Source organism: Runella sp., assembly GCF_027484545.1.
Classification (GTDB): Bacteria; Bacteroidota; Bacteroidia; order Cytophagales; family Spirosomataceae; genus Runella.
Window position 1 is genome coordinate 1 of sequence record NZ_JAIXST010000166.1, and the last position, 42,983, is coordinate 42,983.

The window sequence follows — 42,983 nt, forward strand, 5'->3', positions numbered from 1 at the left end:
AAAATCCCAAACTCACTCCGTTTTTATCAGCGTTTGCCTCCCGAAAGATTATTTCAGCACTTTTTTAGAAGGAGCAGCTTTTACCTTGCTCTTTCTATTCTTTAAAAAATTGCTAAATGCTTTATCGTTATTAGCTGGCTCCGCAGAACTGTTGATTAAAAAATCAGCGGTGTGTAATTTTTGGAAGTTGAGGCTATTTTTCATCTGAGAAATTTTGATAAAAGGCTCTAAACCAAACCGACGTTAGATTTAACTACTTGCTCAGATTCTGAACTTCTAAATCAACGTAGGGCTCAAGTACATTCTCGGCTATATATAACTTGTTGAAGACAAAGGCAGCATAGTAAACCATGTCTAAATCGGTATCAATGATTTTCCGATTGAACTTAAGGAGATGAGGCGGAGCTACTTCCCTAAACCACCTATTAAACAAAATATTTCGGGCTCTCGCCTGATTATCAAGACTATCACAAATGTACAATAACACACAATCGGGATGGGTATCCGAAAAATCTTTCAATACTTTCAAAATAGTTGTCCTTATTCTATCATCAAAAACAGAAGTACGATTGCCTACTGGGTAGAAGCTAAACTCGAAAGATTGGTAGCCTAAATTCGTAAAAAGCAGTATGTTTTTCAAAAACTATCCTATACTCTATACCTGCGTCGGTTATAAATAGAAGGCCGTTTGAGAAGGACTCAATATTATTAGGGGGCTGACAAACTCAATCCCTCGGCTGGTTGTAAGCTCTGACAAATCTTTACCCTTGCTTGATATAGTCGCGTATAAGCCTTTTATCCTCTATCTTTTTTCTGATAAAGGACTCTGCTTTAGAACTTGCTTTCACGGGCTGAGCATCAGGGTTGTCGGAATTCACAACAATAATCATGACTACTATTTGAGTTTTGTTTTGTCTAATCAAAGATAAGAACGAAATCACCAATAAAAAAATTCGTATTTCCCACTAATCCCCAAAAATCACAAATTCACTTCGCCTTTATGGGCATTTGTACCTCTGGGCGACATCGGTTATTTCCAGGCAAATGACAAAAACAACGTATAGAAATTGGAGATAAGTCAATTTCGGTTATTTGCCTTTACCTTTTGCAAATAGCGGGTAGAAAATCAGCACACGTAGCGTTATATGAGTAGTTGCTCTCGTTTTTTAGCCTTTTGAGGGAAAAATGCCCTTTTACTTGCATTTGATTCTTTATATTTGTCCTAACCGTTAACATAAACTGTCTCGACAGGCACTTACTTTGTTTGATTACTTATAACTATTATTTTAATGAATTGCCCTAAAAAAACTCCCTCTACCTATATCAGTTTGTACCTGCTCCTATTTTGTCTCGCATTCTCTTCCTGTAAAGAAAAGAAAGAAAAAGGCAAAGGCGGCGGCGGCGATGAGAAAAAAGACAAGCCCACTCTCGTAGATGTAATGGTGGCAACTCTCCAACCAATAACCAATGTAGTGGAAGCCAACGGAACAATCATTCCTAATGAATCAACGGAGTTACGGCCCGAAGTCAGCGGACGGCTCACGTATTTAAACGTTCCAGAAGGAAAATCAGTAGCTCAGGGAACTATATTAGCCCGAATCAACAGTGCGGATTTGGAAGCACAGGTACAGCGGACAAAAGTTCAATTGGAGACCGCCACTCGAACTGAAGAACGCCTTAGAAAACTATTGGACGTAAACGGAATCAATCAAAGCGACTATGATGCCGCACTGAATACCGTCAATACTCTGAAAGCGGATGCTGCTTATACTCAAACGCTCATTGACAAGACTATTGTTCGGGCTCCTTTTAGTGGCACCATTGGATTGCGTCAGGTGAGCCCAGGCGCGTACGTGACTCCAACAACTATTCTTGCTACCATGCAACAGCTGGGCAGGATGAAAATAGACTTTACCCTTCCTGAAGAAAACAGCGACCTGATACGGATAGGAAGTGTAGTAAAAGTAAAACTGGAAGGCAGGGATACCACCATGAGAAGAGCAACGGTGATAGCGCTCGAACCCCAAGCCAACCGCCAAACCCGTAACTTGATGGTGCGGGCATTATTAGATAATGCGCGGGTCAATCCGGGGGCTTTTGCCAAAGTGATTATCAGCAGTGGCAATAATAAAAAAGCCATTTTGATTCCTACCAATGCCATCATCCCTGACGATAGAAACAATCAAGTAATTTTAGTAAAAGGGGGTAAGGCCTCCTTCGTCAATGTCCAAACGGGAACACGTACTGCCAATAATGTTGAAATCACGCAAGGAATCAGTGAAGGCGACTCGGTGGTAGTAACCGGCGTGTTGTTTGCCAAACCTGACGCCATTCTCAAAGTACGAAAAGCAGCAAAACGATGAATATCTCAGAATTATCTATAAACCGCCCCGTGCTTGCCACAGTCATGAACTTGGCAATCGTCATCTTTGGAGTCGTTGGGCTTACTTTTTTAGCCGTTCGTGACTATCCAGCCATTGACCCTCCCCAGATTTCGGTGAGTACCTCTTACACAGGAGCCAACTCCGATATCATCGAAAGCCAAATCACTGAACCGTTGGAGAAACAAATCAACGGAATTCAAGGCATCCGTACCATCACCTCATCCAGTTCGCAAGGCAACAGCCAAATTAGCGTAGAGTTTAATTTGGGAGTAGATTTGGAAGATGCCGCCAGCGACGTACGCGATAAGGTAAGCCAAGCCGTTCGCAGCCTTCCTCAGGACATTAATGCACCGCCAGTAGTATCAAAAGCCGATGCTAACGGAGATTTTATTATGATTGTGGCCATTCAGAGCGAGACCAAAAGCCTTTTGGAGCTAAGTGACTACGCTGAAAACGTGCTGCAACAACAGATTCAAACGGTTGATGAAGTAAGTGCAATTAATATCTTTGGGCAGAAAAGCTATGCCATGAGGGTATGGCTCAATCCTGACAAGATGAACGCGTACAACGTCGCATTCTCGGATATTCGTACGGCACTCAACAGCGAAAATATTGAGTTGCCCCCCGGAAAAATATATGGCAACAACACCGATTTAACGATTCGGGTATTGGGGCGCATGACCACCGAAAAGCAATTCCAGGACTTAATTATCCGTGAAGATGCTACAGGAATCGTGCGTTTGAACGATGTTGCCAAAGTAGAATTAGGCCCCGAACAATTGGAGCAAAGCTGGAAATACAACGGTCTGCACGCGGTAGGATTGGCGATTATTCCTCAGCCGGGAGCCAATAACATCAAAATTGCCGATGAAATCTATAAACGTCTTGATCAAATTCAGAAAAGCAGTAAAAGCGACATTCAACTCAAAGTTTTAAGCGATAACACCAAAAACATTCGTAATTCATTGGCCGAAGTGGAAGAAACCCTCATCATTTCTTTTATCTTGGTGGTATTGGTTATTTTCTTCTTTTTCCGCGATTGGCTCATTGCCATTCGACCATTGATTGATATTCCTATTTCATTGGTCGCTACGTTTTTTATCATGTATTTGGCGGGCTTTTCAGTCAATATCCTCACCATGTTGGCTATTGTACTGGCAACGGGTTTGGTGGTGGATGATGGGATTGTGGTCACGGAAAATATCTTTAAGAAATTAGAGCAGGGTTTACCCATTCGAAAAGCCGCCATTGAAGGCAGTAAAGAAATTTTCTTTGCGGTCATTTCTACCTCAATCACGCTGGCGATTGTGTTTTTACCCGTGATATTTCTGGAAGGTTTTGTGGGAAGTCTGTTCCGGGAATTTGGAGTCACCTTAGCCGCGGCAGTGTTGGTTTCTGCGTTCGTATCATTGACCATCACACCAGTATTGAACGTCTACTTGACTCGTAAAAAAGCAGGACACGGGTGGTTTTATCAAAAAACCGAACCATTCTTCCGAGGAATGGAAAATGGCTATCAAAGCTCATTAAAAGCATTCCTCAAAGTGCGCTGGATGGCTTGGATCATTGTAGCTGCTTGTGGTGGAATTATCTGGTTTTGCATAGGTAATCTAAAAAGCGAACTCGCGCCCTTGGAAGACCGCAGCAGCATCCGTTTCAACGTGACAGCCCCCGAAGGCACGAGTTATAGCTCAATGGCGAAAATTGCCGACGATTTGGGCAAGTTTTTATATGATTCCATTCCGGAGCGTGATTTCATCTTTGTGCGTACCCCGGGTGGAGGGCCGGGTGGAGGTGGCAGTACCAACAGCGCCGCGCCGCGTTTGGCTTTAGTACCTCCTACCGAACGTAAACGCAGTCAAAGTGACATTACGAATGATTTACAGAAAAAACTAAACCGTTTCAATCAAGCACGGATATTTGCTGTGCAAGAACAAACGATTTCGGTTGGCTTTGGCTCCCGCGGCGGACTGCCTGTTCAATTTATTCTCCAAAACCAAGACTTGGACAAACTGCGGGCTATTATTCCACAATTTTTGGATGCGGCTCGAAGCGATAAAACTTTTGCCAACGTAGACGTCAATTTGAAGTTCAATCGCCCAGAATTAAAACTGACGGTTGACCGTATGAAAATCAAGGACTTAGGGCTAAGCACTCAAGACGTGGTTGCGACCATTCAGGCAGCCTTCAGCGGTGGGCGTTTGGCCTATTTTATTCAGAACGGCTATCAATACTCGGTCATTGCACAGGTAGAAAGGAGCGACCGCAACAAGCCCGAAGACATTGGGCGGTTGTATGTGCGCAATACACGGGGAGAAAACATTCCATTGAGTTCGGTCATTAAATGGGAGGAAAGCACAAACCCTACTACCATTTATCACTACAATCGCTATAAAGCAGCGACTATCTCTGCTTCTTTATCCGAAGGTTATACCATTGGTGATGGCATAGATGCCATGAATAAAATTGCTAATAAACTCTTGGATGAAAGCTATCAAACGGCTCTTTCAGGCCCTTCTAGAGACTTTTCAGAGAGTTCATCCAATATCCTGTTTGCATTTGCACTGGCTTTGGTGTTGATTTATCTGGTATTGGCGGCTCAGTTTGAAAGTTTCATTGACCCGTTCACCATCATGATTACGGTGCCCTTGGCGCTGGCAGGTGCCTTATTAAGCCTTTGGGTATTCAACCAAACTCTGAATATTTTTTCACAGATTGGAATGATCATGCTCATTGGCCTCGTGACCAAAAACGGGATTTTGATTGTAGAATTTGCCAACAAACGTCGAGAGAGTGGGCTTAAAAAAATGGAAGCGGTTGTCGATGCTGCCACCCAACGCCTTCGCCCTATTTTAATGACCAGTCTTGCTACGTCATTGGGAGCTATGCCGATTGCCTTAAGCTTAGGAGCTGCCGGTACCAGCCGTGTTCCTTTGGGTATCGTGGTAGTTTGCGGAATTTTGTTTTCATTGGTACTGACGCTGTTTGTAGTTCCTGCGGTCTACACCTTTATTTCCGGCAAACACAAAACAGCTGATGCTGAAACTCCTGAAGAAAAAGAAGTAGCAGTACACTAAAAACAAACGTTGGCAAGGTTATACGGTACGTAACAAACCTTGCCAACGTTGATACATAACAATTACCTTTTTTGTAACATACTATCTTCAAAATGAAGAAATACACCTTCCTACTTTTCTCTTTATTTTTTACTCAAAGGCTCTTTTCACAAACCCTTACCTTACCCGACGCGGTCAGTATAGCCCTGAAAAACAACCTTGATATTGAAGTGTTGAGAAATAATGTACGAATTGCCGACATTAATAACGACATCAGTATTGCAGGCGGGCGGCCCGTTGTAACTGCCAACATTACTGATAACGAACAAATTACGAACGTAAATCAAAAATTAAATACGGGAGTAGAAATTAAACGCAATGGAGCGATTGCCAACCAGTTAAACTCCAACGTAACGGGAAGTATCTTGCTTTACAATGGTTACCGCGTGAAAGCCACGAAAAACCGGTTGGAACAGATTGAGTTACAGAGTTCGCAATTTGTCAATGCGCAGGTGCAGAATACAATTGCGGCAGTGATGACAAAATACTACGATGTCATTCGGCAACAAGCCTACACCCGTACCATTGACCAGTCCATTGACGTAGCTCAAAAACGTTTGGAGATTGTAAAAGCGCAGCAGAGCGTGGGTTTAGCAAATAATGCCGATTTGTTTCAATCCCAAATTGATTTGAATACGTTGGAACAGACCAAACAATCGCAGCAACTTGTTATCGCTCAGGCCAAAACAGATTTATTGCTGTTGATGAATTCAAGCCCTGATTCCTCAATTATAATTCAGGATACGATCATTGTAGACCGTAGTATTTCCTTACCCAATATTTTAGAAAATCTGAACAGAAATGCCGAGCTGATGGCTGCCAACTACCAGATACGAATAGCAGAACAGTTAATCAAAGAAACGTTGGCACTGCGCTACCCTACCCTACGGGCCAATGCAGGGTACAGCTACAACCGAAATCAGCAAACTGCGGGACAGCTTTTGCTTAACCAAAGCAGCGGTCCGCTTGTCGGTTTATCCTTAGCCGTTCCGATTTATAATGGCGGAATTTTTAAACGGCAGGAACAAATCGCGGGGATAAATGCCAAAAATGCGGGCTTACAAAAAAGTATCTTACAAAGAGATTTTCGTAGTGCTGCTGTAAGAACTTATCAGGCGTACAGCGCAAATTTGCAACAATTGGATAACCAAAAAAAGACCGTAGACTTAGCCAGGCAATTATTAAGTCTTGCTCTTCAACGGTTCCAACTTCGTCAGGCTACCATTGTAGAGGTGCGTCAGGCACAGGAAAGTTTTGAAAATGCGGGTCTTACCATGACAAATTTAAGTTTTGCTGCTAAAGCCGCTGAAATTGAATTGTTGAGATTAATCAATGAATTGAAATAGTTTCAAATCAAACCCTATAAAAAAGGTGCCCCGAAAATAGCTTTCGGGGCACCTTTTTTATATAACTACTCACGAAATCAGATCAACTGTTCGCGCTCCATAATTTCTTTCAATTTGCCCCCCAATTCATCAGAGGCTTTTACCAAAGGCAAACGAACCTCACTACCGCTTATCCCTTTAATTTCAAGGCATTTTTTAATACCTACCGGATTAGACTCGGCATACAGCGGAGCATCCATGTCCAGAAAACGGAACTGAATGGCGGAAGCATCTTCCATACGACCTCCCAAAGCATGCCACACCATTTCCGTAAATTCTTTCGGGAATGCATTGGCGATCACCGAAATCACCCCTTTCCAACCCACGCTTACCATTGGTGTAACGTGATTGTCATCGCCTGAAATCAGTAAAAAGTCTTTTGGACAGGCATCTGCCAATTCCATGTACTGGTCAAAATTGGCGCAGGCATCTTTGATACCAATGATATTGGGGTGTTTTGCCAACTCTACAATTGTCTCCACCTTCATATTGACCACTGTACGTCCGGGCACATTGTAAAGAAAAACGGGTACCGGACTTACGTCTGCAATAGCGGTAAAATGCGCAATCAACCCTTTTTGTGAAGGTTTATTGTAATAAGGACAAACGGATAAAACAGCATCTACGCCCGTAAAATCCGTCTGCTTGAACGTTTCCAGAACAGCACGGGTGTTATTGCCCCCCAAACCATAGACAATTGGCAACTTTTTAGGGTTGTTTTCCCGAACAAACTTCAGCAAATCAAGCTTTTCCTGAGCTGTTGTGGTGGAAGTTTCACCCGTCGTACCCTGGACTACAAGGTAATTTACGCCGCCTTCACTCACTAAGTCGAGAAGTCTTTTAAGGGCCGAGTAATCAATATCAAGGTTGGTGTCGAATGGGGTGACCAAAGCCACGCCCACTCCAAAGAATCTGGTATCCATTTGATTTGTGCTACAGACGGTTTGTCCGTTACGATAACTGGTAGATGAGTGGTAGATTGAACGCTACAAAGGTATCAAAATTTGTCAATCAATTGCGTCCAAAATTATAGCACATGCCTCTCGAATCTGCGTTTCTGTAATGACCAACGGCGGCGCAATCCGCATTGAATTATCGCAAAACAGAAACCAATCCGTAATTACCTGTCGCTGAATAGCTCGGTCAATAATCGGCTTCAGTATTTCAAACGACTCGAACTCTACCGCCAGCATTAATCCACGCCCTCGTACCTCTTTTATTTTAGGGTGAATCAATAACTCTTTGATTAATTGTCCTTTCTCAATAACGCTCTTTTCCTTCGTTTCTCCGTTCCTCCGTGTTCCATTTAAAATATCCTGTACTATTTCCAGCGTAGCCAAAGATGCCGCACAACTCACCGGATGCCCTCCAAACGTAGTAATGTGCCCTAAAATCGGGTTATTTTTAAAAACAGACATCACTTCTTGCGAGGCAATAAACGCTCCAATCGGCATCCCGCCTCCCATGCCTTTAGCGCATAATAATACGTCAGGTACAACCCCGTACTGCTCAAAGGCCCAAAAGCTGCCTGTTCTCCCGAAGCCCGTTTGAATTTCGTCATAGATGAGCAATGTTCCTGTCTCATCACAGCGTTTTCGCAATGCCTGATGATATGCCTCAGGGGGTACCCGTACGCCTGCCTCTCCCGAAATAACCTCAATAATGACGGCGGCTGTTCGCGAGGTAATCATTACTAAATCATCCTGATTTCCATGCCGGATATGGCGAATATCAGGCAATAAAGGCCGAAAATTGCGCTTAAAAAATTCAGCTCCTGCCAAACTCAACGCCCCCTGGGTACTGCCGTGATAGGCGTTAAAACAGGAAATAATTTCAGAACGCCTGGTAAAACGCTTGGCCAATTTCATAGCTCCCTCTACGGCTTCGGTACCAGAATTAGTAAAATAGACGTTGTCTAAAGCCTTTGACTTTGTCAAAGTTTCCACCAAAGCCTCCGCTAATTTCACCTGCGGTGTCTCAATGTATTCGCCATAGACCATTAAATGCAGGTATTTATCCAACTGATCTTGAATGGCTTCCAGTACTTTGGGGTGACGATGACCGACATTGCTCACTGCAATCCCCGAAATCATATCTACGTATTTTTGGCCGTTTTGACCGTATAAATAAATCCCTTCGGCCCGTTCAATTTCCAAGGCCAACGGAAAATCAGAGGTTTGAGCAAGGTGATTATAGAATAATTCCTGACGGTGCGAAAGTGTATTCAACATGGGGCGTATTTTTTTCAACTGCAAATATCAACAAAAAACCTCCGACCAAGGCCGAAGGTTTTTTGCTTTTGTTACTAATCCTTTGCTCTGGCTGTGATTAGTACCCAGCGTTTTGAGTCAATTTTTTATTTACATCCATTTCGCGTTGCGGAATAGGAAGAATCAAGTTGTTGCTATTGAAAGGGGTAGTTCCCACGGTTCCTTTGGTACGCTTGATGTCATGAATCTGCTGACCTTCAAACGCCAACTCCAATTTACGTTCTTTCAGAATAGCCGCCAAGGTCAATTGAGCCGCCGTCAAAGCAGGCACACCCGCACGGGCGCGGATGGTATTTACATCGGCCAACGGCGCCGCTCCCACGGTCGTTCCCAAACGAAAGTTTGCTTCAGCACGCGTCAGGTACATTTCTGCCAAACGAATAACGGGTACATCGCCAAAGCGGTCGTTGAATTTGCTGGTAAAAGTTCTTGAGCCAGCGTTGCTGGTATTGAAAAACTTACCGCGCACATCCGTTGCTTCGTACAAAGCAATATGTTTGGACTGAACCCGAACATCCCCACGACCTTGGTTAAGGGATGACGCATAATACGTATTCAATGCATTGCTTCCATCCTGATCGGTAACAGTAACGCTGAAAATAGCTTCTGAATTACCATCAACAAAAGCACCACCAAAGTTGGCAGTCAATGCGTATTTTGCACTCGTAATCACTCGATTGGCAGCATCCCGCGTCAAGGCATAATTACCCTGCATCAAATAAACCCGGGACAACAGCGCTGCGGCGATAGGTGTTTTGGCCAATTGTTCTGCTTTTGTCAAATCATCTATCACCTGAGCATAGACTTCCGCTACGCTATTACGGGCTTTGTAGTCGGCATCTGTCACGGAGCGCGTTGGGGTCAATACCAAAGGTACTCCCGGGTTAGTAGCATTGTCGCCATCACCCCAAGTTTTTGCAAACAACTTCACCAATTCAAAGTACATTGCACCTCTGATAAGACGCGCTTGCCCTTCAATACCATTTTTGTTAGCAGCACTTACTTTATCCAGTGCATCTAACACGTTATTTGCGCGATTGATAGTGCTGTAAGCAGTCAACCACATATCCCGCACCTGCGTATTTCCTGTGGTAATGGTTTTACGCCAAAGTTCATCTAAAGTAACGAAGGTTCCCCCAAAGACCACTTCGCGGTCATCGCCGAGCAGGTCACCAGAATACTGAATCGCCCCACCGTAGAGGTTAGTACTGCTCATTCCATCATACGTTCCTACTAAAGTTACCTGTATGTCCTGCTCGGTAGCCAAAGCGGTTGATTCATCAATACTTTGCGTAGGCTGTACATCCAAACGGCTGTCGCATGCACTTACCAAAAGCATCGTTGCGGCAACAAACAAAGTGTGTTTAATATATCTTTTCATTTTTGTTTCGGTCAAAGTTTGTGAAAATTAAAAACCAATGTTGATTCCTCCCGTGATTGTTTTGGCCTGAGGAGCGGTATAGAAATCGTAGCCCTGCGCGATGTTGGTGACAACATCATCCGCATTTACTTCCGGATCCCAACCCGTATACTTGGTGAAAGTCAACAAATTCTGCCCTGTCAGGAACAGACGAACACTATTGATTTTAACTTTATTCAACAATGTTTTAGGTAAGCTGTACGAAAGAGTAACGTTCCGCAAACGGATGAATGAACCATCCTGAATAAAGCGGCTTGAAGGTTGCGCACCGTTGTTAAAAAACAAACGTGCTTCGGGGAATGTAGCATTCGGATTTTCTTTGGTCCAGGAATCCAACTGATCCACCGTTTGGTTATCTTCAAACCGGGCATTCGCCGACGAGAAACGGCCTACTCCGTAGAAATTAAGTTTGTTACCAAATACACCGTTAAAGAATACGCTCAAATCAAAGCCTTTGTAGCTGAATGTATTGGTAAATCCGGCAATCAATTTAGGCTGTGGATTTCCAACCACTACGCGTTGGGCTTGATTATACACATTAGTTGTAGCACGGTCTACCGAACCATCTGCATTGGTTGTATTTTTGAACCAAAGGGCATCACCGTTGGCTTTGTCAACCCCGGCATATTCTGCGGTAAAGAACGTACCCAATGGCTGTCCTTCTACGGCACGGCTCATGTTGTTAAGACCTGCTTCAATGATTTGACCTTGCAAATCGGTGATTTTGTTGCGGTTAGCCGCCAAGTTCAGGCTGGTTTTCCATTTGAAAACACCTACTAAATTTTCAGTATTCAAGACAAATTCCACTCCTTTGTTTTCGAGTTTACCCACGTTTCGCACCAACGTGGTAAATCCTGTAGTGCCTGGCACGTTTACGTTCAGCAAAAGCCCCGAAGTTTGTTTGTTGTAATAATCAATTTCTCCACTGATACGGTTGTTTAAAAGACCGAAATCAAGGCCGATATCTGCCTGGTCAGAGGTTTCCCAACGCAAATCAGGATTCGCCAATTGCGATGGACGCTGCCCTGGCTGTCCACCGTAAGCGGCATCCCCTGTGAATAATCCCAATTGCGGAAAATTACCGATTTCAGCATTTCCCGTACGACCATAACTGGCACGTAATTTCAGGAAGCTGACAATGGCATTGTTTTTCAGGAAGTTTTCTTCAGACAATACCCAACCTGCCGATGCTGCCGGGAAGAATCCGTAGCGGCTGTCTCTACCAAAACGAGATGAACCGTCTATCCGTGCACTGAGACTTACCAAATAGCGGTCATTGAATTTGTAATTGGCCCGGGCAAAATAAGATAAGAATCGAAAGTTGGTTTCAGTAGAGCTTCCATCCGTTTTACGGGCAGCACTGGCAATCATCCGATACGCGTCTGAAGGAAAATCCTGTCCCTGTGTCGTATTAAATTTTTCCTGCGATTGCTGGTACGACATCCCCAACGTTCCGTCAATGGAATGTTTCCCAAAGACGTTAATGTAATTGAAGTAATTGTTGGTGTTGTAGTTTTCTACCCGCGTAAACGCGTTTTCTCCGAAGCCTTTGGGTGACCCAAAGTTACGCTGCGTCTTACTGTTGTAATAGGACTCTTCCTGTTGGTTCAATATATCTACGCCCAATTCTGAACGGAAACTTAATCCTTTTACAATTTGAAGTTGACCGTATACACTGCTGATACTGCGGTTTACGGTAGTATTGTAATATGCATTACCAATGTTAATAATGGGATTGTAATACACAGGTATTGAAATATCACCGGGAGGCGTTCCAGTAGGCAAACCCGTTTCAGGGTCATTTTGAGGAGTCATAGGAGGCAATGCCACCATTTGAATAGGGTTGTCAAATTGACGGTCGCCCGACAAACGCTTATTCAAGGTGCGTGCCATGCTCATATTGATTCCCATGCGGAACCGATCTGACACTTTTTGGTCTAAATTAATACGGCCTGACATCCGATTGAGGGCGTTTCCAATCAAAATCCCTTTTTGATCAAGCATTTGACCGGATATAAAAAACGAAGTTTTGTCATTACCACCGCTCATATTCAGATCATACTGGCTCATCGGTGCTTTTTGATACGCTAAGCCTCCCCAATCCGTGCTCACTTGTTTTGGAGTACCAAAAGTCCCCAAACTTTGGGTTTTGAAGAAGTCTTCCATATAAGTGGTATAGGAATCAGGATCGTTGGCGACATAACCATCAATTCGGTCAGAGTTTGCGGCAGCCCGACGGTACAATTGCAAGTATTGTTCTGTATTCAGGAATTTTACCTGTTTTGTTGGCGTGCTTGAACCCATTTGGTAACCGAAATTGATGTTGGTACGTCCTGATTTACCGCGTTTGGTGGTAATCAAAACGACACCATTGGCAGCCCGTGAACCATAAATTGCAGCTGCCGAAGCGTCTTTCAATACTTCAATCGACTCAATGTCCTGTGGGTTAATATCAGCGAGAGGGTTGGTAGCACCACCGTTATTGCTCAAGTTTTGAGTGGTAACAGGAATACCGTCCATTACATAAAGTGGCTGATTGGAAGCAGAAACGGATGAGTTTCCGCGCACCCGCACCTGAATCGCCTGTCCTAATTTAGAAGAGCCCGCTGTTACCTGTACCCCAGCCGCTTTTCCCTGCATAGCTTGGTCAAAGGTATTGACGGGCATATCCTGAATATCGGAGGGCCGAATTTTAGCAATGTTTCCAGTCAGTTCTCTTTTGATTTGTGACCCAAAACCCGTAACCACAATCTCACTCAGGTTTTTGGCATCCGTTGTCAATCGGACATTGATGACCGAACGGCCGTTTACTTTTTCCTCTACGGAAGCAAACCCAACGAAACTAAAAATGAGGGAAGCATTATCAGGAACTGAAACTCGATAGTTTCCTTCACTGTCTGAATTGGCACCGCGAGTAGTACCTTTTACTGATATCGAAACGCCTGGCATAGTACTGCCGTCTTCCGAAGAGGTGACTTTTCCGTTCACCACCTTGTCTTGTGCCCTCAGGGAGAGTAATGACAAACACGCAGCCATTGATAGACTGATGCGTAGAATTTGTTTCATGAAATTTTAGTTTGTTAGAGTTGAAAAAAAATAGAACTAATAAATGGACTTTTCCAATAATAGCCGACGAATTACGAACAGAAAAGCGATTAACGATTGCCATCAACCGATTGTACTAACTAAAAAAAATGATTTTTGTTAAGTGTGTTACAGGAAAGCAAGCTGTGATTGTTTAGGTTAAGCTACCGAGCCGACTCAGGTGGAGAGAGAAGTGGACTCAACAACAGAAAGTACAAATTTGCGTATTGGAATGATGCCACAAATCACTCATTTTGAGATATATATTTTCTCTCCCTTTTTTGGTATCATACTAAGTTAATGAAAATTTAATGTGCAGATATCTATTTTTTGGTTGTGCAAAGATAGCATTTGCATTATAAAATATCAAATAGACGGGAGTAGTAATCCCCTGTTTAGGGGATATTTTTGGTTCGAGAAGTAAGAAAAAAAGAAGAAAATTGAGCGTTAAGGCTCAAAAAAACAGGTAGTTCCGCCTACCCAAGTAAAGTCCTTGTTAAATCGCACGCCAATCATCTCCCCGCGGCTCAAACGGCTCAGGCTTGTCAGCAATTGGGGGCGCGGGGCGTTGTCCTCCCACACATACAGCATACGAATCTCGCATTTCACGAGTCCATCGGGTGCCTGAATGACCGGTTCGTAGTTCACCTTTCGTTGTAAAATCCAATTTTCAGGGTCGGAGATTGCCGTTATGTCTTCCGGTTTAACGTGAATAATAACACCACTGCCGGCAAATGAAAAGAGGGGTTTGAGTACGAAATTTTCCAAATCGGTGGGAAAATCACCGTTGTATTCACTTACAAAGCGAGTTTCGGGAACATAAGGAGAGGTAAGAAAAGGCAGGGTATATTTACTGATGCGGAAAAACCAGTCAGGATGCCCAACCCAAGTGACGTCTACATCGTCGGTCAAGTTAAATTCAGATTGCAGATTGGGATAATTCTCTAAATCGTCAAATATCAGGCGATTGTAAATTCTTTTGATATTGATTTCGCGGCCTTCGTGTTCATAATATAACTCGAATCCACGCTTTTTAATTTTAGTATAACAGACGGCCTTTACTCCCAGAAATGCCTCCGTAACGGCAAAATCAATACGGGTTTTTTGTTGTTCGGGATAAATTTCCAGCAGGATTACATTTTTGGGATTTTCATTTCCCACAATCACTTCTTTCAATTTGGCAATGTATTCGGCCTGCGTGGTTATCCCACTAAAATAGTTACTGAATTCCGCGGATATCGGGAAATAGTCGCGGAATTTTTCGGTAACGTAGCTTTGAAAACCAAAAATAGAAGGAAACCCCTGTAATTCAATTAGTTGCGGCATCAACTCGCCTTCTGCGTCTTTGCAAACGGCAAAATCAATGGCCAGAAAAGAACTGTGGGCATTTTCGTTGGGCACTTTCTGTCCTGCTGGAATAGCGTGTTGAGTCTTGACTTTAAAATGAGGACCTACAATTACATCTATAAACGACTCACAAGCTTCGATGAGCTTGTCTTTGAGCGCTTTTGGCACAAAAACGGGCGTTTCAGCAATTCGAAACTCTAATTGACCCGGCCAATCAGCGTGAATTCCGTCAATAAATTCATTGTATTTTTCTTCGCTGAAAGCGGCATTGTAGGTTTGACGAATCTGAGGAATCATAGGTTAAGTCTTTTACCCAAACAAAATAGCAATAAGTTCTTCTTTAGTTATTCCAAAATGTGAAGAAATGTTATTCAAAATAGAATTGAGCGTACCAATCTTTATAGGTATATGATTGGGAATAGTCTCTTGATGCTGACCGTTTTGTTCGGTTCGGATACGAATGTGGCTCTCCGTTTGACGAACAACCTGATAATCCATTTTTTTTAACAGTTTAACAAGCTCCGCACCCGTTATATCTCTGGGAATTTTCATTTATAGCGCAAAAACCTCATCTTTAACAAAATGTAATCGAATCAATTTTGGGGCTAAATCAGGGGAGTCAAAATGGCATTCTATAGCATCTCTAATCATTTCCTTCAATTCATCAATCGTGTCCCCCTGAGTGAAAATATTTTCTCCTAAGGCACGTGCTGTATAGCCACCTTCAATATCTTCTTCCACTACAAAAATGAGTTCGCTCATACTGTTTGATATTTAAATCAAAAGTAACTAAGAAATCGATAAAACCAAATCTTGCCTATACCAATTCTGCTGCCATCAATTGCTCCGCTGCCTGATTCAGAAACGTAGGAATAACAGCCGATTCAGTCAGCATGATTTTATCGGGGTCTTGAAGGTGATTCAGCATATTATTGTACTTCTCAGCACCGTAATTTTTAATTATTACTTCACGTTTCTCTTCTTTTTGAAAATGCCGCAACATTCCTTCTGCATCAGCTTCCGGGTGAAACTGCGTTCCGAACACTTCGCGCGAGAACCGTACCGCCATTGTAGCACGTTCTAAATGCGCCACGTGAGGACGTTCTTTTTCGATACAGAGTATTTTGGCGCCAATCCCCTCCAAATGTTTATGATTAGGCTCAATCACCTGAAAATCGCGAGAGTCTACGGCATAAAAGGGATCGGGAAGATCTTCAAAAAAAGTTTCACTTTGCCCGAAATGCGTTTTGGTCATCGGAAAAATTCCGAATGATGTAGAACGACGCTTACGAACCAGCCCCACATTCCAATGCAAACAGGCAATTTGGAAAGAATGGCAAATCAGAAACAAGTATTTTTTGCGTGGATGGTGCGGTTGACGATTATATTGCCAGATTTGGTCCAACAACATAAAGAACGGTTTTTCCCAAGTGTCTCCTGCGGGTTCCGGATTGCCCGGACCGCCCGAAGAAATGAAGATGTCGTAATTTAAATCGGGCACTTCGTTTTTTTGCCGCACATCAAAAACATCGTATTTCCCATCGATTCCTTCCTGTCCTAAAAAACGCTCGGTGATGGCTTTGATACAACGCATTCCTTCATTGAGATGACCGTTGTTCATATCTAAGATGGCCACTTTAATCCGTTCCATTATCTCATCGGTTGTCTAAAATTAACAAAAAAATCGTACTGTTGCTGACTTTAACCCCTTGGTAAAGAGGATAAAGATACAGTGACAGTACGATGTAAAATTACAATTTTCTCCGCAAAATTACGGAAATATTATCAAACTTGTACCCAACGCTGCTCGCGGCTACTTTGAACGATTTTGTCGCAAAGTCTCAATTCCCGCAAGCCATCGGCAAAAGTTGGATAGGTTGGATTCTCGGGTTTTCCGTTGCGAATAGCGGCATAGACTTCTTTGAAAAGTTGTTTAGAGGTATCCGGGAAACCTTCGTTGTGTCCGCCTGGGAAGGTCATCAGCGCACGAGCTTCTTCGTATGCCAGTGCAGGGTCACGCATGAGCGATTGGTTCGGCCCTTCGCGGCGGCCAATCCACATTTCGTTAGGAGCTTCCGAACACCAGTTGAAGGTTTCTTTCGAGCCGCTGATTTCAAGCGTACAACGATTTTTGCGCCCTGCCGAAACTTGACTAATCGTTGCAACCCCTTTATTGCCGTTTTCAAAGCGGTACAAAATCGAAGCGAAGTCCTCTGTGGTAATAGGAACTTCTTCGTAATCAGATGCTTGAAGCAGTTTACCGGAATAGGTTGCAATTGCCTTTTTAGGTTTCATCCGGGTTTTGTGCACGGTATTGAAATCGGCCATAACCTCCGTAATATGCAAGCCGGTAATGTATTCAATCAAATCAAATAAGTGCGAACCGATGTCGGCTACTGCCCGCGAATCGCCCGATTGCGAAGGCTCAAGACGCCAGTTGTAGTCGGTAGGCAAAAAAAGCCAATCCTGCAAATAGCTCCCCTGCACCGAATAAACGTCGCCCAATTCGCCTTTTTCACGCATGGTTTTCATTTGACGAATCAAGGGATAATACCGCAAATTGAAATGGACGGCATTCACCAATCCCAGTTTATCCGCCAGTTCAACGAGTTCTTCCGCTTCGGCAATGTTGGTAGCCAGCGGTTTTTCACAAACTACGTTTTTACCCGCCAGCAACGCCTTTTTGGATTGTTCGTAATGTAAAAAATTGGGCGTGCAGATGTGAACACATTCAATCGAATCGTCACGCAGTAAATCGTCGAATGAATCGTAGGCACCCGTGCCGAGTGTTTGCGCCCGGGCTTGGGCAATTTCTGCCGAGAAGTCAGCAATTCCTACTACTTCCACATCGGGCAAACGCCGCAGCGCTTCAATGTGCGCGGGGCCAATAAAACCGAGCCCTACTACGGCTACCTGAGTTTTTGACATAGTGTTTTTGGGTTTGAATTGTCAATTAGTATTTTTATACGTTGTGCGCTATTGGTGGCGCAAGATAAATAATTTTGGAAGATTTAAAGGACTTTACTGACTTATCGAATACAGACAGGCTCCTTTTGTAATTGATTAAGAATGTTACTTTTTAAGACTGGCTTCGGTGGATTTTACTCCTTTATCCAACAAATTGATTTATGTTCCAAAAGAGCGTTTTAATAACTTTTAACAAACTTTCGTCCTTTGCAAACGTGTAATGCCTTACTTTTGCGAATAAAGTATTTGTAAAGTTGTTTCTAAAAAACCTTAAAGTTTCGGTAAGAGCAGCGCAATGGCTGTTGTGGTTGACCTTTTTCGGGGTCAGTTTTGAGTCCATGGCTCAAAAACTGATACCTCGCAGGCTAAATGCTCCCATCGCTTTGGACTCTATCAAACGCGCCACTCCCGTCGTACCGGTCATTGCTGCCACCCTTGCTAAGGGCGATTCTATTAGCCGTGACAGTCTTCAGGCACAAAGTGACCTCAAAAGTACGGTAGTTTACAGTGCCCAGGATTCTACCATTATGGATCCCGGGCAGGAAGAGGTGCATCTGTACGGGAAAGCAAAAGTAAACTACGGAGCCATCAATCTGGAAGCTGATTATATTCGCCTCAATTGGAAAACCAATGAGGTATTTGCGCGAGGTACCTACGATTCGACTTCCAAAAAATGGATTGGACAACCCATTTTTGAAGATAACGGTGAAAAATACGATACTAAAGAACTTCGCTATAATTTTAAAAGTAAAAAAGGATTCATCAAAGGCATCGTAACCCAACAGGGCGACGGAAATATCAGAGGTACTACTGTTAAAAAAGACGAAGAAAACAATATGTACGTTCGAGGGTCGATTTACACGACCTGTAATTTAGAACATCCCCACTTTTTTATCAACGCAAAAAAAATCAAGGTAATCCCTGAAAAACAAGTCATTTCGGGGCCTTTCAACTTGGTGATTGCCGATGTTCCTTTGCCCATCGGTTTACCGTTCGGTTTTTTTCCCGTTCCTAAAAAGAAAGAAATCGGCACCTCCGGGCTCATCATGCCGCAGTACGGCGAAGAACCCAACGGGCGTGGCTACTACCTCCGCGATGGCGGCTACTACTGGGCCATCAGCGAAAAAATCAACATGAGCTTTACCGGGCAAATCTATTCCAAAGGAAGTTGGGGAGTGGGTTTGGCAATGCCTTATGCCGTAAAATATCGCTTTAACGGGAATTTTAATTTACGCTTCAACCGCAACGTACAGGGGAATGAAATCAAGATTTTGAACAAACCTCGTAACGACTTCAGTCTCAACTGGAGCCATACGCCTGTCACGCGCGGAACGTCGAGTTTTGGAGCGTCGGTCAATATCGGAAGTAATAGTTTTAATCAATACAACGAATTCAGCACACAGCGTTATATTCAAAACGTAGCGGGCTCATCGGTGCAGTACAACAAGCAATTTGGACAGTTTGCGCGAATGGGAGCCAGTTTGCGGGTCAATCAGCGCTTTCCTGACCGCTCTAAAGTAGATTCACTGGGCAATCAGACTGACCCAGGTTCGATAGATGCCGGCGTCGATTTCAATTTTGGCATCAACCAAATTGCTCCTTTTGCTCTTAAAGGCGGAACAGGTGCCTGGTACGAAAGTTTTCGTTTGGGAATGGATTTTAGCGGAGGGTTAAGCGCCAGTAATACCCGCGTTTTTGCCGATACATCCAGCGCTCGATTGGGTTTTATCTTGGCCAACGCCCCCACCAATATCACTACCGACTCAAACACACCTACTACCTATAAGTTGGATAGTGAGTCTTTACCAGAATTTATCAAACACTCACAGTTTACCGGGCGGTTTTCACTCCCTATTTCATTGCCCAACATCAAATTGTTCCGCTACATTAACATTACTCCGGGAATATCACTGTCGGGTGAGACATTTACCAAGAAATTCAGATATACCTATCTTGGCAATAACAGAGTACAGGTTGACACACTGCAAGGAATTTATTTTGCCAATAACGTATCGTTCAGCGCCAGTATCAATACGCGAGTGTATGGAACATTTTTTATAAAAGGCAAGCGACTCGAAGCCATTCGCCACACGCTGATTCCGTCGGCAAGTATCAGCTATGTACCCGACCAATCCAATTTGTACGAGAAAACCGTTGTCAACGAACGGGGCGATATTCGTTACCTCAATCGCTATCGCACTGTTGGGGGAAATTTAACGACATCGGGCACTTCCGCAGCCGCTATTTCGTGGAGTTTGAACAACCTTTTTGAGGCCAAAATTCGCCCCAAATCAGACTCCTCGGGCAAGCAATTTGAAAAGAAATCCCTTCTGGACAACCTCAGCTTAAATGGCTCTTATAATCTCATGGCCGACTCATTGAATATGTCGGATATCAGTATGTCGGCCAATGCACAGTTGTTTAAAAACTTAAATTTCAACTTCTCTGCTAATTTTGACCCGTACACGTACGTGAAAGATGCACTGTATGGTACAGTAGGGCGCAAAATCAATCGTTTTGCCATCACCGAAAAACAGGGGTTAGCGCATCTTAACAACCTCAACATGGCTCTTTCGACGCGTTTTGCGCCCAAAGGTGCCGACAAACCTAAAAAAGCCAATACGCCCAATACCGAAGAACAGCAAAAAATGATTAACGCCAATCCAGAAGCATACGTGGATTTCAATATTCCTTGGACGCTCAATTTGAGCTACAATTTCGGCTACTCAAAACAGGGTTTATCAACGGGCGTAACGATTCAAACACTGCGCCTTAACGGGGATTTCAGTCTCACACCCAAATGGAAATTTACGTTTGATACCGGGGCGGATATAGCAGCCAAAGCACCTTCGATTACCAACATTGGAATTACCCGCGATTTGCACTGCTGGGAAATGTCATTTAACTGGACCCCTTTTGCGGGTTCCGGCTTCCGTGCCAATAACTACTCTTTTGAAATTCGTGCCAAATCGGCCCTTTTGCGCGACTTAAAACTCTCCCGTCGACGCACCTTCTACGATCAGGGAGGATTTAGATAATTGTAACTGTTTGCCATTTTTCTGCCGCATTGGAACCTTTCACCCCGTAAAATGTGTCATTTTGTCATAACACAAGCCCGTGGCAAGAAAGTTGACACTCAGAAAGCGTTGGATGAATTATGCCAAAAACGCAGCAAAGAAAATTATGAATACCGAAGAAACATTGCATACCGAAGAGCAGGAAACCACACAGGCAACCGATGCAGCTGAAATTGCTCAGGAAACCGAGATAACGCAAGTCGAAAAATTGGAAGCAGAAATCACCGAATTGAAAGATAAGTACTTGCGTTTATACGCCGATTTTGAAAATTTTCGTCGTCGTACCGCCAAAGAAAAACTGGACTTGATTTCTAATGCCGGCGAAGAGTTGATGAAAGCGGTGTTACCCATTGCCGACGATTTTGAACGTGCCATGGCTTCTTTTGAAACAGTTTCTGAAATTGCTCCGTTGAAAGAAGGCGTAGGTTTAATTTACAATAAATTTGCAAAAACGCTGGAAAGTCGCGGTCTTAAACCCATGATTTCCAAAGGCGAAACATTTAACCCTGATTTGCACGAATCAATCACCCAATTTCCCGCTCCGAGCGACGACCTCAAAGGAAAAGTAATTGACGAAGTGGAAAAAGGATATTTCTTAAACGAAAAAGTAATTCGCTACGCAAAGGTCATAGTAGGCAGTTAATAAACAGTTATCCGTTATTAGTTATTTGTTATTCGAGAGCACTTAAAAGCACACGTATAACAGATAGCATATAACCATTAACGGAAAAAATAATGGCACAAAAAAGAGATTATTACGAAATTCTTGGCGTTGGCAAAACCGCAGCCGACGATGAAATCAAGAAAGCCTACCGCAAGTTGGCCATCAAGTACCATCCTGACAAAAACCCCGACGATCCTTCCGCAGAAGATAAGTTTAAAGAAGCGGCCGAAGCCTATGGTGTGCTGAGCGACGCTGATAAACGCAAACGCTACGACCAATACGGCCACGCCGGTATGGGCAACAATGGCGGCGGAGGCCCTCAAGGTTTCGACATCAATGATATTTTCTCCCAATTCGGCGATATTTTCGGCGACGCTTCTCCGTTTGGCGATATGTTTGGTGGTGGTGGCGGTGGCGGTGGTCGACGTGTACGCCGCGGTACGGATTTGCGTATTAAGCTGAAACTTGACTTGCGCGAGGTAGCCGAAGGAGCCGAAAAGAAAATCAAGGTAAAGCGTTACGTAAGTTGCAATACCTGCGGTGGAAACGGCTCTAAAAACGGCGCCTCTCTCAAAACCTGTCATACCTGCAACGGCAACGGACAGGTGCGAAAAGTGGTCAGTACCATGTTAGGGCAAATGGTTTCGACCAGTACCTGTCCTACCTGTAACGGGGAAGGCAAACTCGTCACCGAGCGTTGCGACGTTTGTGCAGGTGAAGGACGCGTATTGGAAGAAGATTTGATCAGCATCAAAATACCCGGTGGTGTAGCCGACGGGATGCAACTTTCGATGAGCAGCAAAGGCAATGTACCTCCTCGCGGGGGCGTGGCTGGTGATTTGCTTATTGTAGTAGAAGAAGAGGAAGACGAACACCTCAAACGCGACGGCAACAACCTCGTCTATGACCTGCACCTTAATTTTGTAGATGCTGCACTCGGCACCACAGCCGAAGTTCCTACGCTCGACGGCAAAGCCCGTGTACCCATCGAAGCGGGCGTACAGGGCGGAAAAATTTTACGTTTGAAAGGCAAAGGCATCAAAGAACTTAACGGTTACGGTCGCGGCGACCAGTTGATTCACGTCAACATTTGGACGCCAAAACAACTCAGCAGCGACGAGCGTGCCACCCTCGAAAAACTCCGTACCTCACCCAATTTCCAACCGAAACCCGGGAAAAATGAGAAAGGATTTTTTGAGAAGATGAAGGATTTCTTTCATTAAGAATTGATAAAATATGAATAGAAACGGGCGGCTCTGGTCGCCCGTTTTTGTTGTAGGGATCCAAATTTAATGATTGACATGACTTTCACCTTCGCACGGAACGAGACTGCACGGTATTTTTTCAAAAAGCGTATATTTGTAAAAAAGTCCGAATGTGATGATAAGTTATGTTGAAAAAATATTGGCCTCGCCCGATGCTTTTGAGCAAATAGCAATACTCAATGAGGCACTTTTGGAAGAAAAAAAACGCCGCCACGAGTTTCGGGAGTGGGTATCACCTGCGGTGAAGGCGGAGTTTATCAACGGGGAAATTGTATTGCACTCACCCGTTAAAAAGCGCCATTTTAGCGTGACCGACTTGCTTTCGAGGTTGTTGAGTATTTATGCAAGTCTCAATAAATTGGGCCGTGTGGCTACCGAAAAAGCCATGATTGCCCTCACGCGCAATGACTACGAGCCCGATTTGGTGTTTTTCTCCAAAGAAAAATACGATACTTTCACCGACGACCAAATCCTTTTCCCTGCGCCTGATTTTGTGGTAGAAATCTTATCCAAAAAAACTGCCCCCCGCGACCGTGGACTCAAAAAACAAGACTACGCCGCCCACGGCATTAAAGAATACTGGATTATTGACCCCAATCAACGCTTTATTGAGCAGTACGTCCTTCTCGGTGACCACGACACCCAATACATGCCCGCCCGTACTTTTTATCTCGATAGTTATATTGAAAGTTGGGTTATCAAGGGCTTTTCCATTCCCGTGGCAGCTATCTTCGACGAAGCCGCCAATGTGGAGGCTTTGCAGGAGTTGATGAAGTAGAGTTTGACTTGATAAATTATCTATGTTTTTTTCTTCCTAATCACTGTTTCCGCCCAATAATCTCCCATGCGCTGTTGTTGAGGTGAAACCAACACGGCTATGATTGCCCCTAAACCACCGCTGAGATAAAAATCAAACCAATTGCCACACCAACGAAGGAAAACCTCCCGAAAGCCAATTGAGTTACCATTGATTTTTACAACCTGCAAACCCATCAGCCATTTCCCAACGGAATATCCACTTGTAAACCATTCAAACACAAAGCTATACACTACCCAAATAGGAGTAAATTCGAATAATTCTCCCACTCCATCGAATAACCTATCATAAGCCATTGGATTATTGGCATTGACCCAATCGTAATACCTATGAAATCCATAATAGAACAAAAGCAAATCTATTGATTGGGCGATAACGCGTTTGAGGAGGAGTAAGTAGGGCATTAAGTGAAAATATGGTAGCTATATTACACCTAATTATTCCCACACCCATCAATGAAAGCTTTGAAAACAGTATTATTCCCACGAGCCTCAAACCCCGGGTTTAATGTAACCGTTTTTCCAGCATCATAAGTTACTGTACCTCCTAAAATTTTATTCGTTGCAATTATCGTTCGTCCTGATTCATAAGGATATGAGCCCATCGTGATGTTGTTTGATGAGGTAAGGTTAATCTCTAAATCACACTTCTTTGGCATTTGGATTGCAATAGTATCATTGTACGCTTTTTCAAGCATAATGTCATTCAAGGCCAAAAATTGTAAATCCTTTGTGCTAAAGCCATTTGCTTGGTCATTGACAGTTACCCCTTTTAAGATATTAACCTCGATAATGATTGACTTAATCTTTTCGCGAGCTTCTTGTAAAGCCATCATTCCTTCGGTTGGAACCATTCTATCAACTACATAAATTTCTTTAATTCCCTTAAATATATCGTTTTCAAAAATGGGTTCTTCGTCTCTTACTAACGGGATATATACATGATCTTCTTGCATTTGAGGAATCCCCTTATCTAACTTGAGATATTGCTTTTGAATTCCTAAACCTAAACCATCTTTGTCCACGCTCATATACATCCATTGGGCAGTTGAAAGCGGAATCACACCCTCAAAATCAACGGCTTTTTTTATGCCATCATCGTATTTTTTAAGGTTTGCTTCAAAAACTGCATTGGTTTTTACTGTCTTAGTCATCAAATAAGAGGCAAAATTATGGGCCATAACGGGATTACTTCTTAATATTTTGAAGACTTCCTCAATTCTTCTTCCAATTTCTAATGTTTTTGGCCCTATAGTAAGTTCGTCCGATGAATATTTACTTGAATTTAGTATATCAAAAAACAAATCAAATTGCTGAATACCCATTATAAGCGATTCTTGGGCAATGGATTTTTCAATGAGATTCAATACTTTTTTAGCTCCTTCTTCCAGTTGACCAGAACGAAATTTAACAAACGAAAGGTTGGCATTTACTTCGGTAGCGTTCATAATCCGATTATTGTACACCTCCAATAAATTATAAAAATCAAAAACATAGTTGGCAAATTGAACCACTCGCTTATAATTCATATAGCGTTCATTCGTATAAGTATTGTAAGCTGATAAGATGGGTTTTACTTTTTCTTGTTTTAATCTGCCATAAGGCAAATTATGCTCCGTTACTTTGACAGTAGGGTAAATCATTGCTGATGCTGCCGTATCTTTCGCAGTGGTGTTGGTAGTAAATTGACTACTCCAAAGTCCTACCTGTTTATTAAACAAATCCGATTGATTGTATAAATCCTGATATTGGGATTCCGCTGGACCAACTGTGTAATCGAAAGCCAATTTTATTTGTCCTTCCTCAAATTTTGAATTTAAAGCACCCAAAAGTGCCACAAAGCATGGATGACAAAAAGTGCCATCTACAAAAGCGTTTAGATAAGCTGGAGTTAATTTATCGGGATCACTATTGTCCTTAATGGTACTCCAAGTACGGTGCGGCTCAAAGCATACATCAGTGCTTCCGCCCAATAAAGCAGTCAATTTCTCGTCAATTCGTTGGTTTTGGGCAGTTAAATACTGTAGCCGCTTTTCAAGAGTTTCATTGATTTCGTACAATTGACTCATGACTTCTTGATGGTCTTTCATCATCTGCATTCGCATATCGCTTATTTGAGATGATATAAAATCTAATCTATTGACCAAATCTTGATGAACACTGGTCAAATGATCATGCAAACCTCTAAAGCCTTCATTGATAGTTTGTTCTAAAGCAGCCAATCGTTCATTGATTTGCATTAACATTTGCATTTCGGGGGTAGGCTTAGGTTTTTTGAATAGACTTATTGCACCTGCTACGGCTCCTTTATAATCACCTGCATATGCCCTAACGCCTATCTCTGCAACGGCTAAGCCTGTTGCCACATATTTTCGATCTTTCTCACTCCCAATATTAAATGCTTCCATTAATTGGAGGGCAATTGCTCCAGCTTCCAAAGCTGTTTGAGCTATTTCTAAATTCTGTTTTTTCTTTTCAACTTGCTTTAACTCTTTATCTCTAACCAATGATTTGTTAATCTCATTTAAACTGTAAGGAGTGGCTCTTCCTGCCTCTGCATCGACTTTCATATCTTCGTAAATCTTGATACGATCATCTAATGAGGTCTTTTCTAACTTGATTTCCAATAAAAGTTGTTCGGTAATTGTACCATATTTCTCTAATTTTTTTTCAATACTACCTAAACGTTTATCGGTTGCCATTTCAAAGCCTGAAAGTGATGCCCCCAACTTATAAACTACACTTTGCAGTTCCTTCTGTTTTACTAAAATCTGCTGCTGGGTAAGATTTGTATTTCGTAAATCACGCTGCAAGTCAGTTGCTTGTTGTTTTAACGTAGAAATATCAGCCGAATACATTTCCGCGACATGGTACTGCATTTGTTCATTTAATATATATTCAGCATACACATCTGCACTCGCTTTATTATGTTCAACAACGCGTTTATCTTTTTCTATTAAATTTTGGGAGGCTTGTTGAAAAGTCAAATTCTTATCTGCAGCAAACGTCTTCCCCTGATTTTTTTGCACAAAATCATCAAACTTTGCCTGTATTTGCGGGTTTTGTAATTGACCGCGTAAGTTAGTGAGAGCAGCACCCGGATTTTGTGGATTCTCTTTGATAGCCGTTGCAAGTACCGACGGAAGAGTAAGCTCAAACATTTCATCGTATCCTTTCTGACGCTCTGTAACGTAATAATCAGGGCTAAAATATTTGAATACATTCTCATTTAAGAAGTCTTTTGAGTACTGCGGCATAGAATTTTTAATATTTTCCACTTTTCCTAATACATCTACTGCTTTAGCGACCGGTTTAGGTAAAATATCCTTAAATTCGGTTAAAAGAGTTTTTATAGGCGGATAAGCATCTTTGGCAGTTCTTAGAACTACTTCTCCCAAAAAAAATTCAGCCTCTTTTTTATTCCAAACTTGATTCACTAAGTCCTTCATTTTGGCTTGTCTCTGTGCCAATCCAGTGGGCGTAAGTGGCCCAGCTAATTGGTTGTTCAGAATCTCTTGCTTCAAGCCCTCATTTGAACGAAAAAGCATTCGCATGGTAGAAAAAGTGGTTTTGTATTCATTGGTTGCTGTTTGTGCATGTAGCTCTAAAATGCTTCCACAGAACAATAGAGTGTAAATGAGAATTACCGTTTTCATATTCGTAGAGGTTATTGTTCATAAATCTTTATGTTTTTTAATGGCGTCAGCTTGATAGCTACCTATTGGCCTTAAGTTGTTCTTCGACATTCATCAAACCAGTATTGGTCGCTCTAAACGCTAAATCCGTGTTGATTTTTAACTCCTCGACCAAACTAATCAGCATTGCCTGCTTTTGCTGAATTTGTTAAGTGGACAAGGTCAATGTCCGTAACTTCTGGTTAATAGCTTTGCTATCAGCTTTAATTTGGGTTATTTCCTTCGTCGTTACCAGAGTGGTGATGTAGGTCTTTGGGTAGATCAGCCCATTCCCCTGATAATGTTATTTCCGCATGCAATAGACTTTCCTCCATCATGTGCTGACTCGACGGACTCAGCACATGTTCTGGATAACTGGATAAATGGTCTGCGCCCCAACGGAGGTTGCCATTAACAGCAAGCCGAAAAATAAGTGTAATTTCATTTGAATTATGTGGCTGATTAATAAACTCCGTCTTCGTCTACTTTGACATAGATATAAAGCGCAATATTACGGGGGCGGGTTTCGGCACCTCCAGTAGGATATATACCCACCCCTGTTCTGTTTCCAGAAGGTAAAATAGCTTCTACTCCAACTTGGTTAGGCCCACTGTCTTGAGTATTTGCATTATATGTTCTCAGCCCAAGTACATGTGTGTGACTTTTGAAATCATCTGTTTGAAAAGACCCAACAATGCGTTGGTTATCAGGGTCCCCATCTGTAGTATTCATTCGGTCTTGGCGTGATCCAGGCCCTCCATAGCTCATACCACGGATAAAACGCCCTCGTGCGTCGGGTAAATTTGTACCATTCAATAAAACGCTTGGGAAAATTTTTCTTAAATCTGCAGAGGCATTAACACCTTGCGCATCCATCATCATCCAGCCAGTACCGTGTAGTCGAATAAAATCCTGATAGGGAAGCATAGAATAGATTACATCACCTACTTTGAAATGGTCTATTACACCAGCGGGCTGTAATGATTTTGTAGCACCATGAAGCAAGAAAAGAAATGCGCCAAACATCCAGAGGTTAGATTGTTTTTTGAAATTTTGAATAAGTTTAAGCATGGGTAAAAGTTATTTATGGTTGCAGAATAATTGAATTAAACCTTTTGCACCTCTTTTAGTCTTCGCCTCGCTACTTGTATTTCTACATTGTCCGTCATCAAAACGCACCGCCTTTTTCTATCAAATCTCACCACAAAGCGACGATTAATGATACACCCTTTATGCACACGCACAAAACTTACGGGTAAATTTGGCGCATACACACAGAGGCTCTTGGAGGATAAGTGGCTTGTGCCATTGCTGAGAATAAAAGTGGTATAATTACCCGTCCCTTCTAAACGTACCACTTGACTCAAATCAATGGGTAACTTGTGTTGATACGAGTAATAAAGGGCGGGTATCATAGTGGCATTCATTCAAAAAGGGTTTGTAAGTGCGCGACAAAATTCCGTAAACGATATTTCTTACACCACGGGAAATTTCCCGTATTTGGTACCGTCTTTTTACGGTATTTTAGCTACACAAGTAGGGCATTTTACCCGCCACAAATGTTTGTTGATTATATTAACTTTGCAATACTGATTATTCAGTATTTTTGCCAACTAACCCTCTACCTCTATAAATGAATCAGCTTATTTCTTCCCCTTTTAACTTCAATGAATTCAAAAGAGTATGGAACTCAGGCGGTCTCAGTGAAGACATTGACATAGTAAGTAATTTAACAGAAAATAACCCACTATTGCACCAAACGCTTTATATGCAAGGGAATGTCTTAGCCGTACTCAATATCAAAACCATGCAATACGCCATGATTTTAGGCGATGTTGAAAAAGTCTGCGGTTGGTCTAAAGAATACTTTTATGAAGTGGGCGTGGAGGGATATGTCAATAAGTTTTTACCAAACGATTTACTTGGTCTGGGAGAGATTTCAAAACTAATTAATACATATCTGTCTACGCTTACTCCCGAGGAAACCAAGAAGTTTATGTCAATATATGATTACCAAATGTATGGAGAAGACGGACGGGTAAGAAGAGTTTGCCAAGAGGGACTTCCCTTAAAAACAGATTCTGAAGGCCATATTGTTTATCTTTTAGCTTATGCATCGGACATTACCCATTTCAAACGTACAGGCAAACAGCACCTTCATCTTTCAGGGGGTGAAAATAGCCGTTTGGTCGAGATTGATAATGCAACCAATACCTACAAAGAGTTAATTATGCTTAGTAAGCACGAACAGGAAATTGCAAAACTATTGGGTAAAGGATTGGTAAGTGAGCAGATTGCCGAGCAATTATTCATAAGTGTAAATACTGTGAATACCCATCGTCAGAATATGCTTCGAAAATTGGGTTTGGTTGACACCACTGAATTAGTCAATTTCCTGAAAATATATCGTTTGATTTAATCTTCTTCAATTTCGGCATACTGAAACCTATAAGGTCTTGGAGAACTTATAGGTTTGGTTTGTCGGGCTGAATCATATAGTTTTGGGGTAAAAAAACGTCGGCATGAATTACCACGCGGATTTTTAGGAAGATAAATTCTATCACATCATTAATCATGCAGTGGGTAACGAAAACCTATTCAGAACTAACGAAAACTACCGCTATTTTCTACAACAATACCATCATCATACCTCCCCTGTTTGGCACACCTATGCGTATTGTCTAATGCCTAATCATTTTCATCTGTTAGTACGAATACACCATCAATCAGAAATTGAACTGCATCCAAAGTATAAAGGCGATGTACATAAAGTAGTCATGCAAGCTCTCAGCAACTGGCTTAATGGCTACGCCAAAGCCTATAATAAAAGATACGAACGGCGAGGGGCTTTGTTTTTAGATTTTACCAAACGCATTCACATAGATTCGGAGGGTTACTTTATAACGGCAGTCAATTATATTCATCAGAATCCTGTGCATCATGGTTTTTGCAGAAAACCAATGGATTGGTTGTATTCATCTTACAATAGTTGCCTTTCTGAGCAAACAACTCGCATTAAACGAACGGAAATTTTAGAATGGTTTGGAGGAAAGAAAGCATTTGTCGATTTTCACGAAAATAATACCTCAGGATTAGACCCGGATAGTGAGTTTGGCTTTTAATAAAATATCAACCGAATTAAACCTATAAGGTCTGCGAATCGTCGCACCGTTAAAACCTTATAGGTTTGTAATATCAGCAGAATGCGCCGCGAAATAATAGAAACCATTAAACTCAGTATTCCAATCATCATTGCTCAACTGGGAGTGATTCTCATGGGCGTGACCGACAACCTCATGGTGGGAAGATTCTTAGGAGCCGTACCGCTTGGCGCTGCGGGTCTGGCCAATTCGCTTTCTTTTTTAGTCTCCAGTATCGGATTTGGCGGCTTGGGTGTAGTAGCTACGTTGATTTCACAGGCCAAAGGACAAAACAACACTACTGAAATCGGGAAACTTTTCCGGGCAGGAATCCGAGTAGCGGTTCTGTTAAGTATGGCATTGGGAATTGCCGGAGTCGGTGTGGCATTTGCCATGGATTCCTTTGGTCAAACACCCGAAATTACTCGTTTGGCAAAGCCGTTTATGTACATTCTCAGCGCATCTACGGTACCGTTGTTTCTGTTTATCGCTGCGCGTCAGTTAGCTGACGGACTCTCATTTACCCGTGTAGCGATGTTCGTCACTGTATCGGCGCTATTGGTAAATATTCTTTTTAACTGGGTGTTAATCAATGGTATCTGGTTTTTTCCAAAAATGGGGCTAAATGGCTCGGCTATGGCTACGCTCATTGCTCGGCTTTACATGGCTTCGGCTATTTTAGTGTATGTTTTCAGAACGCATCATTTCAAAAAGTACCTCCAAGTCTCGCACAACGTCAATTTGAATGAATTGACAAAAAAAATCCTCCGCTTGGGAATTCCGGTTGGTTTTCAATTTTTCTTTGAAATTGCGGCCTTTTCACTGGCAGTAGTGATGATCGGATGGTTAGGAGAAAATCAATTGGCTGCGCACCAAATTGCCATTAATTTGGCTTCTACCACCTACATGATGGCAACGGGCATTGCTTCGGCGGGCGCCATCCGGGTAGGTCGGGCTTTTGGGGAACAAAACTCGGCAAAAGTACAACAGGCAGGTTCAGCAGCGTTAGTGTTGACCATCGCTTTTATGGGTATCTGGTGCATTACTTTTTTGACTTCTAATGATTTTCTGGTCTCTCTTTACCTGACAGATGCTCCAGAGGTAACTCAATTAGCCGCTACACTGGTCATTTACGCGGGCTTTTTCCAATTTTCTGATGGCATTCAAGTCACTACCCTTGGAGCTTTGCGCGGCCTTACGGATGTCAATGTGCCCACCTTGATTACACTTATTGCTTATTGGGTCATTTCATTGCCCATGAGTTACCTGTTGGCTTTTACGTTCAAAATGGATGTGGAAGGTGTTTGGATTTCTCTTTCGGCAGGTCTGACTTTCTCTGCCGTTTTTCTAACCATTCGCTTCTATCGTTTGTTAAAAAAACGAAGGAAAGCTAACCTGCCTATGGCAGTTTAGTCTCACTTTTTGTTTTATATTTACACTTCTTCAACCTAAAACCTTATTTTTATGACAAAAAGGCTACTTTTTGCCCTTTCTTTCTGTTTAGTATTCCTTGCTTTTTATTCTAATGCGCAATTGTTGGACATGGACAAGCTGCATGGCCTCAAAGCGCGAAGCATTGGCCCCGCAGGAATGAGCGGACGCGTGACAAGTATTGACGTAGTACTGACCAATCCGAGTATCATCTACCTCGGAACAGCTTCTGGAGGTCTTTGGAAATCAACTAACGGGGGAACTTCTTTTTTACCCTTGTTTGACGAACAGCCCATCGCTTCTATTGGTGCGGTAACGATTAACCAAAAAAACCCTGATGTGATTTGGGCAGGGACCGGAGAAGGAAACCCTCGCAACTCCCAAAATTTTGGAAACGGTATTTACAAAAGCCTCGATGCCGGCAAAACCTGGCAGTTGATGGGATTGGAAAATACCCGTAATATTCACCGCGTCATTATCAACCCCAACAATCCAGACATAGTTTACGTAGGTGTGCAAGGTTCAGCCTACGGAGAGCATCCCGAACGAGGGGTTTATAAAACAATGGACGGAGGTAAAACGTGGGAGAAAATCTTATATATCAACGAAAAAACGGGCGTAGCCGACATGGTAATGGATCCTGTCAACCCTGACAAACTCATTGTTGGAATGTGGGAATTTCGCCGTTGGCCGTGGTTCTTCAAATCAGGAGGTCCGGGTTCGGGTATGTATGTGACATTAGACGGTGGTAAATCCTGGAAACAGCGCACCAAAGACGATGGTCTGCCCGAAGGTGAATTGGGCAAATTTGGTCTTGCCATTTCTCGTAGTAACCCCAACGTGGTGTATGCCCTGATTGAATCCAAGAAAAATGCGCTTTACCGTTCAGATGATGGCGGTCTGAAATGGAAAAAAACAACGGATAAAGGCGTTGGTGACCGTCCGTTCTACTATTTTGACCTCATGGTTGACCCTAAAAACGAAAACCGTGTCTATGAAATTGCTACCCTTATCTCTAAAAGCGAAGACGGTGGCAAAAACTTTCAGGTGATTGTGCCTTTTTCCAGAGTTCACTCCGACTACCACGCTTACTGGATTCATCCCGAGAATCCCGATTTTATGATGTTTGGCAATGACGGCGGATTAGTCATTTCGCGTGACAAAGGGAAAAACTGGAGCTTTGCCGAAAACCTGCCCGTTGGTCAATTTTACCACATCAACGTGGACAATGAAATCCCTTTCAATGTATACGGTGGAATGCAGGATAACGGTTCGTGGAAAGGTCCGAGTGCCGTATGGCGTGAAGGAGGTATCCGTACCGAGCATTGGGAAGAATTATTTTTTGGAGATGGTTTTGACGTAGTTCCCGACCGTGCCAATTCTCGCTACGGATGGGCCATGTCGCAGGGAGGTTATTTGGGACGCTACGATTTAGCAACTGGTGACACGAAGTTTATGAAACCCGTTCATCCCGACGGAACTACGCTACGCTTTAACTGGAATACCGGTATAGCCGCTGACCCCTTTGATGCCAAAACCATTTACTATGGCAGCCAGTTTTTGCACAAAAGCACCAACCGTGGCGATTCGTGGGAAATCATCAGTCCTGATTTAACAACCAATGACACCACCAAGCAAAAAGCAAACACCAGTGGCGGTATTACTTTCGATGCAACGTTTGCCGAAAACCACTGTACCATTATGGCTATTGCTCCAAGTACGCTTCAGCAGGGGGTGCTATGGGTAGGAACGGATGACGGCAATCTTCAACTCACTACCGATGGCGGTAAAACGTGGGCCAACCTCATCAAGAATATCAAAGGAGTACCTGCCAATACGTGGATTACCCAAATTCAAGCTTCTAAATACAGTGCTGGAGAAGCGTTTGTCGTCTTTGACAATCACCGCATGAACGATTGGAAGCCTTACGTATTTCGTACCAAAGATTTTGGAAAAACGTGGGAATCAGTCGTCAATGATTCAAAAGTAGGCTTCTGCTATGCCATTGCACAAGACCCCGAAGTACCCAATTTGCTGTTTTTGGGAACAGAATTCGGGCTGTACGTGAGCATCGATGCGGGCAAAAACTGGGCCAAATGGAAGTCCGGTTACCCCACGGTACCCACCATGGATTTGGTCATTCATCCCCGCGACCATGATTTAGCCATCAGTACTTTTGGACGCGCTATCTATATCTTGGACGATATCCGCCCCTTGCGTAGTATCGCCAAAGAAGGAGTTGCTGTCCTGAATAAACCACTGAAAGTCTTTCCCGCTCCTGATGCCTATTTAGCCATTTATCGCCAACCCAACGGGAAACATGATTTTCAAACCGACAACCTGTTCATTGGAGAAAATCGCCCTAAAGGTGCCATGATCAGTTTTGCCTTTACGCCCAAAGACAAGGATAAAAAAGACAGCGTCAAAGTAGAAGTTTTGAACGCGGCAAGAAATGTAATCAGAACCTTTAAAACAGAAGCAAAAAGCGGTGTAAATCGTTTTCAATGGGCTTTAGACCAAAAAAGTGTTCGTTTCCCAGCTGTGCCTAAGCCGCAAGCTGATGCTCCCGAGCGCGGCGGAATGGAAATTTTACCAGGCACCTATAGCGTCCGAATCAGTTATGGAGACACTAAAGACTCTACTGCGGTTGTAGTAAAAGCCGACCCACGCTCTCCCATCACCGATACCGAGCGAAAAGCCCGTTATGACATGGCCGCGCAATTAGTAAAGTCGCTGCAAGTGGTTACCAATGCCGCAGACCAATTGCGTGCCGTAAAAGAAACCGTTGATTTGACAAATAAACAACTGGCAGAGCGCGAAGATGAGAAAGCCAAAAATGTTAAAAAGTTGGGTAAAGAAATGCAGGAAAAAGCTAAAAAACTGCTTTACACCCTTTACTCTGATCCCGAAATCGCCGGCATCATCAGCAACCCCAATTTGATTACTTCGGTAGCCGGCAATGCCCTCAATTATTTCCGTGAGGCCGAAGGAATGCCCGGCCCTACTGAACAAACAGTATTGAAACAGGCTACGGAGGCCATGAAAAAAGCGTTGGTTCCCATCAATGCGTTCTTTGAAAAAGACTGGGCCGGTTACCGAAAATCCGTAACCGAATCTGAGCCTAAGTTGTTCCAAGACTATCAACCGTTGAAAATTGATTAAGTAGGTCATTGTAAGCCCAAACTTTGGAGGCTTAGAGAAACTATTTTTTGTAAACGCACACGCTCGTTTCTCACGAGCGTGTGCTATTTATTAAGTTCCGAGCCTCTGCCTTGAATTACAGTTTAGTTGGTGTATTTATTCAAAACGTTACAAACTAAATGAAAGCTAAATTTTTCTTCCTTTTGTGGCTTCTAACCGTTGCTGCTTTTGCCCAAAAGAAAACCGCCCCTGCCGCACCATTCAATCCGTTCATTGGCTTAGATGCTTTTGTCAATCAAATGCTTACGGAGTGGCGCGTTCCGGGAGCCTCGGTGGCGATTGTGAAAGATGGGAAATTACTTTACGCCAAAGGCTATGGTCTCAAGGATGTCAAAAACAACCTGCCGGTTACTGAGAAAACGCTGTTTCCAATTGCCTCCTGTACCAAATCGTTTACGTCAGCGGCATTAGCGATATTGGCCGATGAAGGCAAATTGGACTGGAACAAACCCGTCAAAGAGTATATGCCTGATTTCCAACTGCATGATGAATACGCGACGCGCACGGTAACGGCGCGGGATTTGGTGTCGCATCGCACTGGTTTGGCTCGTCACGATTGGACGTGGCTTTATGCCAATCTCGACCGCCAAAGTCTCTACCAACGCCTGAAATACTTACCGCTTTCCAAACCCGTGTATGCTCAATATCAATACAATAACCTCATGTTCATGACGGCGGGCGTATTGGTGGAACGCATTTCGGAAAAAAGTTGGGAGAATTTTTTACGCGAAAAAATCCTGCAACCGCTTGGGATGAAACAAACAGTACTCACCTATCCTGAGCTTTTCCAAACTGCTGATTATGCTCTTTCTTATCGCGATAACAATGGGCAATGGGCAGAGCAGGGCTTTGGCAGCAACGTGGATGCCATCGGTCCGGCGGGTTCCGTCAAATCCAACGCCGTTGAAATGGCTAATTGGCTCCTCATGCAATTAGGAAAAGGTAAGTTTGGTGAAAAACAAATTGTATCGGAAGCAAATTTGAAAGAAAATCATACGCCGCATATCATTGTCTCGCCCGCAGAGATTACGTTTAGTGAGTTGGGGTATGCCACTTATGGAATGGGATGGAGCATTAACACCTATCGAGGCTTCTTACGATTGGCTCATAACGGCTCCATCGAAGGGTATCGTTCTCAAATGGCTTTTTTTCCAAACGAAAATCTCGGGGTTGTTATACTGACCAATACCGGTCTGGCCGATTATTATTTTGTTAATTCTGTCTGCAATTACGTATCGGACAAATGGCTGAATCTATCTGCTATTGATTGGCCAAGTCGCCTTAAAACGGCACAGGCCGAAGCAAAAGCAGAAACGGAAAAAGCCAAACAGGACAATGCGGCTAAACGTAAATCAGATACCAAGCCTTCGCACAATTCGGATTCCTATACGGGCACCTACCAACATCCTGCTTACGGTTCCTTTGCATTGGAAGCTCGGGGAGATGATGAATTTATCGGAGTTTTTCATGGATTGCCTTTTACTCTAAAACACTACCATTACGATGTTTTTGAAGGCACCGGTGTATTCGACCAAACCAAGTTTGATTTTCGTATTGATGCCAAGGGAGCAATTGACCGCGTGATGGTTACCCTCTCAAATGCCGGTGAAATTGAGTTCAAAAAAGGAGCCCCATCCCCTTAGTATTTTTACAACCGTATCCTTCATATAATCCTACCAATCCCCCTATTTCGCCGTTTATCCAATTTTCGTAGAGGGAGCAAGTTTAGTTTTGTAACCTTGAATCGAAAATCCGAAACAGCGATGAAAAATTGGTTACTCGCCTTCGCGTTGGGAGTTAGTACATACGCCCAAGCTCAGCAAAAGTATAGTCTTCAACAGTGCGTCAGTATCGCGTTGGAAAACAACCTGCAACTGCGGCAATTAATGCTGCAAGTCCAAACAGGTCAAAACAACCTTGAGCTATCTCAATGGCAGCGCTACCCTACCCTCAACTTTAACGGAAGCCAAGGGTTGCAATCGGGCCGTAACATTGATCCGTTCACCAACCAATTTGTGGAACAAACGGTCAATTTTTCCAGTTTTCAGCTCAATACAGGGGTTAACTTATTTAATGGGTATCAACAAAAAAATATCATTAGACAAAACCAGTTGAACGTTCAGGCAACGATGAAAGATGTAGAATCTAATCGCAATGCCTTGATTCTGAACATTGCTTCAAGTTTTATTTTGCTCTTAAATAACCAGGAACAACTTGAATTTGCCCGTCGGCAGGCTGAAACGACTCGCTTTCAATTAGAGCGTACCGAAAAACTGGTCAAAGCAGGTTCTTTACCAGAAATTAACCTCTATGACATTCGTTCTCAGTTGGCCAACGATGAATTATCCATTGTAAATGCGCAAAACAGCATCGAAACGGCCAAATTGACTCTCAAGCAGTACTTGAATCTTCCTGCAAGCGAAACAATTGAAATTGCCCCTATCAATCTGCCTGCTCCCAACGCAAATACTCCTTACGACGCTACTCTCGAACAAGTCTATAACGCGGCTATTAAGTATTTGCCCGATATGGAAGCCGCCAATTTTCGTATTGAAAGTGCAAAAGCAGGCGTGGACATTGCGAAAGGAGCTAAACTGCCCTCCATTTCGTTAGGCGGTGGACTTAGTTCCTCCTTTTCAAGTGCGGCACCGAAACAACGTTTTGTGGGAGACGGCGGAGATTCTAGAATAGTAGACGTACCCTCGTCAATTAGGTATGTATCCTATTCCGGATTCACAGTCCCTGTTATCGAAAAGGTAACGATTCCAAGCGGCTCCATTAAAAACTTCGGGTATTTAGACCAATTGAATTTTAACCGTAATGCCTCGCTTTCTTTATCATTGCGGATGCCTATTTTCAACGGTTATCAGGTAAGATACCGGATTGCCAATGCTCAAATCCAGCAGAAAAACGTAGAGTACCAAGCCCAAATAGTCCGTAATCAAGTACGTCAGACGGTAGAGCAGGCTTATTACACGATGTTGAACGCGGCCAAACGTTACGATGCCACAGCGCGGCAAATTGAATCGTTGGAATTGTCGTTTAAAGCCGCCGAAGCACGCCTTAACGCCGGTGCTATCAACGCTGTCGAATACAACATCTCCAAAAACAACCTCGACCGGTCACGCGCCAGCTTAATCCAGGCCAAATACGAATATATTTTCCGTACCAAGATTCTGGATTTCTACCAAAGTAAGCCACTAACACTGGAATAATGCAGAAGTAAGAAGTCGGAGATAAGAAGCGAGAAGAGAATCAAGCGTTGATTGTGTGTATCATCTCCACGGCCACTTAGAACCTCGTCATTCACTAAATCACTCATTTACTAAATCACTCATTATTTATAAAAAACATGGCTAAAAAATCTTCTTCTCGTATATGGTGGATACTCGGTGGCGTTGTGCTGGTATTGGTAGCAGGGTTGGTCATAGCCAAACAAGTAGGTTGGATCGGAAAGATAAAACCTACTGAAGTAGAGTTTGCCAAAGTCAAAAAAATGGACATCATTGAGCGTGTGAGCGCTTCAGGAAAAGTTCAGCCCGAAGTTGAAGTCAAAATCAGCCCCGATGTACCAGGTGAAATCATTGGTTTGTACGTAGAAGAAGGCGATTCTATCGTGAAGGGGCAATTATTAGCCAAAATTCGCCCCGATAACTATGAAGCGTTATTGGCCCGTTCACAGGCAGCCGTCAACGCAAATAAAGCTGATGTTGAACGCTCTAAGGCAGCGTTGGCACAATCCAATGCCCAGTTAATTCGCGCCAAAACCGACTATGAGCGTAATCAGAAATTGATGGCCGATAAAGTAGTTTCTGAAGCCGATTTTCAAAGAGCAGAAGCTGATTACCGCGTGGCTCAACAAAACGTCGAAGCCGGAAAGGCATCCGTAGAAGCTTCTAAATTTAACGTTCAAAGTGCGGAAGCTGCTTTGCGCGATGCCGCTGAAAACCTGCGTAAAACAACGATTTATGCCCCTCAAAGCGGTACAGTTTCCAAACTCAATGTAGAACTTGGAGACCGCGTGGTAGGAACATCACAAATGGCGGGTACCGAAATGATGCGTATTGCCAACCTCAACAACATGGAAGTGCGAGTGGATGTCAATGAAAACGACATCGTTCGGGTTAACTTGGGAGATACTGTCGAAATTGAAGTTGATTCCTATACCGATCGTAAATTTCAAGGAATGGTCACGGAAATTGCCAATACAGCCAATGGAATGGGAACTGCCTCTGCGGCCGCCAATTCGACCGATGCAGTAACTGAGTTTGAAGTTAAAATCAAAATACTGAATTCATCTTATCGCGATTTAATGGCCAAACGCGCCAAAAAATCGTACCCTTTCAAACCCGGGATGACTGCTGCCGTTGAAATTATCACCGAGCGTAAAGTTGGGATTTTATCGGTACCGATTGCTGCGGTAACCACCCGCGGAAAAGAGGCAGAAGTAGAAAAGAAAGAAGGAGATAACACTCCTCCTCCTGCAACGAATGAAAACGAACAAAAAGCCAAGAAAGAAGAAAAACTCAAAGAATTGGTTTTTGTAAACGATAAAGGAAAAGCCGCGATTCGTGAAGTTAAAACGGGAATCAGTGACTTTGAAAGTATTGAAATCATCTCCGGTTTGAAAGAAGGCGAAGAAATTATCTCCGGTCCGTTTATCGAAGTATCAAAACGACTCAAAGCAGGCACGCTTGTCATCAAGAAAGTGGCTAAAAAGAAAGACCCGAAAGAAGAGGCAGGTAGCGACAAATAAACTGCCATTAGTAAGACATAAGGGGAAATGCCGGATAGGGTATTTCCCCTTATTATTTTTATACCTTACCGCTTTTCTGTCAGTCAAATCCAATAAAATGCTTCTTCATTTTGCATTTTTAATTTTTTTAAGGGAAAGTAGCTAAATTTGCGTGCTTTTGATCCCTAACCTATGCAGCGTTTCTTCTACTTATTGCTTCTGTTGGCAAGTTTTTATTCAACAACCGGTTTATCACAAACCGAATTTCGGCTCGGTATTGAAGTCAGAGATAAATATACCAAGCGATCGCTTGTTCCTATCATATCTGTCTTGGCCGCTAACAGTGAGGCTGAATTAAAAGGTCAAATGGTCAACGATTGGTATGTCGTTCAAGTAAAGCCGGGCATTCAATATCAGGTATTTGTAGCCCTTGAGCAATACAAAACCTATCGCCAAACTCATACGTTTGAACCAAGTACCGCGCCTGTTAATGGTATTTATCCTTTTGTTATTGATTTGGAATCGGTCAATCCGCCCAAAACTTTTGCCGTAGCAAACAGCGAAAACGCGGGGCAAACTATTTTAATCATCGATAAAAAACAGCGGGCAGTTGTACAAAAAGCGATTATTACGGTCAAAGACAACCGCACCGGACAGTTCATCCCTGTCAAAAAGAACCCTAACGTGGGAGGAAGTTGGTTGGCTGAATTGAAAGAAACGGAACAATATACGTTGGAAGTTTCGGCACCCGATTACGAAACCTATCAAGAGACGGTTAAAATCAAAGCAGGAGAAGGTCTGGAAATTCCTCTCACTCGAATTCCGAAACAGGAGTTGAAATTCTTAGCCGTTGACGCAGCCACTAATAAACCCATTGCCGCTCAATTTAAAATATCCGACGAAACCAAAGAAAGTTATACCGGCACTACCAATACGGAAGGAAGCCTTTTTAACCCAACGGTTATTGTTCAAAAGCAACTTTATTCTCTGGTAGTAAGCGCTAACGGCTATCGAAGACATGAGTCAAAACTGGCAGTAAATGCAGAACTGCCCGCAGGACAAGCCACTCAAATCATCAAATTGTCAAAAGTAGATGTAGTTCTTAAAATCAAAATTCTGGAAGAACAAACTGCACTGCCCATTACGGCTAATGTACGGGTCATTGATCAAACAGACAAACGGCCGGTACTAAACGTAAAAGGCACTCCTAATGGGCAAGCTGCCACTCCCCTCAATCCCGACCACCGTTATGTGGTAGAGGCTGAAGCAAAAGGTTTTATGCCTTACCAACAAGCGCTGGAAAAAAGCCTTCCCATCCTCGGTGAAAACAGCGAACTGACAATCAAACTTGCTAAAATCGGCGATACCTATCTCAATCTGTCCGCCGTTAATGCTGCCACGGGCCAGCGAATTGCTGCCACTTTCAAAATCACAGCCTCCCTGACCGAACAGACTACCGAGCTTAAAGGAACCGCCTCTCCTACTCCTTTAAAACATAAAATCAGCGAACCTGATGTTTATCACGTTGAAACTGTAGCGCCGGGGTATGTTTCCCTAAAGCATGATATTGATGCCGAAGAAATGGCAGTAGGACAAGTATTTAATTATCAGGCCCAACTGACTCCCGATGCGGCCAAACCGGCCGCCGTTCCTACCCAATTTTTTGCGTTTAAGGTGTTGGATGCCAATACCCGTAGAGCGATTCCTTACCTGCGCTTTAAGATTTCCAATTTAGCGAATCAAAAAGCCGTTCCGGCCAAAATAAGGGCTTCCGATGTACGTGCCAACCTACAAATTGGCCAAAACTACCTGGCAGAAATTGAGGCCAATGGGTACGAAAAAATCAGTATGCGCATCGAAACGGCCGAATGGGTAAAACGAGGAGCGTTGTTAACCAACGTGGCCCTTATCCCCGTCAAAAAAATCGTAGCCCCGAGAGGAAAACCGGTAGTGAATGATAAAATATTTGATAACATCAAAGCGGGTCAATCGTTAACCATCGAAGATAACGTGTACTTTGACCAAAGCAGTTATATTTTACGTTCTGAAGCGCACAATCAACTCAATCGCTTGGCGACTATCATGGCTAAAAACCCTGCCATTCACATTGAAATTGTGGGACATACCGACAATATCGGCGATCCGCGCCTCAATCAAATCCTGTCAGAGCAACGTTCCAAGGTCATTGCCAATTATTTAGCCAATCAGGGAGTCAATGAAGCCAATATTACCCACCGAGGGGAAGGCCAAACCAAACCCATTGCACCTAATGACTCCGAAGAAAACCGCCAACGCAACCGTAGAGTGCAGTTTTTAGTGAGATAAAATTAATATTTTTACTGTTTTACTTGGAGATGTTATACAATTTGGAGAATTTTCATTGCCCAAATTAGCAACTCTCTATGAAAAATTTTCTACTTTTCCCATTTTTAGCTTTATTGGCCTGCCAACCTGAGCCAGAAAAGGCTTCGCCTCTGTTTTACATTACAGCTTCCCGCAATGATACTCCCAGCAAGCTACGGGAGAACTGTGTATTTAGATATAATTTGGACTCACCTTTTAACCGCCTTGCTGACCAGGCCCAACAAGATGCCATTAAAACGGCCTTCGGCCTTTGGCAATCAAGTAATCCCAACCTACGATTTCTTCGCTATCAAGGTACTAATGTCGAATTAATGATTCGTTTTGTTCCCAGTGCTACCCTAAATAATGAAACTCTTAAAGCACCAATCGGTCTGGTACGGGGGGAAGTAGCGACTTTATCTGCCTCAAAAAAAGAAAACACTACCCACGTCATTTTATTGAGTAATGATTATGCATGGGATACCCAATCGCTTGCGTGCGTAGTTACTCATCAAATCGGACTTTTTTTAGGACTTAATACCTCATGGGTGTACGAATAAATGCAGAGCAATACTAAATTAGCCACAAAAAACGATGGACAAACAAAAAGCGACAGAAATTCTACTTTCCAAGTTAGATGAATGGGAAAAAATGCCCAAGCCTG

Annotated in this window: 31 protein-coding genes; 16 read left to right on the forward strand and 15 right to left on the reverse strand. The window is 43.1% G+C overall.

All coding sequences use genetic code 11. From position 1 onward, the window contains the following. Positions 1 to 48: 48 nt before the first annotated feature. Both Q0081_RS15650 and Q0081_RS15655 read right to left on the reverse strand, forming a co-directional pair. Positions 49 to 204, reverse strand: a complete 156-nt coding sequence (locus tag Q0081_RS15650) for a hypothetical protein (RefSeq protein ID WP_298355099.1) — start codon at positions 202 to 204, stop codon at positions 49 to 51. A gap of 49 nt (positions 205 to 253) precedes the next feature. Then, positions 254 to 640: a DUF6169 family protein gene (locus Q0081_RS15655; RefSeq protein WP_298355101.1), complete on the reverse strand. Its 387-nt coding sequence runs from the start codon at positions 638 to 640 to the stop codon at positions 254 to 256. A gap of 649 nt (positions 641 to 1,289) precedes the next feature. Between Q0081_RS15655 and Q0081_RS15660 the strand changes: the two genes are divergently transcribed. From Q0081_RS15660 to Q0081_RS15670, 3 genes are all read left to right on the forward strand, one after another. Beyond that, positions 1,290 to 2,363, forward strand: a complete 1,074-nt coding sequence (locus Q0081_RS15660) for an efflux RND transporter periplasmic adaptor subunit (RefSeq protein WP_298355103.1) — start codon at positions 1,290 to 1,292, stop codon at positions 2,361 to 2,363. Next, positions 2,360 to 5,461 (forward strand): efflux RND transporter permease subunit, encoded by a 3,102-nt coding sequence (locus Q0081_RS15665; RefSeq protein WP_298355104.1) that lies wholly within the window; start codon positions 2,360 to 2,362, stop codon positions 5,459 to 5,461. Before Q0081_RS15660 ends, Q0081_RS15665 begins: the two co-directional genes overlap by 4 nt. A 92-nt stretch (positions 5,462 to 5,553) precedes the next feature. Continuing rightward, complete coding sequence (locus Q0081_RS15670; protein WP_298355106.1) at positions 5,554 to 6,846, forward strand: TolC family protein; 1,293 nt, start codon at positions 5,554 to 5,556, stop codon at positions 6,844 to 6,846. Between the two features lie 77 nt (positions 6,847 to 6,923). Here the strand turns inward: Q0081_RS15670 and dapA are convergent, their stop codons facing one another. From dapA to Q0081_RS15715, 9 genes are all read right to left on the reverse strand, one after another. Continuing rightward, entirely contained in the window at positions 6,924 to 7,808 is an 885-nt protein-coding gene (gene dapA, locus Q0081_RS15675; protein WP_298355108.1) for a 4-hydroxy-tetrahydrodipicolinate synthase, read from the reverse strand. A gap of 84 nt (positions 7,809 to 7,892) precedes the next feature. After that, entirely contained in the window at positions 7,893 to 9,116 is a 1,224-nt protein-coding gene (locus tag Q0081_RS15680; RefSeq protein ID WP_298355110.1) for an aspartate aminotransferase family protein, read from the reverse strand. 97 nt (positions 9,117 to 9,213) lie between these two features. After that, positions 9,214 to 10,536, reverse strand: coding sequence for a RagB/SusD family nutrient uptake outer membrane protein (locus Q0081_RS15685; protein WP_298355112.1), 1,323 nt, complete (start codon positions 10,534 to 10,536; stop codon positions 9,214 to 9,216). 27 nt (positions 10,537 to 10,563) lie between these two features. Then, on the reverse strand, positions 10,564 to 13,641 hold the full coding sequence (locus Q0081_RS15690) for a TonB-dependent receptor (protein WP_298355113.1): 3,078 nt from the start codon (positions 13,639 to 13,641) through the stop codon (positions 10,564 to 10,566). Between the two features lie 465 nt (positions 13,642 to 14,106). After that, positions 14,107 to 15,303 (reverse strand): hypothetical protein, encoded by a 1,197-nt coding sequence (locus Q0081_RS15695; protein ID WP_298355115.1) that lies wholly within the window; start codon positions 15,301 to 15,303, stop codon positions 14,107 to 14,109. 12 nt (positions 15,304 to 15,315) lie between these two features. Beyond that, complete coding sequence (locus Q0081_RS15700; RefSeq protein ID WP_298355117.1) at positions 15,316 to 15,558, reverse strand: type II toxin-antitoxin system HicA family toxin; 243 nt, start codon at positions 15,556 to 15,558, stop codon at positions 15,316 to 15,318. Then, complete coding sequence (locus tag Q0081_RS15705) at positions 15,559 to 15,768, reverse strand: type II toxin-antitoxin system HicB family antitoxin (RefSeq protein ID WP_298355119.1); 210 nt, start codon at positions 15,766 to 15,768, stop codon at positions 15,559 to 15,561. Between the two features lie 55 nt (positions 15,769 to 15,823). Beyond that, positions 15,824 to 16,657 (reverse strand): type 1 glutamine amidotransferase, encoded by an 834-nt coding sequence (locus Q0081_RS15710; protein WP_298355121.1) that lies wholly within the window; start codon positions 16,655 to 16,657, stop codon positions 15,824 to 15,826. Positions 16,658 to 16,791: 134 nt separating this feature from the next. After that, positions 16,792 to 17,934 carry a Gfo/Idh/MocA family protein gene (locus tag Q0081_RS15715; protein ID WP_298355123.1) on the reverse strand — a complete coding sequence of 381 codons (1,143 nt, stop codon included), beginning with the start codon at positions 17,932 to 17,934 and terminating at the stop codon, positions 16,792 to 16,794. Between the two features lie 293 nt (positions 17,935 to 18,227). On the opposite strand from Q0081_RS15715, the gene Q0081_RS15720 reads away from it, so the two are divergent. The 4 genes from Q0081_RS15720 (at position 18,228) to Q0081_RS15735 (ending at position 23,757) form a co-directional block, all read left to right on the forward strand. Beyond that, the gene (locus tag Q0081_RS15720; RefSeq protein ID WP_298355125.1) at positions 18,228 to 21,011 is read left to right on the forward strand and encodes a putative LPS assembly protein LptD; all 2,784 of its coding nucleotides are present in this window, start codon (positions 18,228 to 18,230) and stop codon (positions 21,009 to 21,011) included. A gap of 112 nt (positions 21,012 to 21,123) precedes the next feature. Then, the gene (locus Q0081_RS15725) at positions 21,124 to 21,693 is read left to right on the forward strand and encodes a nucleotide exchange factor GrpE (protein WP_409034068.1); all 570 of its coding nucleotides are present in this window, start codon (positions 21,124 to 21,126) and stop codon (positions 21,691 to 21,693) included. Positions 21,694 to 21,785: 92 nt separating this feature from the next. Then, positions 21,786 to 22,937, forward strand: coding sequence for a molecular chaperone DnaJ (gene dnaJ / locus Q0081_RS15730; protein ID WP_298355129.1), 1,152 nt, complete (start codon positions 21,786 to 21,788; stop codon positions 22,935 to 22,937). Positions 22,938 to 23,094: 157 nt separating this feature from the next. Beyond that, positions 23,095 to 23,757, forward strand: a complete 663-nt coding sequence (locus tag Q0081_RS15735; protein ID WP_310586498.1) for a Uma2 family endonuclease — start codon at positions 23,095 to 23,097, stop codon at positions 23,755 to 23,757. Positions 23,758 to 23,777: 20 nt separating this feature from the next. Here Q0081_RS15735 and Q0081_RS15740 read toward each other — a convergent pair whose 3' ends face one another. The 4 genes from Q0081_RS15740 to Q0081_RS31890 form a co-directional block, all read right to left on the reverse strand. Next, positions 23,778 to 24,200 (reverse strand): RDD family protein, encoded by a 423-nt coding sequence (locus Q0081_RS15740; protein WP_298355133.1) that lies wholly within the window; start codon positions 24,198 to 24,200, stop codon positions 23,778 to 23,780. A gap of 29 nt (positions 24,201 to 24,229) precedes the next feature. Continuing rightward, positions 24,230 to 27,451 carry a 3-coathanger stack domain-containing protein gene (locus Q0081_RS15745; RefSeq protein ID WP_298355135.1) on the reverse strand — a complete coding sequence of 1,074 codons (3,222 nt, stop codon included), beginning with the start codon at positions 27,449 to 27,451 and terminating at the stop codon, positions 24,230 to 24,232. A 480-nt stretch (positions 27,452 to 27,931) separates the two neighbouring features. Further along, complete coding sequence (locus tag Q0081_RS15750; protein WP_298355137.1) at positions 27,932 to 28,540, reverse strand: hypothetical protein; 609 nt, start codon at positions 28,538 to 28,540, stop codon at positions 27,932 to 27,934. Positions 28,541 to 28,575: 35 nt separating this feature from the next. Beyond that, positions 28,576 to 28,896 (reverse strand): LytR/AlgR family response regulator transcription factor, encoded by a 321-nt coding sequence (locus tag Q0081_RS31890; RefSeq protein WP_409034067.1) that lies wholly within the window; start codon positions 28,894 to 28,896, stop codon positions 28,576 to 28,578. Positions 28,897 to 29,102: 206 nt separating this feature from the next. Here Q0081_RS31890 and Q0081_RS15755 point away from each other — a divergent pair, with 206 nt between their 5' ends. From Q0081_RS15755 to Q0081_RS15795, 9 genes are all read left to right on the forward strand, one after another. After that, entirely contained in the window at positions 29,103 to 29,888 is a 786-nt protein-coding gene (locus Q0081_RS15755) for a response regulator transcription factor (protein WP_298355139.1), read from the forward strand. A gap of 160 nt (positions 29,889 to 30,048) precedes the next feature. Continuing rightward, the gene (locus Q0081_RS15760; protein WP_298355141.1) at positions 30,049 to 30,591 is read left to right on the forward strand and encodes a hypothetical protein; all 543 of its coding nucleotides are present in this window, start codon (positions 30,049 to 30,051) and stop codon (positions 30,589 to 30,591) included. 81 nt (positions 30,592 to 30,672) lie between these two features. Beyond that, a complete protein-coding gene (locus Q0081_RS15765; protein WP_298355143.1) occupies positions 30,673 to 32,022 on the forward strand; it encodes an MATE family efflux transporter in 1,350 nt (449 codons plus the stop codon). Positions 32,023 to 32,073: 51 nt separating this feature from the next. Further along, positions 32,074 to 35,202 carry a VPS10 domain-containing protein gene (locus tag Q0081_RS15770; protein WP_298355145.1) on the forward strand — a complete coding sequence of 1,043 codons (3,129 nt, stop codon included), beginning with the start codon at positions 32,074 to 32,076 and terminating at the stop codon, positions 35,200 to 35,202. Between the two features lie 158 nt (positions 35,203 to 35,360). Next, the gene (locus Q0081_RS15775) at positions 35,361 to 36,884 is read left to right on the forward strand and encodes a serine hydrolase (protein WP_298355147.1); all 1,524 of its coding nucleotides are present in this window, start codon (positions 35,361 to 35,363) and stop codon (positions 36,882 to 36,884) included. Between the two features lie 120 nt (positions 36,885 to 37,004). Then, positions 37,005 to 38,456 carry a TolC family protein gene (locus Q0081_RS15780; RefSeq protein WP_298355149.1) on the forward strand — a complete coding sequence of 484 codons (1,452 nt, stop codon included), beginning with the start codon at positions 37,005 to 37,007 and terminating at the stop codon, positions 38,454 to 38,456. Between the two features lie 137 nt (positions 38,457 to 38,593). Continuing rightward, positions 38,594 to 39,997 (forward strand): efflux RND transporter periplasmic adaptor subunit, encoded by a 1,404-nt coding sequence (locus Q0081_RS15785; protein ID WP_298355151.1) that lies wholly within the window; start codon positions 38,594 to 38,596, stop codon positions 39,995 to 39,997. Between the two features lie 171 nt (positions 39,998 to 40,168). Then, positions 40,169 to 42,301, forward strand: a complete 2,133-nt coding sequence (locus Q0081_RS15790; protein ID WP_298355153.1) for an OmpA family protein — start codon at positions 40,169 to 40,171, stop codon at positions 42,299 to 42,301. 77 nt (positions 42,302 to 42,378) lie between these two features. Continuing rightward, a complete protein-coding gene (locus Q0081_RS15795) occupies positions 42,379 to 42,879 on the forward strand; it encodes a matrixin family metalloprotease (protein ID WP_298355155.1) in 501 nt (166 codons plus the stop codon). The last annotated feature ends 104 nt before the right edge of the window (positions 42,880 to 42,983 follow it).

What these genes read in the sequence shown, in the direction of transcription:
- Q0081_RS15650 (WP_298355099.1), bottom strand. Translation starts at nt 204, where the DNA reads ATGAAAAATAGCCTCAACTTCCAAAAATTACACACCGCTGATTTTTTA.
- Q0081_RS15660 (WP_298355103.1), top strand. Translation starts at nt 1,290, where the DNA reads ATGAATTGCCCTAAAAAAACTCCCTCTACCTATATCAGTTTGTACCTG.
- Q0081_RS15665 (WP_298355104.1), top strand. Translation starts at nt 2,360, where the DNA reads ATGAATATCTCAGAATTATCTATAAACCGCCCCGTGCTTGCCACAGTC.
- Q0081_RS15670 (WP_298355106.1), top strand. Translation starts at nt 5,554, where the DNA reads ATGAAGAAATACACCTTCCTACTTTTCTCTTTATTTTTTACTCAAAGG.
- dapA (WP_298355108.1), bottom strand. Translation starts at nt 7,808, where the DNA reads ATGGATACCAGATTCTTTGGAGTGGGCGTGGCTTTGGTCACCCCATTC.
- Q0081_RS15680 (WP_298355110.1), bottom strand. Translation starts at nt 9,116, where the DNA reads ATGTTGAATACACTTTCGCACCGTCAGGAATTATTCTATAATCACCTT.
- Q0081_RS15685 (WP_298355112.1), bottom strand. Translation starts at nt 10,536, where the DNA reads ATGAAAAGATATATTAAACACACTTTGTTTGTTGCCGCAACGATGCTT.
- Q0081_RS15690 (WP_298355113.1), bottom strand. Translation starts at nt 13,641, where the DNA reads ATGAAACAAATTCTACGCATCAGTCTATCAATGGCTGCGTGTTTGTCA.
- Q0081_RS15695 (WP_298355115.1), bottom strand. Translation starts at nt 15,303, where the DNA reads ATGATTCCTCAGATTCGTCAAACCTACAATGCCGCTTTCAGCGAAGAA.
- Q0081_RS15700 (WP_298355117.1), bottom strand. Translation starts at nt 15,558, where the DNA reads ATGAAAATTCCCAGAGATATAACGGGTGCGGAGCTTGTTAAACTGTTA.
- Q0081_RS15705 (WP_298355119.1), bottom strand. Translation starts at nt 15,768, where the DNA reads ATGAGCGAACTCATTTTTGTAGTGGAAGAAGATATTGAAGGTGGCTAT.
- Q0081_RS15710 (WP_298355121.1), bottom strand. Translation starts at nt 16,657, where the DNA reads ATGGAACGGATTAAAGTGGCCATCTTAGATATGAACAACGGTCATCTC.
- Q0081_RS15715 (WP_298355123.1), bottom strand. Translation starts at nt 17,934, where the DNA reads ATGTCAAAAACTCAGGTAGCCGTAGTAGGGCTCGGTTTTATTGGCCCC.
- Q0081_RS15725 (WP_409034068.1), top strand. Translation starts at nt 21,124, where the DNA reads ATGAATTATGCCAAAAACGCAGCAAAGAAAATTATGAATACCGAAGAA.
- dnaJ (WP_298355129.1), top strand. Translation starts at nt 21,786, where the DNA reads ATGGCACAAAAAAGAGATTATTACGAAATTCTTGGCGTTGGCAAAACC.
- Q0081_RS15735 (WP_310586498.1), top strand. Translation starts at nt 23,095, where the DNA reads ATGATAAGTTATGTTGAAAAAATATTGGCCTCGCCCGATGCTTTTGAG.
- Q0081_RS15740 (WP_298355133.1), bottom strand. Translation starts at nt 24,200, where the DNA reads ATGCCCTACTTACTCCTCCTCAAACGCGTTATCGCCCAATCAATAGAT.
- Q0081_RS15745 (WP_298355135.1), bottom strand. Translation starts at nt 27,451, where the DNA reads ATGAAAACGGTAATTCTCATTTACACTCTATTGTTCTGTGGAAGCATT.
- Q0081_RS15750 (WP_298355137.1), bottom strand. Translation starts at nt 28,540, where the DNA reads ATGCTTAAACTTATTCAAAATTTCAAAAAACAATCTAACCTCTGGATG.
- Q0081_RS31890 (WP_409034067.1), bottom strand. Translation starts at nt 28,896, where the DNA reads ATGAATGCCACTATGATACCCGCCCTTTATTACTCGTATCAACACAAG.
- Q0081_RS15755 (WP_298355139.1), top strand. Translation starts at nt 29,103, where the DNA reads ATGAATCAGCTTATTTCTTCCCCTTTTAACTTCAATGAATTCAAAAGA.
- Q0081_RS15765 (WP_298355143.1), top strand. Translation starts at nt 30,673, where the DNA reads ATGCGCCGCGAAATAATAGAAACCATTAAACTCAGTATTCCAATCATC.
- Q0081_RS15770 (WP_298355145.1), top strand. Translation starts at nt 32,074, where the DNA reads ATGACAAAAAGGCTACTTTTTGCCCTTTCTTTCTGTTTAGTATTCCTT.
- Q0081_RS15775 (WP_298355147.1), top strand. Translation starts at nt 35,361, where the DNA reads ATGAAAGCTAAATTTTTCTTCCTTTTGTGGCTTCTAACCGTTGCTGCT.
- Q0081_RS15780 (WP_298355149.1), top strand. Translation starts at nt 37,005, where the DNA reads ATGAAAAATTGGTTACTCGCCTTCGCGTTGGGAGTTAGTACATACGCC.
- Q0081_RS15785 (WP_298355151.1), top strand. Translation starts at nt 38,594, where the DNA reads ATGGCTAAAAAATCTTCTTCTCGTATATGGTGGATACTCGGTGGCGTT.
- Q0081_RS15790 (WP_298355153.1), top strand. Translation starts at nt 40,169, where the DNA reads ATGCAGCGTTTCTTCTACTTATTGCTTCTGTTGGCAAGTTTTTATTCA.
- Q0081_RS15795 (WP_298355155.1), top strand. Translation starts at nt 42,379, where the DNA reads ATGAAAAATTTTCTACTTTTCCCATTTTTAGCTTTATTGGCCTGCCAA.